The 56,819-nt window shown below is 59.0% G+C and carries 54 protein-coding genes and 5 tRNA genes (1 of these 59 only partly in view); 44 read left to right on the top strand and 15 right to left on the bottom strand.

Features of this window, described 5'->3' with window-relative positions; genetic code table 11:
* The 10 genes from ACA049_RS20535 to ACA049_RS20490 all read left to right on the top strand — a co-directional run.
* A protein-coding gene (locus ACA049_RS20535; protein ID WP_497329364.1) for a CvpA family protein crosses the window boundary here: on the top strand, window positions 1–189 show its 3' portion. Its footprint begins 372 nt before the window's first position; the window shows 189 of its 561 coding nt (coding positions 373–561); its start codon lies off the left edge, out of view; it ends in the stop codon at window positions 187–189.
* A 41-nt stretch (window positions 190–230) separates the two neighbouring features.
* A complete protein-coding gene (gene purF, locus ACA049_RS20530) occupies window positions 231–1,736 on the top strand; it encodes an amidophosphoribosyltransferase (RefSeq protein ID WP_046026886.1) in 1,506 nt (501 codons plus the stop codon).
* Between the two features lie 132 nt (window positions 1,737–1,868).
* On the top strand, window positions 1,869–3,080 hold the full coding sequence (locus tag ACA049_RS20525; RefSeq protein WP_010456020.1) for an O-succinylhomoserine sulfhydrylase: 1,212 nt from the start codon (window positions 1,869–1,871) through the stop codon (window positions 3,078–3,080).
* Window positions 3,077–3,853, top strand: coding sequence for an SDR family oxidoreductase (locus ACA049_RS20520; RefSeq protein WP_497329362.1), 777 nt, complete (start codon window positions 3,077–3,079; stop codon window positions 3,851–3,853). Before ACA049_RS20525 ends, ACA049_RS20520 begins: the two co-directional genes overlap by 4 nt.
* A gap of 247 nt (window positions 3,854–4,100) precedes the next feature.
* Window positions 4,101–4,176, top strand: a tRNA-Val gene (locus ACA049_RS20515).
* Window positions 4,177–4,231: 55 nt separating this feature from the next.
* Window positions 4,232–4,308, top strand: a tRNA-Asp gene (locus tag ACA049_RS20510).
* Window positions 4,309–4,400: 92 nt separating this feature from the next.
* A tRNA-Asp gene (locus ACA049_RS20505) sits at window positions 4,401–4,477 on the top strand.
* 249 nt (window positions 4,478–4,726) lie between these two features.
* The gene (locus ACA049_RS20500) at window positions 4,727–5,236 is read left to right on the top strand and encodes a sigma-70 family RNA polymerase sigma factor (RefSeq protein WP_497329360.1); all 510 of its coding nucleotides are present in this window, start codon (window positions 4,727–4,729) and stop codon (window positions 5,234–5,236) included.
* Window positions 5,233–6,183: a FecR domain-containing protein gene (locus ACA049_RS20495; protein ID WP_497329358.1), complete on the top strand. Its 951-nt coding sequence runs from the start codon at window positions 5,233–5,235 to the stop codon at window positions 6,181–6,183. The genes ACA049_RS20500 and ACA049_RS20495 overlap by 4 nt, the downstream gene beginning before the upstream one ends.
* Window positions 6,184–6,250: 67 nt before the next feature.
* On the top strand, window positions 6,251–8,674 hold the full coding sequence (locus ACA049_RS20490; protein ID WP_497329356.1) for a TonB-dependent siderophore receptor: 2,424 nt from the start codon (window positions 6,251–6,253) through the stop codon (window positions 8,672–8,674).
* Window positions 8,675–8,798: 124 nt separating this feature from the next.
* On the opposite strand, the gene aldA is transcribed toward ACA049_RS20490, so the two are convergent.
* From aldA to ACA049_RS20470, 4 genes are read right to left on the bottom strand one after another with little or no spacing between them, the layout of a single operon-like run.
* A complete protein-coding gene (gene aldA / locus ACA049_RS20485; RefSeq protein WP_497329354.1) occupies window positions 8,799–10,232 on the bottom strand; it encodes an aldehyde dehydrogenase in 1,434 nt (477 codons plus the stop codon).
* Between the two features lie 19 nt (window positions 10,233–10,251).
* Window positions 10,252–11,052, bottom strand: a complete 801-nt coding sequence (locus tag ACA049_RS20480) for an aldolase/citrate lyase family protein (protein WP_497329352.1) — start codon at window positions 11,050–11,052, stop codon at window positions 10,252–10,254.
* Window positions 11,053–11,066: 14 nt separating this feature from the next.
* Window positions 11,067–12,251, bottom strand: coding sequence for an L-rhamnonate dehydratase (gene rhmD / locus ACA049_RS20475; protein WP_497329350.1), 1,185 nt, complete (start codon window positions 12,249–12,251; stop codon window positions 11,067–11,069).
* A gap of 17 nt (window positions 12,252–12,268) precedes the next feature.
* A complete protein-coding gene (locus ACA049_RS20470) occupies window positions 12,269–13,564 on the bottom strand; it encodes an MFS transporter (RefSeq protein ID WP_497329348.1) in 1,296 nt (431 codons plus the stop codon).
* A gap of 124 nt (window positions 13,565–13,688) precedes the next feature.
* On the opposite strand from ACA049_RS20470, the gene ACA049_RS20465 reads away from it, so the two are divergent.
* The 5 genes from ACA049_RS20465 (at window position 13,689) to ACA049_RS20445 (ending at window position 20,389) form a co-directional block, all read left to right on the top strand.
* A complete protein-coding gene (locus ACA049_RS20465) occupies window positions 13,689–14,630 on the top strand; it encodes a LysR family transcriptional regulator (protein WP_497329346.1) in 942 nt (313 codons plus the stop codon).
* A 184-nt stretch (window positions 14,631–14,814) separates the two neighbouring features.
* On the top strand, window positions 14,815–17,646 hold the full coding sequence (locus ACA049_RS20460) for a xanthine dehydrogenase family protein molybdopterin-binding subunit (protein ID WP_497329344.1): 2,832 nt from the start codon (window positions 14,815–14,817) through the stop codon (window positions 17,644–17,646).
* Window positions 17,639–18,178, top strand: a complete 540-nt coding sequence (locus ACA049_RS20455; RefSeq protein ID WP_010455997.1) for a (2Fe-2S)-binding protein — start codon at window positions 17,639–17,641, stop codon at window positions 18,176–18,178. The genes ACA049_RS20460 and ACA049_RS20455 overlap by 8 nt, the downstream gene beginning before the upstream one ends.
* A gap of 2 nt (window positions 18,179–18,180) precedes the next feature.
* On the top strand, window positions 18,181–19,416 hold the full coding sequence (locus tag ACA049_RS20450; RefSeq protein ID WP_497329342.1) for a c-type cytochrome: 1,236 nt from the start codon (window positions 18,181–18,183) through the stop codon (window positions 19,414–19,416).
* A 1-nt stretch (window position 19,417) separates the two neighbouring features.
* A complete protein-coding gene (locus ACA049_RS20445) occupies window positions 19,418–20,389 on the top strand; it encodes an XdhC family protein (protein ID WP_497329340.1) in 972 nt (323 codons plus the stop codon).
* A 119-nt stretch (window positions 20,390–20,508) separates the two neighbouring features.
* Here ACA049_RS20445 and ACA049_RS20440 read toward each other — a convergent pair whose 3' ends face one another.
* Window positions 20,509–21,792: an NAD(P)/FAD-dependent oxidoreductase gene (locus ACA049_RS20440; protein WP_497329338.1), complete on the bottom strand. Its 1,284-nt coding sequence runs from the start codon at window positions 21,790–21,792 to the stop codon at window positions 20,509–20,511.
* A 183-nt stretch (window positions 21,793–21,975) separates the two neighbouring features.
* On the opposite strand from ACA049_RS20440, the gene ACA049_RS20435 reads away from it, so the two are divergent.
* Window positions 21,976–22,052: transfer RNA gene (locus ACA049_RS20435), tRNA-Val, on the top strand.
* Window positions 22,053–22,192: 140 nt separating this feature from the next.
* Window positions 22,193–22,369 carry a hypothetical protein gene (locus ACA049_RS20430; protein WP_497329336.1) on the top strand — a complete coding sequence of 59 codons (177 nt, stop codon included), beginning with the start codon at window positions 22,193–22,195 and terminating at the stop codon, window positions 22,367–22,369.
* A gap of 119 nt (window positions 22,370–22,488) precedes the next feature.
* On the opposite strand, the gene ACA049_RS20425 is transcribed toward ACA049_RS20430, so the two are convergent.
* The gene (locus ACA049_RS20425; RefSeq protein WP_497329334.1) at window positions 22,489–24,054 is read right to left on the bottom strand and encodes a methyl-accepting chemotaxis protein; all 1,566 of its coding nucleotides are present in this window, start codon (window positions 24,052–24,054) and stop codon (window positions 22,489–22,491) included.
* A gap of 192 nt (window positions 24,055–24,246) precedes the next feature.
* On the opposite strand from ACA049_RS20425, the gene ACA049_RS20420 reads away from it, so the two are divergent.
* Window positions 24,247–24,441: a hypothetical protein gene (locus ACA049_RS20420; protein WP_497329332.1), complete on the top strand. Its 195-nt coding sequence runs from the start codon at window positions 24,247–24,249 to the stop codon at window positions 24,439–24,441.
* Between the two features lie 69 nt (window positions 24,442–24,510).
* On the opposite strand, the gene ACA049_RS20415 is transcribed toward ACA049_RS20420, so the two are convergent.
* Window positions 24,511–25,257, bottom strand: a complete 747-nt coding sequence (locus tag ACA049_RS20415; RefSeq protein ID WP_497329330.1) for a carbonic anhydrase — start codon at window positions 25,255–25,257, stop codon at window positions 24,511–24,513.
* Between the two features lie 523 nt (window positions 25,258–25,780).
* On the opposite strand from ACA049_RS20415, the gene ACA049_RS20410 reads away from it, so the two are divergent.
* Window positions 25,781–26,236, top strand: a complete 456-nt coding sequence (locus tag ACA049_RS20410) for a DUF2214 family protein (protein WP_497329328.1) — start codon at window positions 25,781–25,783, stop codon at window positions 26,234–26,236.
* A gap of 193 nt (window positions 26,237–26,429) precedes the next feature.
* On the opposite strand, the gene csrA is transcribed toward ACA049_RS20410, so the two are convergent.
* Window positions 26,430–26,624, bottom strand: a complete 195-nt coding sequence (csrA, locus tag ACA049_RS20405) for a carbon storage regulator CsrA (protein WP_007938114.1) — start codon at window positions 26,622–26,624, stop codon at window positions 26,430–26,432.
* A 250-nt stretch (window positions 26,625–26,874) separates the two neighbouring features.
* Here csrA and ACA049_RS20400 point away from each other — a divergent pair, with 250 nt between their 5' ends.
* Window positions 26,875–27,240: an SPOR domain-containing protein gene (locus ACA049_RS20400; protein WP_497329326.1), complete on the top strand. Its 366-nt coding sequence runs from the start codon at window positions 26,875–26,877 to the stop codon at window positions 27,238–27,240.
* A 101-nt stretch (window positions 27,241–27,341) separates the two neighbouring features.
* Entirely contained in the window at window positions 27,342–28,253 is a 912-nt protein-coding gene (locus ACA049_RS20395; protein WP_497329324.1) for a siderophore-interacting protein, read from the top strand.
* Window positions 28,254–28,310: 57 nt separating this feature from the next.
* Here ACA049_RS20395 and ACA049_RS20390 read toward each other — a convergent pair whose 3' ends face one another.
* From ACA049_RS20390 to ACA049_RS20380, 3 genes are all read right to left on the bottom strand, one after another.
* Window positions 28,311–29,000: an endonuclease gene (locus tag ACA049_RS20390; RefSeq protein ID WP_497329322.1), complete on the bottom strand. Its 690-nt coding sequence runs from the start codon at window positions 28,998–29,000 to the stop codon at window positions 28,311–28,313.
* 4 nt (window positions 29,001–29,004) lie between these two features.
* The gene (locus tag ACA049_RS20385; protein WP_497329320.1) at window positions 29,005–29,295 is read right to left on the bottom strand and encodes a DUF1654 domain-containing protein; all 291 of its coding nucleotides are present in this window, start codon (window positions 29,293–29,295) and stop codon (window positions 29,005–29,007) included.
* Window positions 29,296–29,464: 169 nt separating this feature from the next.
* Window positions 29,465–30,553 carry an asparaginase gene (locus tag ACA049_RS20380; protein WP_497329318.1) on the bottom strand — a complete coding sequence of 363 codons (1,089 nt, stop codon included), beginning with the start codon at window positions 30,551–30,553 and terminating at the stop codon, window positions 29,465–29,467.
* Between the two features lie 346 nt (window positions 30,554–30,899).
* On the opposite strand from ACA049_RS20380, the gene ACA049_RS20375 reads away from it, so the two are divergent.
* From ACA049_RS20375 to ACA049_RS20340, 8 genes are all read left to right on the top strand, one after another.
* Entirely contained in the window at window positions 30,900–31,349 is a 450-nt protein-coding gene (locus ACA049_RS20375; RefSeq protein ID WP_497329316.1) for a hypothetical protein, read from the top strand.
* 187 nt (window positions 31,350–31,536) lie between these two features.
* Window positions 31,537–32,493: a sugar ABC transporter substrate-binding protein gene (locus tag ACA049_RS20370; protein WP_497329314.1), complete on the top strand. Its 957-nt coding sequence runs from the start codon at window positions 31,537–31,539 to the stop codon at window positions 32,491–32,493.
* A gap of 55 nt (window positions 32,494–32,548) precedes the next feature.
* Window positions 32,549–34,102 (top strand): sugar ABC transporter ATP-binding protein, encoded by a 1,554-nt coding sequence (locus tag ACA049_RS20365; RefSeq protein WP_497329312.1) that lies wholly within the window; start codon window positions 32,549–32,551, stop codon window positions 34,100–34,102.
* Window positions 34,099–35,076, top strand: coding sequence for an ABC transporter permease (locus ACA049_RS20360; RefSeq protein WP_102595445.1), 978 nt, complete (start codon window positions 34,099–34,101; stop codon window positions 35,074–35,076). Before ACA049_RS20365 ends, ACA049_RS20360 begins: the two co-directional genes overlap by 4 nt.
* Window positions 35,077–35,079: 3 nt before the next feature.
* Window positions 35,080–36,099 carry a LacI family DNA-binding transcriptional regulator gene (locus ACA049_RS20355; protein WP_497329309.1) on the top strand — a complete coding sequence of 340 codons (1,020 nt, stop codon included), beginning with the start codon at window positions 35,080–35,082 and terminating at the stop codon, window positions 36,097–36,099.
* A gap of 24 nt (window positions 36,100–36,123) precedes the next feature.
* Window positions 36,124–37,041, top strand: coding sequence for a ribokinase (gene rbsK, locus ACA049_RS20350; protein WP_497329307.1), 918 nt, complete (start codon window positions 36,124–36,126; stop codon window positions 37,039–37,041).
* Window positions 37,038–37,442, top strand: coding sequence for a D-ribose pyranase (gene rbsD / locus ACA049_RS20345; protein WP_109633142.1), 405 nt, complete (start codon window positions 37,038–37,040; stop codon window positions 37,440–37,442). The genes rbsK and rbsD overlap by 4 nt, the downstream gene beginning before the upstream one ends.
* A gap of 43 nt (window positions 37,443–37,485) precedes the next feature.
* The gene (locus ACA049_RS20340; protein WP_497329305.1) at window positions 37,486–38,514 is read left to right on the top strand and encodes a nucleoside hydrolase; all 1,029 of its coding nucleotides are present in this window, start codon (window positions 37,486–37,488) and stop codon (window positions 38,512–38,514) included.
* Between the two features lie 32 nt (window positions 38,515–38,546).
* On the opposite strand, the gene ACA049_RS20335 is transcribed toward ACA049_RS20340, so the two are convergent.
* Window positions 38,547–38,759, bottom strand: coding sequence for a hypothetical protein (locus ACA049_RS20335; protein ID WP_497329303.1), 213 nt, complete (start codon window positions 38,757–38,759; stop codon window positions 38,547–38,549).
* Between the two features lie 133 nt (window positions 38,760–38,892).
* Here ACA049_RS20335 and ACA049_RS20330 point away from each other — a divergent pair, with 133 nt between their 5' ends.
* Both ACA049_RS20330 and ACA049_RS20325 read left to right on the top strand, forming a co-directional pair.
* Window positions 38,893–39,198, top strand: coding sequence for a hypothetical protein (locus ACA049_RS20330; protein ID WP_497329301.1), 306 nt, complete (start codon window positions 38,893–38,895; stop codon window positions 39,196–39,198).
* A 167-nt stretch (window positions 39,199–39,365) separates the two neighbouring features.
* Window positions 39,366–39,686 carry an I78 family peptidase inhibitor gene (locus tag ACA049_RS20325; protein ID WP_497329299.1) on the top strand — a complete coding sequence of 107 codons (321 nt, stop codon included), beginning with the start codon at window positions 39,366–39,368 and terminating at the stop codon, window positions 39,684–39,686.
* A 72-nt stretch (window positions 39,687–39,758) separates the two neighbouring features.
* Here ACA049_RS20325 and ACA049_RS20320 read toward each other — a convergent pair whose 3' ends face one another.
* On the bottom strand, window positions 39,759–39,971 hold the full coding sequence (locus tag ACA049_RS20320; RefSeq protein WP_007905882.1) for a cold-shock protein: 213 nt from the start codon (window positions 39,969–39,971) through the stop codon (window positions 39,759–39,761).
* A 290-nt stretch (window positions 39,972–40,261) separates the two neighbouring features.
* Complete coding sequence (locus ACA049_RS20315) at window positions 40,262–40,564, bottom strand: hypothetical protein (protein WP_497329297.1); 303 nt, start codon at window positions 40,562–40,564, stop codon at window positions 40,262–40,264.
* Window positions 40,565–40,937: 373 nt separating this feature from the next.
* Between ACA049_RS20315 and thrS the strand changes: the two genes are divergently transcribed.
* The 11 genes from thrS (at window position 40,938) to ACA049_RS20260 (ending at window position 50,789) form a co-directional block, all read left to right on the top strand.
* Window positions 40,938–42,860, top strand: a complete 1,923-nt coding sequence (gene thrS / locus ACA049_RS20310; RefSeq protein ID WP_010455934.1) for a threonine--tRNA ligase — start codon at window positions 40,938–40,940, stop codon at window positions 42,858–42,860.
* A complete protein-coding gene (gene infC, locus ACA049_RS20305; RefSeq protein ID WP_176469887.1) occupies window positions 42,860–43,411 on the top strand; it encodes a translation initiation factor IF-3 in 552 nt (183 codons plus the stop codon). The genes thrS and infC overlap by 1 nt, the downstream gene beginning before the upstream one ends.
* Window positions 43,412–43,471: 60 nt before the next feature.
* Window positions 43,472–43,666: a 50S ribosomal protein L35 gene (gene rpmI, locus ACA049_RS20300; RefSeq protein WP_002553160.1), complete on the top strand. Its 195-nt coding sequence runs from the start codon at window positions 43,472–43,474 to the stop codon at window positions 43,664–43,666.
* Between the two features lie 28 nt (window positions 43,667–43,694).
* Complete coding sequence (rplT, locus tag ACA049_RS20295; RefSeq protein ID WP_007905879.1) at window positions 43,695–44,051, top strand: 50S ribosomal protein L20; 357 nt, start codon at window positions 43,695–43,697, stop codon at window positions 44,049–44,051.
* A 109-nt stretch (window positions 44,052–44,160) separates the two neighbouring features.
* Window positions 44,161–45,177 (top strand): phenylalanine--tRNA ligase subunit alpha, encoded by a 1,017-nt coding sequence (pheS, locus tag ACA049_RS20290; RefSeq protein ID WP_007905876.1) that lies wholly within the window; start codon window positions 44,161–44,163, stop codon window positions 45,175–45,177.
* Window positions 45,178–45,203: 26 nt separating this feature from the next.
* Window positions 45,204–47,585: a phenylalanine--tRNA ligase subunit beta gene (gene pheT / locus ACA049_RS20285; protein WP_497329295.1), complete on the top strand. Its 2,382-nt coding sequence runs from the start codon at window positions 45,204–45,206 to the stop codon at window positions 47,583–47,585.
* A 3-nt stretch (window positions 47,586–47,588) separates the two neighbouring features.
* Window positions 47,589–47,891 carry an integration host factor subunit alpha gene (gene ihfA, locus ACA049_RS20280; protein WP_002553164.1) on the top strand — a complete coding sequence of 101 codons (303 nt, stop codon included), beginning with the start codon at window positions 47,589–47,591 and terminating at the stop codon, window positions 47,889–47,891.
* Window positions 47,872–48,228: a MerR family transcriptional regulator gene (locus ACA049_RS20275; protein WP_003179985.1), complete on the top strand. Its 357-nt coding sequence runs from the start codon at window positions 47,872–47,874 to the stop codon at window positions 48,226–48,228. The genes ihfA and ACA049_RS20275 overlap by 20 nt, the downstream gene beginning before the upstream one ends.
* Before the next feature lie 89 nt (window positions 48,229–48,317).
* Window positions 48,318–48,394 (top strand) — tRNA-Pro (locus ACA049_RS20270).
* A 308-nt stretch (window positions 48,395–48,702) separates the two neighbouring features.
* Window positions 48,703–49,323, top strand: a complete 621-nt coding sequence (locus ACA049_RS20265) for a TetR/AcrR family transcriptional regulator (protein WP_497329293.1) — start codon at window positions 48,703–48,705, stop codon at window positions 49,321–49,323.
* A gap of 194 nt (window positions 49,324–49,517) precedes the next feature.
* Entirely contained in the window at window positions 49,518–50,789 is a 1,272-nt protein-coding gene (locus ACA049_RS20260; RefSeq protein ID WP_497329291.1) for an OmpP1/FadL family transporter, read from the top strand.
* A gap of 91 nt (window positions 50,790–50,880) precedes the next feature.
* Here the strand turns inward: ACA049_RS20260 and ACA049_RS20255 are convergent, their stop codons facing one another.
* Entirely contained in the window at window positions 50,881–52,338 is a 1,458-nt protein-coding gene (locus ACA049_RS20255) for an efflux transporter outer membrane subunit (RefSeq protein ID WP_497329289.1), read from the bottom strand.
* A gap of 217 nt (window positions 52,339–52,555) precedes the next feature.
* On the opposite strand from ACA049_RS20255, the gene ACA049_RS20250 reads away from it, so the two are divergent.
* Together ACA049_RS20250 and ACA049_RS20245 are read left to right on the top strand one after the other, a co-directional pair.
* Entirely contained in the window at window positions 52,556–53,665 is a 1,110-nt protein-coding gene (locus ACA049_RS20250; protein WP_497329287.1) for an efflux RND transporter periplasmic adaptor subunit, read from the top strand.
* Complete coding sequence (locus ACA049_RS20245; protein WP_497329285.1) at window positions 53,662–56,775, top strand: efflux RND transporter permease subunit; 3,114 nt, start codon at window positions 53,662–53,664, stop codon at window positions 56,773–56,775. The genes ACA049_RS20250 and ACA049_RS20245 overlap by 4 nt, the downstream gene beginning before the upstream one ends.
* The last annotated feature ends 44 nt before the right edge of the window (window positions 56,776–56,819 follow it).

The raw sequence follows: 56,819 nt of genomic DNA, 5'->3' as shown, positions 1-56,819 counted from the left end.
CTGGGGCCGGTACAGCAGGACGGGTGGTGGCAACAGTCACAGCTCGTGCCAAAATTTCTATTGGTCGCAGACTGGTCCAAAAACCTGATCCTCGGGTGGAGCAGTCAGTGGCTTGCCAGCGGTATCAGCGTACCCGCTGAGATACCGTTCAAGGAGCACCTCTTGCCGATGGCCAAAACGCCTCAGTGAGTTGTGTTCAGTTCAGATCCATTAAGTAGGGGTTGCGTCGCATGTGTGGCATCGTCGGTATCGTCGGTAAGTCGAACGTCAATCAGGCGCTGTATGACGCGCTAACCGTCCTCCAGCACCGCGGCCAGGACGCTGCCGGTATCGTGACCAGCCATGATGGCCGGTTATTCCTGCGCAAGGACAATGGCCTGGTGCGTGACGTGTTCCATCAGCGTCACATGCAGCGCCTGGTCGGCCACATGGGCATTGGTCATGTGCGTTACCCGACCGCGGGCAGCTCGACCTCGGCCGAAGCTCAACCGTTTTACGTCAACTCGCCTTACGGCATTACCCTGGCGCACAACGGTAACCTGACCAACGTTGAACAGCTGGCCAAGGAGATTTACGAATCTGACCTGCGCCACGTCAACACCAATTCCGATTCGGAAGTGCTGCTCAACGTGTTCGCGCACGAACTGGCCCAGCGCGGCAAGTTGCAGCCGACTGAAGAAGACGTGTTCGCTGCCGTCACTGACGTGCACAACCGTTGCGTCGGTGGCTACGCGGTCGTAGCGATGGTGACCGGTTACGGCATCGTCGGTTTCCGCGACCCGCACGGCATCCGCCCGATCGTTTTCGGCCAGCGTCACACCGACGAAGGCGTCGAGTACATGATCGCCTCCGAAAGCGTCTCCCTGGACGTACTCGGCTTTACCCTGATTCGCGACCTGGCACCGGGCGAAGCGGTCTACATCACTGAAGACGGCAAGCTGCACACCCGTCAGTGCGCAACCAACCCGTCCCTGACCCCGTGCATCTTCGAACACGTCTACCTGGCGCGTCCGGACTCGATCATCGATGGCGTGTCGGTCTACAAGGCCCGTCTGCGCATGGGTGAGAAACTCGCCGAGAAGATCCTGCGCGAGCGTCCGGAACACGACATCGACGTGGTCATCCCGATCCCGGATACCAGCCGCACCGCGGCCCTGGAGCTGGCGAACCACCTGGGCGTCAAGTTCCGCGAAGGTTTCGTGAAGAACCGCTACATCGGCCGGACCTTCATCATGCCGGGCCAGGCTGCACGGAAAAAATCCGTACGCCAGAAGCTCAACGCCATCGAACTGGAATTCCGCGGCAAGAACGTGATGCTGGTGGACGACTCGATCGTTCGCGGCACCACGTGCAAGCAGATCATCCAGATGGCCCGTGAAGCCGGCGCGAAAAACGTCTACTTCTGCTCCGCAGCCCCGGCCGTTCGCTACCCGAACGTCTACGGCATCGACATGCCGAGCGCTCACGAACTGATCGCCCACAACCGTTCGACCCAGGACGTGGCTGACCTGATCGGCGCCGACTGGCTGATCTATCAGGACTTGCCCGACTTGATCGAAGCGGTCGGTGGCGGCAAGATCAAGATCGACAAGTTCGATTGTGCGGTGTTCGACGGCCAGTACGTCACCGGCGACGTCGACGAGGCTTACCTGAACAAGATCGAGCAGGCGCGTAACGATGCCTCCAAGGTCAAGACGCAGGCAGTCAGCGCGATCATCGATCTGTACAACAACTGAGTAAACGAACGGCCTGTAGGAGCGAGGCTTGCCCGCGAAGCTTTTGGCGTTCCCAAAGGCCCCTTCGCGGGCAAGCCATGCTCCTACAGGCCGGTTTTGTATCCATTACCGAGCAAGGCAAGGAGTGACAGCATGAGTCAGGATTGGGATGCCGGTCGGCTGGACAGCGACCTCGAAGGCGTAGCGTTCGATACCCTGGCCGTACGCGCCGGTCAGCACCGCACGCCGGAAGGCGAACACGGTGATCCGATGTTCTTCACTTCCAGCTATGTATTCCGTACCGCTGCCGACGCGGCGGCACGCTTTGCCGGCGAAGTGCCGGGCAACGTTTATTCGCGCTACACCAACCCGACCGTGCGCGCGTTCGAAGAACGCATTGCCGCGCTGGAAAGCGCCGAGCAAGCCGTGGCCACGGCCACTGGCATGGCGGCGATCATGGCGGTGGTGATGAGCCTGTGCAGCGCCGGCGACCACGTGTTGGTGTCGCGCAGCGTGTTCGGCTCGACCATCAGCCTGTTCGAAAAGTACTTCAAGCGCTTCGGTATCGAAGTCGATTACGTGCCTCTGGCGGACTTGTCCGGCTGGGACGCGGCGATCAAGGCCAACACCAAATTGCTGTTCGTCGAGTCGCCGTCCAATCCGTTGGCCGAGCTGGTAGACATCGCCGAGTTGGCAAAAATCGCTCACGCCAAAGGCGCGATGCTGGTGGTCGACAATTGCTTCTGCACCCCTGCATTGCAGCAACCGCTGAAGATGGGCGCGGACATCGTCGTGCACTCGGCGACCAAGTTCATCGACGGCCAGGGTCGTTGCATGGGCGGCGTTGTCGCCGGTCGCAGCGAGCAGATGAAAGAAGTGGTGGGTTTCCTGCGCACCGCCGGGCCGACCCTGAGCCCGTTCAATGCCTGGATCTTCCTCAAGGGCCTCGAAACCCTGAGCCTGCGCATGAAGGCGCATTGCGCCAATGCCCAGCAGCTGGCCGAGTGGCTGGAGCAGCAGGACGGCATCGAGAAAGTCCATTACGCCGGCCTCAAGAGCCATCCGCAGCACGAACTGGCCCTGCGTCAGCAGAAAGGTTTCGGTGCCGTGGTGAGTTTTGAAGTCAAGGGTGGCAAAGAGGGCGCCTGGCGCTTTATTGATGCGACCCGTCTGATTTCGATCACCGCCAACCTGGGCGATAGCAAGACCACCATCACGCACCCGAGCACCACCTCCCACGGCCGTCTGGCGCCGCAAGAGCGTGAAGCGGCGGGCATTCGTGACAGCCTGATCCGCATCGCGGTCGGTCTGGAAGATGTGGCTGACCTGCAAGCCGATCTGGCGCGCGGGTTGGCTGCCTTGTGATCGAGTTGTCCACGCCGGGCACCGGCACCCATGGCCGCGTTGCACTGGTCACCGGTGCCGCACGCGGCATCGGGCTGGGGATCGCGGCCTGGCTGATCAGCGAAGGCTGGCAGGTGGTGCTGACCGACCTCGATCGAGAGCGCGGTTCGAAAGTGACGAAGGTGCTGGGCGCAAACGCCTGGTTCATCGCCATGGACGTGTCGAACGAGGGGCAGGTGGCGCTGGGCGTCGCCGAGGTGCTGGGGCAATTCGGGCGCCTGGATGCGCTGGTGTGCAACGCGGCGGTGGCCGACCCGCACAACATCACCCTGGAAAGCCTCGATCTGGCTTACTGGAATCGGGTGCTGGCGGTCAATCTCAGTGGGCCGATGCTGTTGGCCAAGCACTGTGCGCCGTATCTGCGCGCTCACAGCGGTGCGATCGTCAACCTGGCCTCGACCCGCGCCGGACAGTCGGAACCGGACACAGAGGCTTATGCGGCAAGCAAGGGCGGTCTGTTGGCCCTGACTCACGCATTGGCCATCAGCCTCGGGCCGGAAATTCGCGTCAACGCGGTCAGCCCCGGCTGGATCGATGCGCGAGATCCCGCAGCACGACGTGCCGAACCCTTGACCGATGCCGACCATGCCCAGCATCCGGCGGGCAGGGTAGGGACCGTCGAAGACGTCGCGGCGATGGTGGCGTGGCTGCTGTCGAAGAATGCCGGTTTCGTCACGGGCCAGGAGTTTGTGGTTGATGGCGGCATGACCAAGAAGATGATTTATAGCGAGTAATCCAGCGGCGACCAGGCCAGCATTTATGTTGGGTGTGCCGCCGCCTTCGCGAGCAAGCCCGCTCCCACAGTTGATTGTCAGTGAACACAGATTATGTGTACGACGCAAAACCCCTGTGGGAGCGGGCTTGCTCGCGAAAGCGGTCTACTGCGTACGACACAATTCTGTCTTTTTCAGAAAAACTTCAATCCTGCTATTGACTTAGGTTCGCTACCTGCGTAAATTTCGCGGCCTCGGAGATGCAAACGGGTGATTAGCTCAGCTGGGAGAGCGTCTGCCTTACAAGCAGAATGTCGGCGGTTCGATCCCGTCATCACCCACCAAATCCGAGAGTCTTGCGAAAGCAAGATGGAAGCTTTTAAAAGCCTCCACCGACGCGCAGCGGTAGTTCAGTCGGTTAGAATACCGGCCTGTCACGCCGGGGGTCGCGGGTTCGAGTCCCGTCCGCTGCGCCATATTTTCCGAGTCAGATTTATCTGGTTCGAGATTGAAAAGCTTCTGAGTTTTCAATCAGACGAGTTACTTGGGCGAAAGTCCAAAGCGATACGCAGCGGTAGTTCAGTCGGTTAGAATACCGGCCTGTCACGCCGGGGGTCGCGGGTTCGAGTCCCGTCCGCTGCGCCATATCTGCCTCAAGGCCCACTGAACGCCTTGAAGCTACGAAGAAAGCCGTTGGTTATCTTCGAGTCGATAGCAAAGACCCTGGTCGAAAGACCGGGGTTTTTTGTGTCTGCGATTTGGCTTTTCCTTCCTTTACATCCTCCCAATCAAACCTTTCTGCTCAGCCGATGCATAAAGCGCTTCCTTCACACGCCCGACATTAATTAGAATCACTCTCATTTACGACAACTCCTTGGCACAGGGCTTCTTGAAATGAGCGATGCAGCGATGCCGGAGGAGCAAACCTTCCACGACTTGTACCGCGACCATCGCGGCTGGCTCGAAAGCTGGTTGAGACGACGCATGAGCAATGGTCATGATGCAGCGGACCTGAGCCAGGACACGTTCGTGCGCTTGCTCGCCAGCTCCCAGCGCATTGCTGACCTGCAAGAGCCCCGCGCCTACCTGGCGACCGTGGGCAAACGCCTGCTGACCAACTTCTACAAGCGCCGCAGCCTCGAGCAGGCCTACCTCAATGCACTGGCGCTGCTGCCGGAAGACTGCGTGCCATCCCCCGAACAGCGCTGGATTCTGCTGGAAACCCTGCAAGCCCTCGACGAACTGCTCGATGGGTTGCCGATTCCGGTGCGACGGGCGTTTCTCTGGAGCCAACTGGAAGGTCTGGGCTATCAGGAAATTGCCGAGCGCCTGCAAGTCTCGGAGCGCACGATCAAGCGCTACATGGCCCAAGCCTACGAACACTGCCTGCTGGTGGACCTGTGAACAGTTCAGCCCCTTCGGCCGACATCCGCCAAGTCATAAGGGCGGCCGCGCAGTGGCTGGCGCTCATGGAGTCGGGCACCGCCAATGAGCGGGACCGAGCCGAGCTGCAGCGCTGGCTCGACAGCCATTCCAGCCACGAACAGGCCTGGCAGAAAGCGCAACTCTTGCGTCAACGCTTCACCGGCCTGCCGCCAGCTTTGGCGATGGCCAGTCTGGACCGCCCGCAGCCAAGCCGCCGCACGGTGCTCAAGCGTGCCGTCGGCGCGATCGCGTTGGTGCCGGCTGCCTGGCTGATCAGTCGGCAGTTGCCGTTGGATGTCTGGAGTGCCGACCTGCGCACGGCAACCGGGGAGGGCAAGAAGGTCCAGTTGGCCGATGGCAGCTCGCTGCAATTGAACACCGCCAGTGCCGTCGATATCGATCTGAAAAACCGGTTACTGAAACTTGTGGAAGGCGAAATAGCCCTGAAAGTCCCCGGCACCTCGCCGCTGACGATCCAGACCCACTTTGGCCAGGTGGTGGTCAGTCAGAGCGAAGTGTGTGTTCGTCAGTGGCAGACGGGTTGCAGAGTGTCGGTGCTGAACGGCGCGGTGCAGTTGCAGCCGTTGCACGGACCGGTCTTCTCGTTGCGCGCCGGTCAGCAAGTCAGCCTTCAGGTCGCGGGTGCCGGCGCCGTGGAGCCCTTCGACGTACTCGCCCCCGGTTGGCGTGATGGTGTGCTGATGGCGCAGAACCAGCCGTTGGGCGATTTTTTGCGCGAACTCAGCACCTATCGCCCAGGCGTGCTGCGCTGGGAGCCGGAGCTGGAATCCCTGCGCGTCACCGGCAGTTTTCGCCTGGAAGACACCGATCGTATCCTCTCGCTGCTGGCGGCCAGCCTGCCGTTGGAGGTGCATTCGCGTACGCGTTATTGGGTAACGCTGCTGCCGCGCAAAAATAGTGTTTGAAGCGTGTCCCCTTTTTTCGCGTCGCTTGTCATTCAAGGCAAGTGAACGAAATAAGAGAGCTTCTTCAATGCCCGCAGTGTTCCCATCGAGTCCGCGTCTGGCTTCATCCCGCCTGCGCCCGTTAATGCACTTGAGCCTGTTGCTGAGCCTCAGTGCCTGTCCGTTATTCATCACTGCCAGTTGGGCCGAAGACGCACCTCGACGCAGTTATCAGGTGCCGGCAGGCAGCCTCAGCGCAGCACTGACCCGATTCGCCGGTCTGGCGGGCGTCAACCTCTCGGTTGACCCGGCGCTGGTGAGCGGTCGCAACAGCCCAGGTCTGTCTGGCGAGTTTGCCGTGGAGGAGGGCTTTGCCCGCCTGTTACAGGGTTCCGGTCTGCAACTGCAACCGGTGGGCGAGCAGGCCTACATCCTGACCCCGGCGCCAGAAGGCAGCGGCCTGCAACTGGGCGCCACCTCGATTCTCGGCTCCATCGACCCGGTGGACGGCGATCCGTATGCCGGCGGCCAGGTCGCGCGTCGCGGTTCGCAGGGTTTGCTGGGCTCCAAAGATTTCATGGAAACGCCGTTCAGCATGACCACCTACACCAGCGAGGTGGTCAAGAACCAGCAGGCGCGCACCTTGGGCGACCTGATCGCCAACGATCCGTCGGTTCGCGCCACCAACCCGGCGGGTGGGCGCTACGAGCAGTTCACCATTCGCGGGCTCAGCCTGTTCAACAGTGATGTTGCCTACAACGGTCTCTACGGCGTGCTGCCGACTTATACGATCGACATGGAGATGGCCGACCGCGTCGACGTCCTCAAGGGTCCGAGCCAGTTGATCAACGGCATCTCGCCGCGGGGCAGCGTGGGCGGTGGGATCAACGTGGTGCCCAAACGCGCCACCGACGAACCGATCACTTCGTTCACCGGCAGCTACGCGTCCGACAGCCAGGTCGGTGGTGCCGTGGATGTCGGCCGGCGCTTTGGCGAGGACAACAAATTCGGTATTCGCTTCAACGGCGTCAAGCAGTCCGGCGACACCGAATGGGATCAGCAGAATGTCGACCGCGAGATGGCCGTACTCGGCCTGGATTTTCGCGGTGATCGCCTGCGGCTCTCGACGGACATCGGGCGCACCGAGCGTGACACCGACGCCCCGCAAGAGCGCGTGCAGGTCAACGCCAACGCGCAGGTTCCGCATGCCAGCGATGTACGCCACAACTATGCGCAACCGTGGAGCAAGGCGAGCACCAATGACACCTTCGGCACGGTGAACGGTGAGTTCGATGTCAACGATTCCGTCATGCTGTACGGCGGTGTCGGCGCGCGCAAAAGCAACCATGACTTCCTGCGGCATGCCGTTGCAGTCACCAATGACCGGGGCGATTTCAGCGTGCAGCCGCGCGATTTCACCCGCGACGAAAATGTGCGGACGGCCACGGCAGGGGTGCGCAACTGGTTTCATACCGGCCCGGTGAGCCATGAGGTCAACCTGGCCGCCAGCTACTTCTACATGGACTTCGAAAATGGCGGCGCGCGTTACGCGGCGGCGCCCAGCAACCTCTACAACCCGGTGGAAACCCCCACGCCGGCCAGACCGACGCGACAGGATCCGAAGGTCTACACCGAAAACCGCTTTAGCGGCGTGGCGTTGTCCGACACCCTGGGCTTCTTCGATGACCGGCTGCTGCTGACCCTTGGCGCGCGCTGGCAGCGGGTGAAGGTTGACGACTGGTCGGATAACGTCAAAGGCGACACCGCTTACGACGAGGAAAAGGTTTCGCCGTCGGGCGGCATCCTGTTCAAGGCCACCGACAAGCTGTCGCTGTACGCCAACTACATGGAAGGCCTGAGCCAGGGCAAGATCGCGCCGTCGACCTCGATCAACGAAGACGAGATCTTCCCGCCGTTCATCAGCCGCCAGGTCGAGGTCGGCGCCAAGTATGACGCCGGTGCTTTTGCGGTGACCGCTGCGGTGTTCCGCATCAAGCAGCCGGCCTACGAGACCAATGCCACGACGCGCCTCTTCGGCCCGAACGGCAAGCGTGAAAACACCGGTGTGGAATTGAGTGTATTCGGCGAGCCGCTCGATGGATTCCGTCTGCTCGGCGGTGTGATGTACATCGACAGCGAACTGACCAACACCGCCAATGGCACGTTCGACGGCAACCGTGCGCCGGCCACACCGAAATACAACGTCAACCTCGGCGCCGAGTGGGACGTGCCGACTGTTCAGGGCCTGACTCTGACCAGCCGCGGTATCTATTCCAGCTCGCAATACCTGGATCAGTCCAACAACAAGGAAATCGATTCCTGGGAGCGTTTCGACGTGGGCGCGCGCTACGCGTTCAGGATCGAGGAGAAGAACATCACGTTGCGCGCCAACATCGAGAACGTGGCGGACAAGCGCTACTGGAGTTCGGCCGGGGCCTCGGATGACAGCGAGCCTGGGTTGACGCTGTCGACGCCTCGGACCTATCTGCTTTCGGCAACGGTCGACTTTTAATTCGATGTGCCTGACCTGACGCCTTCGCGAGCAAGCCCGCTCCCACAATTGATCTGAGTCGTACACAAATCAAAATGTGGGAGCGGGCTTGCTCGCGAAGGCGGCATCAGCAGCGCCGCAGGACTTAGCCCTGCAAATACACCGCATGGGTATGCGTGTACTCGTAAAACCCATGCTTGCCATCCGCTCCACCAATCCCGGATTTACGCACCCCGGCATGGAAGCCCTGCATGGCCTCGAAGTTCTCCCGATTGACGTAAGTCTCGCCAAAATCCAGCTCGCGCATCGCCTGCATGGTTTTGCTCAGGTCACGGGTGTAAATCGATGAGGTCAGGCCATAGTCGCAATCGTTGGCCAAGGCGATGGCCTCGTCGAGGTCGTCGATAATCTGGATCGGCAGCACCGGGCCGAAAATCTCTTCGCGCATGATTTCCATATCGGCGCTGCACCCGGCCAACACCGTGGGCTGGAAGTGGAAGCCGTTCGGTAGATCGGCAATCTGCCCTCCACTGATCAAACTCGCACCCTGACTCAACGCCGTACGGACTTTGCGGTTGACGCTGTCCAGGCCCTGGCGATTAATCAACGGACCCATTTCTACGTCCGGCTGGGCAATCGGATCGCCGTAACGGGTCGCGCTCATCGCCGCAGAAATGCGTTCGATAAACTGATCGGCGACCTTGCGTTCGACGTACACCCGCTCGGCGCAATTACACACCTGGCCGCTGTTGATGATCCGCGAATCGCGGATGGCTTTCACCGCCAGATCGAGGTCGGCATCCGCCAACACAATGGCCGGCGCCTTGCCGCCCAGTTCCAGGTTGAGTTTGGTGATGTTCGGTGCGGCAGCGGCCATGATTCGCGAACCGGTGTCGACGCTGCCGGTGAAGCTGATCATGTCCACGCCCTTGTGCGCGCTGAGTGCCGCGCCCACTCGACCATCGCCGCAGACCACATTGAACACGCCGGGTGGCAGATCGGTTTCGGCGACGAGCCGGGCGAATTCGAAGCAGTTGTTCGGGGTTTCTTCGCTGGGTTTGATCACGATGGTGTTGCCGGTCAGCAGGGCCGGGGCCATCTTGCGGGCGATCAGAAAAAACGGGAAATTCCACGGCAAAATCCCGGCGACCACACCCAGCGGTTTGCGGAACAGAAAGATGTTTTCGTTCTGCCGGTCGCTGGTGATGATTTCGCCTTCGATGCGCCGGGCCCACTCGGCCATGTAGTCGAGGTAATCGGCGGTGAAATTGACTTCGACCTCTGCGAGGCCGCTGACCTTGCCTTGCTCCAGGGTAATGGTGCGCGCCAGATGCTGGACGTTCTCCCGCAGTTTGGCTGCGATTCGACGCAAATGCCCGGCGCGCTCAATCGCCGGTTTGCGCGACCAGTCTTTTTGCGCAGCACGCGCGGCGGCGAGGGCGCGGTCGACGTCTTCGGCCGTCGAGGCCGGGACTTTCGACAGCACGGCACCGGTGGCCGGGTTGATCACATCGAGGTGGGCAGCACTGGCCACAAACTGGCCGTTGATGAAGTTTTCGTAGACGGGCACGGACGACATGGGACGACTCCTTGGCTGATCAATAGGTGCGCGACGGCGCGTGCTCGGTGGCCGGTGTGCGATAGCGCGCGAGGGTGGTCATGGCGCTTTGGCGCAGCAGGCTGATGTCGATGGCCACCGCAATGAACTGGCAACCCCAGCTCTGATACCGGCGCGCGTCTTCTTCGTTCGGCGCGAGAATGCCGCAGGCCTTGCCGGCCGCGAGCGTCGCTTTCACCGCGTGCTGGATACGTTCCTGGACTTCAGGATGACCCGGGTTGCCGGCATGGCCGAGGCCGATGGACAAATCTGCCGGGCCGATAAACACCGCGTCGACGCCTTCGACGGCGGCAATCGCTTCGACGTTTTCCACACCTGTGCGCGATTCCACCTGGACGATCAGGCACAACTGCTCATGGGCGGTGTTCAGGTAATCCGGCACGCCGTCCCAGCGCGTGGCGCGGGTCAAACCGCCGCCGACGCCGCGAATGCCATGCGGCGGATAGCGCATGGCGCGCACCAGGGCGGCCGCTTGTTCGGCGGTTTCGACCATCGGGATCATCAGCGTCTGCGCGCCGATATCCAGCAGTTGCTTGATCAGGTTGGCGTCACCCGTCACCGCACGCACGACGGGCGCAGTGGAGTAGGGCGCCACCGCCTGCAATTGCGCGAGTACGCCGGGCACAGTATTCGGCGCATGTTCACCGTCGATCAGCATCCAGTCGTAACCGGTGGTGGCGACGATTTCGGCGGCATAGCCGGTGGCGAAACCGGCCCAGATCCCGTACTGGGTCGCCGGATTTTTCAGCGCGGCCTTGAAAGCGTTGTGAGGCATGTTCATGGTGGGGTCCTTTCTCAGCGGTTGTACGGCCGATGCAGTTGGCATTCCGGGTTGAGCGTCACGCCGAAGCCCGGTTGGTCGAGGGCTGACAGACGCATGCGGCCGTTCACCGGCACCGGTTCGCCGAGCAATTGCGGATGGAACATCGGCACCACTTCGTCAGCCTTCGGCGCCATCATCAGGAATTCGGCGAACGGGCTGTTATGCCGGGTGGCAACGAAGTGATAGCTGTACACCGAAGAGCCGTGAGGAATGACCAAGGCGTTGTGGGCGTCGGCAAGGGCGGAAATCTTCACCAGTTCAGTGATCCCGCCGCACCATCCAACGTCCGGCTGAATGATGTCGCAGCAACCCATTTCCAGAAGCATGCGGAAGCCCCAGCGGGTGGCTTCGTGTTCGCCGGTGGTCACCAGCATGCCTTTGGGCACGTTGTTGCGCAGGGCCGCGTAGCCCCAGTAATCGTCCGGCGGCAGGGCTTCTTCGATCCACTTCAAACCATATTCGTGGGCGCCGACCGCCAGTTTGGTCGCGTAATTGAGGTCCAGGCTCATCCAGCAATCGAGCATCAGCCAGAAATCCGGGCCGACCCGCTCGCGCATGGTCGCCAGCTCTTCGAAGTTCTTGCGCAGGCCTTCCTCACCTTCGGCCGGGCCGTGGTGCAGCGGCATCTTGCCGCCGATGAAGCCCATTTTTTGCGCCAGGTCCGGGCGGGCGCCGGTGGCGTAGAACTGCAATTCGTCGCGCACCGCACCGCCGAGCAATTGGTGCACTGGCTCCTTGCGGATCTTGCCGAGCAGGTCCCACAGCGCCAGATCGACGCCGGAAATCGTGTTGATGACGATGCCTTTGCGGCCGTAATACAACGTCGATTGGTACATCTGGTCCCAGATTTTTTCGATGTCGGTGACCCGTGCACCTTCGAGGAAACGTGCCAGATGCTTCTCGACGATGTACGCGGCAGGCTCGCCACCAGTGGTCACGGCAAAACCGACCGTGCCATCACTGGCTTCGATCTCGACCACCAGGGTTCCGAGCACGTTGATGCCGAAGGTGCGGCGGCTCTGGCGATACTCGGGGTATTTGCTCATCGGCGTAGCGATGTGATCGTCGATCCAGTGGCCGTCCGCCTGATCGTGATAATCCGCGCCGCCGCCTCGCAGAGTGAAGGCGCGGACGTGTTTGATGGTTGGAATGCCCATGGTGTGACTCCTCAGGTTTAAACGGTGGCCGGTTTGTTGGCAGGCTTCTGGACCGGCGAGCGGATGCCCAGGACCAGCAACGCGGCGATGACAGTGGTGCCGGCCAGCAGGTACAAACCGGCGGCCGGTGAATGGAAGGCGCCTTCGGCCCAGTTCTTCAGTACCGGGGCGATGAAGCCGCCGAGGGCACCGAACGAGTTGATCAGGGCGATCCCGGCCGCCGCGGCGCTGCCGGCGAGGTAACTGGAAGGGAAGGTCCAGAACACCGGTTGCACGGCGATGAAACCGGACGCGGCGAAGCACAGGGCGACGATGCCGAGGAACGGGCTGGCGAAGGTCACCGAGCAGGCGATCCCGGCTGCCGACATCAGCAAAGTCAGGCAGGCGGTGCGGCGGCGTTCGCCGGTGCGGTCGCTGTAGCCGGGAATCAGGTACGCCGCGACGATCGCGCAGAGCCACGGAATCGCCGTGACCAGTCCGACCATCAGCCCGACCTTGGTGCCCAACAGTCCGCCGACCTGGGTAGGCAGATAGAACACCACGCCGTAGACACTGGCCTGAATCAGCAGATAAATGAGGCACAGGTAAAGCACCGACGGCTGGCACAGGACGTTGAGCAGGCTGCGGCCGTGGTTCTGTTTGTGGCTGTCTTCTTGATCGAGGATGCCTTGCACTTGCTGGCGTTCTTCAACCGTCAGCCACTTCGCATCGGCCGGGCGATTGTCCAGGTACCAATAGGCCCAGACGCCCACCGCCGTGGCCATCAGGCCTTCAACCGCGAACAGCCATTGCCAGCCGTGGACGCCAGCAAATCCATCCAGTTCCAGCAGTAAGCCGGACAACGGGCTGCCGAAGATGAACGCCAGGGGCGCACCGAAGTAGAAGAAGCCCATGGCTTTGCCGCGCGCGGCGCTGGGGAACCAATAGGTGAGGTAAAGGATGACGCCGGGGAAGAATCCGGCTTCGGCCACGCCCAGTAAAAAGCGCAGGACGTAGAAACTGGTTTCGGTGTGGGCGAAGACCATGGCGGCGGAGACCAGGCCCCAAGTGACCATGATCCGGCACATCCAGAGACGGGCGCCGACGCGGTGCAGGATCAGATTGCTCGGCACTTCGAGCAGCGCGTAACCGACGAAAAACACCCCGGCGCCGAAGGCGAAGGCGGCGTCACCGATACCGGTATCAGCTTGAAAGGCTTGCTTGGCGAACCCGACATTGGCGCGGTCGAGGAAGGCCATGATGTACATCAGCAGCAGAAACGGGAGCAGCCGCCAGGAAATTTTGGCGAGCAGAGGCGCGGGTAGAGTCTTCATCGCAGTTTTCCTTTGGTAGGGCATTTGCTCTTATGGGAAAGACTGTACGGCCGTGGATCGATGCGTTACAAATCGAATCTAGCTCACAACTGATACCCTCAGGGTATCGATACAAAGGCCCGCCATGACCACGCCGATCATCTCCCGCAGCCTGCTCAACCGCCTGCGTTACAAGCATTTGCACATGCTGGTGACGCTCAGCAGCAGTCAGAACCTGCACCGCGCCTCGCAGAGCCTGAACATGTCGCAACCGGCGGCAACCCGGATGCTGCATGAGATTGAAGACATGTTTGGCTGCGATCTGTTCGAGCGCCTGCCGCGCGGGATGCGGCCAACCGCGCTGGGCAGTGAGTTGATTCGTTTCGCCGAATCCGCCCTCAGCGGCCTCGACCGCTGCGCCGAGGACCTGATCGCGCGGCAGCAGGGCGGTTACGGTTATCTGTCCATCGGCACCATCATGGGCGCCGCACCGGACCTGGTGATGGATTCGATTGCCGAGATCAAGGCACTCAATCCGCAGTTGCGCATTCGCATCATGGGCGACACCAGCGATCAGGTGATCCAGCTCCTGGAACAGGGCCGCATCGACCTTGCCATCGCCCGGCGCAATGCCGCCACCGACAGCGAGCATTACGAGTTCGAACAACTGGGCAACGAACGGCTGCTGGTGGTCGTTCATGCCGGGCATCCCTTGGTACAGCGGGAAACACTCGAACTCTCGGAACTGGTCAGCGGTTGGCCATGGATCCTGCAGCCGGAAACCAGCCCGGCGCGCATCGGGCTTGATCAGGCTTTGCAGCGCCTGGCCTTGCCGACGCCCGCCGACATCATCGAATGCAGTTCGGTGTATTCCATGCAGCAACTGATTCAACTGACCGACGCCATCATGGTGCTCTCGGAAACCGCGTTGCGCGACTACCTGAAAATGGGTCTGGTGGTGGCGCTGCCGGTAGCGCTGGATGTGCAACTGGCGCCGTTCGGATTGCTGCTGCGCAAGGGTGAACACATCAGCCGAGAGTTGGGTTTGTTCATCGATTTGCTGCGCCGAAAAGCGGCGGCTTTTTGATTCTTCGGTCAGATTTTTGTTACCAGTTGTTTTCTAAAAGCGCATAAATCTATAAAGTTAACCTTTCGGTCAGCTTTGCACTGTCAACACGGCCCTTTGAATCGTCAAAAAGGGCTTCTGCAAGACTCGAGATCCCCAGAACATAACCAGAAGGGCGGACCCATAACCGCCCAGAGGATGATCCATGTCCAACCGTGAAATATCCCGGCGTTCGTTCCTTCAGGGCGGGCTGGTAGCGGGGGTGAGCGTGACGCTCACGCCGCTCAGCAGTCAGGCGCTGGCGGCCTTGATGGAAAACAGCGTGACCGTGCCGTCCGAGCAATGGCTCGGCAACAACGGCAAGGCGCGCTCGCGTAACGATGCCTTGTCCAAGGTCTGCGGCAGCAAAGTCTTTGCCCGCGACATCCGCGCCAAGGACATGCCGGGCTGGCCGCAGCAACAAGGCCACGCCATGTTGCTGAAAATCACCAAGGCCGATCGCATTTACGCCGGTTACGATCTGTCGTGGCTCGGCGCCGAGTTGCAGCCGGACCGCATCGTGACCGCCGCCGACCTGGACAAGGACGGCATCGCCTTCCCGGAAGAGCACGCGCCGGATCCGCTGCTGCCGGAAGGCAAGGTGCCGATGTTCATCGGGCACCCGGTGGCGATCCTGATCTGGAACGACTTCGAGCGTTTCCGCCAGGCCAAGGCCAAACTCAAATTCAATGACAAAGCGATTCGTTACGGCGACAAAGTGCCGTTCTACGAAGGCGATCCCTATGGCAGTTTCCGCTATGTGCGTGTCGGCGGGGCGACCTCGGCGGACGAAGACGAATTCGCCAGCCTCAAGGATTCGATCCTGTTCCCGATGCTGCGCAATCGTCGTCCGGTGTGGAATTCCCAGCCGAACCTGCACGGCAACCTGACCGAGCGCGGGCTGTTTTACGCCGAGCGCATGAAGCAGCAGATCGACACGCCGCCAGACAACTGGCTGGTGTTTGATGAACGCTACAAAACCCCGTCGATCGAACCGGCCGCGATGGAGCCGGACAACGGCAACGGCTGGTACGACCCGGCGACCAAGACCCTGCATTTTGTCGTCGCCACCCAGTGCCCGCTGGAAACCGCGACCGAGACCGCGAAGATGATCGCGCCGTCGCGTTTCGGCCTGGCCAACCTGAACATGCACCCGGGTTACACCGTCGGTTACGGCTCCAAAGACCACAACATTTTCGTTTACTACGCAGCCCTCGCGGCGTTGTACGGCGCCGGTGTGCCGGTGCGTCTGGCCAACGACCGCTACGAGCAGTTCCAGAGCGGCATCAAGCGTCACCCGTTCGACATCCGCTATCAACTGGCGGTGGACAAGACTGATCACAGCTTCAAGATTTTCCGTGCCGAGATGAACGTCGACGGCGGCGGGCGGATCAACTACAGCCCATCGGTAGCGGCGGTTGGCGCCACGGCGGCGCAGTCGATCTACTACATGCCGCAGAACGATTTGCAGGTCACCGCTTACCATTCTCGCGCCGTTGAAGCCGGGTCGATGCGCGGTTACGGCACGCTGCAAAGCATGGCCTCCACCGAGATGATGGTCGATGAAATTGCCGATCGTCTCGGCATTGATGCGATTGATCTGCGTAAGAAAAACGCCATGGTCTCGGGCATGAAAAACACCCAGGGTGCAGTGCCGGCAGGTGCGTTGCGCCTGCATGAAATCCTCGATAAAGCCGCTGTCCACGAAGTCTGGAAAAACCGCGACGCGATCAAAAAGCAGCGCGAAGCCCAGGACCCGGATAACTGGTACGGCGTTGGTTTCGCCATCTGCCAGAAAGACTTCGGCACCGGTTCCGAAGCGCCGATGGCGAGCATCGAATTCACCGCTGATGGGCACATTACCCTGCGCCATATCGGTATCGAAATCGGCACCGGCATGTCCACCTCGCAAGCCTTGGTCGTGGCAGATTTCCTTGGCGTCCCGGCGACTGAAGTGAAGACCGGCGAGACCGAATGGAAAGAGTTGCAGCTGATCACCGGCGGCAACCCGTACATCATGAGCCAGGCCGAGCAGGACAATTTCCTGCGCAATCCGCGCTGGGTCGGCAAGCTCGCGTCAGCCTCATCGGCGACCAACTCCGCTTACTACTTCAGCCACGCCACCCGGGAAGCGGCGCGTGTGCTGTTCAACCACGGTTTGTGGCCGGCGGCGTTGCAGATCTGGGGCCAGGGCCCTTACGGCGGCCAGGCCAATCCGTATGTGGTGCGCCGCGAAGATGCGCATTGGGTCGACGGACGACTCACCGCCAACGGCATGCAGCCGCTGAGCTTCGAACAACTGGCCAAACACGCCCACGAAAAAGGCCTGGTGACCGGCGCAACCGTGCACGGTTTCAACCGCTGGAGCTGGGCCGAGTCCGAGTTCAGCATCGACGGCGTGCGCGAGCGTCTGCCGCTGGATGGCCTGGCGGTGAAGTACGGCGACGGTGCACCGAGCGTGAAAAAGGCGCAGATGAACAGCGCCGGTTTCCACCTGCTCGACCGTCAAAACATCCATTACCCGGACACTCAGTTGAACAACGCGGCGGTGACTTACTACAGCCCGGTCGCGACGCTGGTGGAATTGAAAGTGAACAAGGGTTCGGCTGAAGTGCAAGTGCTCAACCATCACTCGTGGGTCGAGTGCGGTCGGGTGTTGGTGGAAGAGTTGGTCAAGGGCCAGCTCGAAGGCGGGATCGCCATGGGTATCGGCCATGCGCTGATGGAAGAGATGCCGCTATACGAAGGCGGGCCGGGGGAGGGTGACTGGAACTTCAACCGCTACCGCTTGCCGATGGCGCGCCACGTTGCGGTCTGGAAGCAGACAGCCGAGATCCTGCCGCCGCTGTCGCCAAGCGATCCCTCCAAGGGCATCGCCGAAGTGGTGATGATCCCGGTGGTCGGCGCCATCGGTAACGCCGTGGCGCACGCCATCGGCAAACGGGTCCGCGACCTGCCTATCACTTCTGCCCGCATCAAGGAGGCCCTCAATGGCTAACCGTCCGCTTCAACTGACCCTCAACGGTCAATCCGTCGGCCCGGTGGACATCCCTGATGACCTGCCGATGATCGATTACCTGCACGAATACAAAAACCTCACCGGCTCACGTCTTGGCTGCGGCCAGGGCATCTGTCACGCCTGCGTGGTGATCGTCGACAACCCGGACGGCACCAGCGAAGAAGTGCGCACCTGCATCACCGGCGCGCACTATTTCGAAGGCAAAAAGGTGCGGACCATTGAAGGCCACGCGACCCGCGATGAACAGGGCCAGGTCACCGAACTCAATCCGATCCAGCAACGCTTCGTCGATGAATTCGCTTTCCAGTGCAGCTACTGCGCACCGGGTTTTGTGAATGCCGCGACGGTGTTGGTGGAGAAGCTGCAACGCCAGCCCATCGTCAAAAGCCAGTTGGAAAAAGTCATCGAGGACAGCCTCGGCCACCACATCTGTCGCTGCACCGGCTATGTGCGTTATTACAGCGCGACGCGCAACGTGCTGACCGATCTCGGCCTGGTCAAGGAGGGTTAAGCATGAAGTATTTACTGTCCCGCCTGGCGTTGGCGGCTGGTCTGGCTGCGCCTGTGTTGCTGGCTCACGCGGATGATCAAGTTGTTCGCGGTGCCTATCTTGCTCGCGCAGCCGATTGCATGGCCTGCCACACCGCACCGGGCGGCGCGCCGTATGCGGGTGGTCTGCCGATCGTCTCGCCGTTCGGCACGATCTACGGCACCAACATCACCCCGAGCAAAGAGCACGGCATCGGCCTGTACAACGATGACGAGTTCTTCGCCGCGCTCACCGAAGGCAAACGCCGCGATGGCGCGAACCTGTATCCGGCGATGCCATACACCTCGTATCACCTGATGCCGCGCGCAGATTCGGACGCGATTCACGCGTACCTGAAAACCGTCGAGCCGATCGAGCGTGCAGCACCGGTCACGAGCCTGAGCTTTCCGTTCAACGTGCGCCTGGGCTTGATGGGCTGGAACATGCTCTACGGCAAGGACGTAAAACTGGAGCCGGCCGACGGCAAAAGTGAAGCCTGGAAACGCGGCCAGTACATGGTCGACGTGCTCGGTCACTGCGGCGAATGCCACACCCCGCGCGGTTTGCCCGGCGCGATGCAGCAGGACAAACGCATGACCGGCGGCCTGCTCAATGGCTATCTGGCGCCCAGCCTGCTGGCCAATGACCTGGCGGCTCGCGGCTGGAATCATCAGGACCTGAGCTCGTTCCTCAAACACGGCATGAGCGCCCAGGGCACGATGTTCAACGAGATGTTCCCGGTGTTCCACAACAGCACCCAAGGCCTCAATGACCCGGACCTGGCGGCGATGGCGACCTTCCTGCTCGGCGATCAACCGCCAGCGGCCAAGGTGCTGAACGACGTGCCGCTGGACAAACTGAGTGCCAGCGCCCAACGCGGTCGTCAGGATTACCTGAACGTCTGCGCCGGTTGCCACGCGGTCGGCGGGGAAGGCAAGCCGCACATCGCCGTGGCCATGCGCGGCAACACCACGCTGCGCCTGGAAGATCCACGCAACCTGGTGCGGGTGATCGACGATGGTATCGGTGAGCAGAAGTTTGCCGGGTTCGAGCACATGCAACCGATGCCGGGCTTCGCCGAGAAACTCAGCCACGAGCAGCTCACCGATCTGCTGAACTACCTGCGTCAGGGTTGGGGTGGTCAGGCGGGTGATCTGGCGGTGAGCGATGTGCAGACGTTGCGGGCCGACGCCCCGCCGCTCGAGCACAAGGCGCACTGACATGCAGCATCTCGATCTGCAGGTCGTGCGACGGGCGCTGGAATGGTCGACGGCCGGCCAGCGCATCTGGCTGTGCACGGTGCTCGCCACCTATGGCTCTGCACCGCGCGCGCCGGGCTCGTTGCTGGCGGTGAACACCGACGGACAATGGATCGGCTCGCTGTCCGGCGGCTGCGTCGAGGAAGACTTTCTTGAGCGCGTCGCCGAGGGTGCGCTTGTTGATGCGATTAGCGTGGTTCGTTATGGCGAAGGCGATGATCCGCGTTCGCGCGTGAGTCTGCCCTGTGGCGGGGTGCTTGATGTGCTGGTGGAGAAGTTGGAATCCGAATGCGAGGTTCAGGCTCATCTGCGGGAGCTGGAGTCGGCGTTGCTGGGCCAGCGTCGGCTGATCCGCGAGGTTGATCTGGCGAGCGGTGCGCGCAGTCTGTTCACTGACCGTGAGCAGGGTGTGCGTATCGAACGTGAGATTGACCGGGTGCGCGTGCGGATCGGCGCGGCTCAGCGATTGTTGTTGGCGGGGTATTCCAGCGTCGCTCAGGCGTGTGCGGAGTTTGCGGTTGGCTTGGGGTTCGAGGTGATTCTCTGTGATCCGCGCGACGAAGTGCTGGAAGGTGTCGTGCTGGAAAACGTCGAGATTCGTCGTCAATTGCCGTCGGTATTTATCGCCGACGGCGGCTGCCACAGCGACACCGCGGTGGTGGCCTTGACTCACGATCCGCGCATCGATGACCTGGCGATGATGGAGGCGGTGCGCACCGAGGCGTTTTACATCGGTGTGATGGGCTCCATGCAGACCTCGCAAAAGCGCTTCGAGCGGTTGCGCAGGATTGGTGGCCTGGGAGACGCGGAGTTGGCGCGGATTCACGCGCCCATCGGGCTGAACCTGGGCAGCAAGACCCCAGCTGAAATCGCCCTCGCCGTACTCGCCGACATCCTGCGAATCCGCAGCGGCATCGCGCGGGATCGGCTCTAGACACCTCTCTAATGTGGGAGCGGGCTTGCTCGCGAAAGCGTCGTGTCAGCCGACAATAATGTTGAATGACACACCGCCTTCGCGAGCAAGCCCGCTCCCACAAGGTATTGCGATGTTGTTTAGTACCCGAACTTATCCCGCAACCCGTAATACCACGCGCCCAACGCCGCAAACGGTGTGCGCAGCAATTGCCCACCCGGGAACGGGTAGTGCGGCAGATCGGCAAACGCGTCGAAACGCTCAGCCTGACCACGCAACGCTTCGGCCAACACCTTGCCCGCCAAGTGCGTGTACGTCACGCCGTGGCCGCTGCAACCCTGGGAATAGTAAATGTTGTCGCCAATCCGTCCGACCTGAGGAAGACGCGACAGGGTCAGCAGGAAATTGCCGGTCCAGGCGTAATCAATCTTCACGTCCTTGAGCTGCGGGAACGCCTTGAGCATCTTCGGCCGGATGATCGCTTCGATGTTCGCCGGATCCCGCGCGCCATAGACAACGCCGCCACCGAAGACCAGGCGCTTGTCGCCGGTCAGCCGATAGTAATCGAGCAGGTAATTGCAGTCCTCGACGCAGTAGTCCTGCGGCAACAGGCGCTTGGCCAATTCATCGCCCAGAGGCTCGGTAGTGATCACCTGAGTCCCGCAGGGCATCGACTTGGCGGCCAGTTCCGGCACCAGATTGCCGAGGTAAGCGTTACCGGCCACGATGATGAACTTGGCCCTGACCTTGCCCTGAGGCGTATGCACCACCGGGTTCGCGCCGCGCTCAATACGGACCGCCGGCGACTGCTCATAAATGGTGCCGCCCAGCGACTCGACCGCCGCCGCTTCGCCCAGCGCCAGGTTGAGCGGATGAATGTGCCCGCCGCTCATGTCGAGCATGCCGCCGACGTATTGATCGCAGGCCACCACTTCACGGATACGCTTTTGATCGAGCAACTCAAGCTGGGCATGACCAAAACGTTCCCACAGGCGCTTCTGCGATTCCAGATGGCCCATCTGCTTGGCAGTGATGGCGGCGAACACGCCACCGTCCTTCAAGTCGCACTGGATATTATATTTGGCGACCCGCTCACGGATGATCCGCCCGCCCTCAAACGCCATTTGCCCCAGCAACTGAGCCTGCTTGGGACCGACGCTGCGCTCGATCACATCAATGTCACGGCTATAACTGTTAACGATCTGCCCGCCGTTCCGGCCCGACGCGCCGAAACCCACCTTGGCGGCTTCCAGCACCGTGACCTTGAAACCGTTCTCCAGCAGAAACAGGGCAGAGGACAGACCGGTGTAACCGGCACCGATCACACAGACATCAGTCTCTACGTCATCCTGCAAGGCCGGGCGCGGCGGAGCCGCATTGGCCGACGCGGCGTAATAGGATTCGGGGTAGGGGGTGTTCGCCATCCGGCAGCCTCTGTTTAATATATTTTACGAGTGCATCGATCCTACCCGAGTTAAAAATCGGCCGCCAGCCACCGGAAAATCTTCTTAACCGCCGCGAAATTAAATATTTTGCATATTCATAGGGTTAGCTCGAAAAAAGGTGTTGACACCCCTCCGGAATTCCGTAGAATGCCGCCTCACAGCAGGCACGTAGCTCAGTTGGTTAGAGCACCACCTTGACATGGTGGGGGTCGTTGGTTCGAGTCCAATCGCGCCTACCAAACAAAATCCGCTCTGCTGGGCGGTCTAGAAGGGCTCACCGAAAGGTGGGCCCTTTTTTGTTGTCTGGCGTTTAGCAATTCCCGGCGCTCACCGACAGACGGTATAGTTCAGTCCGCGAAATTCATAAGGAGATACTGCTATGGATAAGGCATTTCGAAATCCGATGTTTCTAACCGGCATCCCGCTGGCAATCTGCGGATTCAGCTTTGGCTTGACCGGTCTATTGAACGAAGCCACGTTCAGTTATATGGCGCCCGGGCTGCTCATTCCAGGGCTCGCTTTTATGTTGATCGGCTGGATGCAGAGGAATAAGTGAGCTTTTCGGCCGTCGCGCACGGGCCTGTGCGCTGAGCAACGAGCAGATAGCTGTGTTGAAAAGCAGGATTGATCATCCTGCTTTTTTCTATTGCGGTCTCCGATCAGTCAGAGCAGGGGTTATCGGTTAAAGCGCTCAACCAGCGAGTACTGAGTTTTAGCCGTCTGCGTTAATTCCTTGGTCACCTCGGCGGAGTGCCTGGCCTGCTCAGACGTCTGATCGGCGAGGGTCGCGATGGTGGTGATGTTGCGACTGATTTCCTCCGCGACGGCCGATTGCTCTTCAGTCGCCGCCGCTATCTGGGTTGTCATATCAGTGATGTTGGCGACGGCTTCACTGATGCCGATCAGGGCTTTATCGGCCTCCAGCACCCACGCAACTCCCTCTTCGGCCTGGCGCTGGCCGCTTTCCATAGTCTTCACGGCATTGTTTGAAGAGACCTGTAACTTGGAAATCAGGCCGTGAATCTGGGTCGTCGACTCAGTTGTGCGCTGTGCCAATTGGCGCACTTCGTCCGCGACGACCGCGAAACCTCGACCCATTTCTCCGGCGCGTGCAGCTTCGATGGCGGCATTGAGTGCCAACAGGTTGGTTTGATCGGCAATGCCTTTGATGACATCGACGACCGTCCCGATTTCGTTACTGTCTTTAGCCAGTTGCGCGACGGTCTGGCCTGTCTCGCCGACCACATTGGAGAGGCGCTGAATGGCGTCTCGCGTGTCACGGGCGACGTCACGTCCACGGCCTGTCAGCACATTGGCTTCCTGGGTGGCGTCGGCGGTGCGCTGGACGTGGCTTGCGACTTCCTGGGTGGTCGCTGCCATCTGATTGACGGCGGCCGATACCTGTTCGGTCTCGATTCGTTGGCGATCAAGTCCACGGGAACTGTCGGAGGCGAGGGCGTCAGATCTCCCGGCCAGCCCGGTGAGCTGCTCTGCGGTGTCTTGTAAGCGTGTCAGGCAAGTCTTGAGGCGTGATGCCTGGCTCACGAAGGCCGTTTCAAGACGCGCCTGATGACCCCGCTCGTCGCTATACATTTGCGCGATCAGCTGGTCGGAAGTGGAAGCCTCTGCCATTTCCAGCAGATGCAGCGCACCGCGCTTTTGTCGGCGCGAAGCAATCAGGCCCATTGGAGCCGATACCCCTACAGTTACCAATGCCGCCAAGGGAAGGCTGAGGAAAACACCGCCCAAAGTACCCACTAAACCCATGGCCAGGAACGGCAGCCAGTCCATCAGGACGGGTTGCCATTTGTCGCTGCCGGGAACTGCCGACTTGCCCAGACTGATTCGTTTATAGAGAGCCTCGGCGCGACGGATCTGTTCGATACTCGGTTTCACCCGAACCGACTCATAACCCACGACCTGGCTCCCATCAAAGATGGGCGTGACGTAGGCGTTGACCCAGTAGTGGTCGCCGTTCCTGGAGCGGTTCTTGACGATGCCCATCCACGGGTTGCCTTGTTTGAGGGCACCCCACATATGGGCAAAGATGGCGGACGGTACGTCAGGATGACGAACGATGTTTTGAGGCGCGCCTATCAGATCTGACTTGTTGAAACCGCTGATGTCTACGAAGGCGTCGTTGCAGTAAGTAATGACCCCTCGTGAGTCCGTGGTCGAGATGAGTTTCTGTTGAGGTCCAAGGGCAACCTCGCGTTGTGTGACGGGTTGATTATTTCTCATCTGTGTTGCTCCTATGCCCTGAGCCAGAGACATCGGCAAGAATTTGCAAAAGGTTAACGAGTCGTTCGAAATGAACCTGTCGTGCGTCGGAAAGTTTATGGATAGCCGCGTTTGCTTATGCCTCCAGCGGCTGAGGTTGTTTGCGATTCAGGCGTAAGATAACGGTGCTACCTCACCAAAAGGGAGCCGCATATGATCGCCGACCAAATGAACAAACAGGCGTCCGGGGACAAGGCTGTTTGGGATCAATACTTCTGCGCTGCGTTGATTGCGGAAAGCAATCTGACGGCACCGGTTGTAGGAGGGGCTACTCACGAAGACAGGCAGAACTTGTTGATCGAAAGGGCCAAGGCTCTTGCCGACAAGATGATGGAAAACCGACAATAACCAGAGCCCAGCCATCGCGCTGGGCTCTTCACGTCTGGTCAGCTCAATAAAGGGTGCGCGCGTTCCGGATCAGGCGATCAGGTCTACTTTGCCGCTCGCCAGGCGATAGATGCCGCCGACTATTTTTAACGTGCCTTTGCTGAGGGCATCAGTCAGTAGTGGCGAAGCATTGTTCAGGCGCTTGACCGAATCTTTGACATTTTGCGCGATTGCGTTGGTCGGAAGATTCCCAGGTTCCTTGAGCACTGTCTCGATAGAAGCCTTTAGGGCATCAGTCAGTTTTGAGATGTGGCCAGGGAATACGGTGTGATCTTTTACTGCCTTTATGCCCGCATTGATGGCGCCGCAGTCTTCATGTCCAAGCACAAGGATCAGTGGGGCGCCCAGCACTGCGATACCGTACTCAAGGCTTGCCAAACCTTCGTCGGTGACGAAGTTGCCGGCCACACGTATGGCGAAAAGGTCTCCTCGGGCCGTGTCAAAGGCGTATTCGGGGGCGATGCGCGAGTCAGAGCAACTGAGCACCGCCACGAACGGGTTCTGGCCGGAGACCAGGGCTTCTCGTTCGTCTTTGAAGTCATGTGTCTTGGAGGTGCCGGAAACATACCGTTCATTGCCCTCCATTAGCCTTTGCAGGGCCTGGTCAGGGCTGATTGAGTTTTGCGGTTTTGGTGCTGTTTTCTCCGCCGCCTGGAGAATCTGGTTGGGCAGGGCGCCCGCCAGTAACAGACCGCCTGCTCCGAGTCCGGCTAATCGAAGGAACCTGCGGCGATCATTTTCGGTTTGAGTGGGGTTTGAATCACACGATTTACACATGGCTGTGTACTCAGGTGAAAGGGAGGGAGTTGCTGTCAAAAGCGAGTGCTCAAGGAACCTTCAGCACTGGCGTGATGGAGTCTAGATGGTCTGTAACGTTATGTTTCGGACGCTGTTTCCAGGTTTGCTGTTTTGGTGGGGCAAGCTAGATGCTCGTCTAGGAACCATAAAAATAGTGTGGATATTTAATGGGTTACGATTTTTTTTAACCAGACGGTGATCGAAAATATATTGTTACAAGTGGGCTGTTGGGCTATTATCGCCCCGCGTTCACCACCACGGTTTATGCATTTTTAAGTCCCAAGCTTCCATCAGCTGCTTGGGATTTTTTTTTGCCTGAAATTTGTCCTGGTTCGCTCGAACATCATAAGGACGGCTTCAGCTATGCCCCTTTGTTTTGAAGAAAATCGCCGATATGGCTTTCTGCTCTATGGAAAACGCTCTGTGCAAATCGGGCGGAGAGCGGTTTTTTGGGCTACTACTGACGGGCCAAACTCAAACTCAGTCTGATGGGAGTCTATCGATGCTGGTTCATTGGTCGCTTGCAGCAATTCACCTGTTGGCTTTTGCCTTGGGGTTCTGGGCGGTACTGACCCGAGGGACTGCATTCAGCCGTCTGGCGGCCGGGGCAGGGGAGGCTCGCCGTGTGTTGATGGCCGATAACCTGTGGGGCATTTCTGCCGTCCTGCTCTTGATAACCGGTGGGATGCGGGCCTTCGGCGGGTACGAAAAAGGTACTGACTACTACCTTCACCAGCCCTTGTTCCATCTCAAGATGACGCTCTTTGTTCTGATCCTGCTGCTTGAAGTGGCGCCGATGATCACGCTGATCAAATGGCGGATCGCATTGAGCCGTGGCGCGGCGATCGATACCGGGCGTGCCAAGCTGTTTGCGCGGATCAGTCATGTCGAAGGGTTGCTGGTGTTGCTGATGGTCGTGGCTGCCACGGGCATGGCGCGCGGCGTGACGTTTGGTTAGCCGAGTCTGATCACGTTCTTCCTCGGGGTTAATCCGAAACGTCTGACAGTCAGGGCAGGGGACGTGCCGTTAATATCGGCTTCACGTTTTTGGCAGGAAGGGGCGAACGAATGACGGATGGCGAGACGGCGCTTGAATCTTTAGCCAGCCGTTGTCCGGGACTGAACGGGCTGGCTACTGACTGCAACAGGATTCAGGGAGTTTGTGGCTTGTCCGGGGCGGTCAGGCCAGCCTGAATACGTTGGTAGATTTCTTCGCGATGCACTGCGACGTCTTTCGGCGCGTTGATACCGATGCGGACTTGCTGGCCGCTCACGCCCAGAATGGTGATCGTAATGTCGTCACCGATATTTATGCTTTCACCGACTTTGCGGGTGAGTATCAGCATGGTCTTCTCCTTGATTGCTTTGTAGGGCACCTGATTCGAACAGTGCAGAGGTCGGTGGTATGTATAGATTAGTGCGAAGTCTCACGGTTTGGGTGCCTCTTTCTGACGCGCAGATGCTGCATTAATTCCCAAGGCGTAACTATACAGAGGCCGCAACCATCATTCTCGTTGTTTTGCGCCCATTTTGCGGCACTCGGGAAGTATTCATGAATGGTAAAATCGCCGCTTTCAGCATTCAGAGGGACACGTTGTGCGCAAAATGGTCTTGGTAATCGCAGTACTGGCGTTGGTTGGATGCGATCAAGGTAAGGGCGTCGACGCTCAAAAGCCGAAGCCGGCAGTCGTTTCCGCACCGGCGGCAGCCACCGGGCCGCAATGGGATCTCGAAGTGCGAGGCGAAACGCCACAGGCTGTCAGCGACCTCAGCGGCTGGCTGATCGAACACAGCTTCATGTCCAGCGTCGTCAAGGAAAACGGCAAAACCCGGATTCTGCTCGGTCCATTCAATTCGAAAGCCGAGGCCGAAGCCAAACAGGCCGAGGTAGCTGCAGCGATTACCCGGGCGAAGAAACAGAACGTCGAATTGCTGGTGCTTGAGCGTCCCGTAGCCCCGTAACGGTCCATCCAGCGGGAGCCTTTTGTCGAAGCCCCTTAAAGGGGATCCACGTTGACTCGTCTCTAAGCGTAGTCACTGTCGATTCCCAGAAGGAGTTCTCCATGGCCTCCGCCACCCCATACAAAATCTTCGACGCGGTCCTGGCGCACAAAAAGACCCTCAGCCCGCATTTGATGCGCGTGACCCTGGCCGGTCCGATGGTCACCGAAATGGCCACCTGGGCGCCGGATCAGCGGGTAAAGCTGTTCTTCCCCGCCGAAGATGGGTCGCCTGCCAGGCTGGCTCATGACCAACATTGGTATGCGCGCTACCGTTCAATGCCGACCCACCAGCGTCCGGCGATGCGCACTTACACTATTCGGCATTTACGGGCCGAGCAAGGTGAAGTGGACATCGACTTCGTATTGCACGGTGAAACCGGTCCGGCCTCCCGCTGGGCCATTCGTGCGGTCGCGGGCGAGCCTATCCAGATCGTCGCCCCGGATCGGCAGTTTTCAGCCCAAGACGCGGGCGGTTTCGAATGGAAGCCGCCTCATACGCTCAAGCATCTGTTGCTGGTGGCCGATGCCACTGCATTGCCCGCCGCGCTCGGCATTCTCGACGAAATGGCTGCCTTGGCCGAGCCGCCGATGACTCAGGCATTCTTCGAGGTGGACAGCGCAGAAGACACATTGCCGGTTCCGCAATGGCCGGGGCTGTCGGTGCGGTGGCTGGTCCGGGATCATTCCAGCGGTACGGCAGCAGGTGCTCTGATGGTTGACGCGGTCCGTCGGGCGGAACTGCCGGTCACTTCTTCGCAGGCCCACGAATCAGTGGAACTGACGGAAGTCGATGTCGACGAAGAGATTCTCTGGGAAACCTCCGACTCGACTGGCGACGGTTTCTACGGCTGGATCGCCGGAGAAACGGTGGCCGTGATGAGCCTGCGCAAGCACTTGATCAAGGAACGGGGCATTGCTCGCGAGTCACTCAATCTGATGGGCTACTGGCGTTACAACAAAAGCGGCGGCTAGCAACGAAAAAAGGCCTCGGGTGCTCCCCCCGAGGCCTTTTTTAATTTCAGCGGTCGATCAGCCGCAGGCTTTCATGTCCACGGGCCCGACAAACTCGTTGCCGCGACCCATCACGCACGCCACGCTCTGGTTGCGCTGACGTTCCCAGGCTTCGACCGGATAGGTCTTGTTCCACGCGTCGTACAGTTGCCGATCCTGTTTCGACAGACGCAAACCGTACTGTTTGCTCATGTAGAAATACGTCCGGGCGATCATGCCGCGGATGGAGGGGCGGGGCATGACCTTCTTTGCCTTGAAGTCGACTTGGGTCAGACACGAGCCATATTGGCCCGATTGCACCGGCAGCCAACCGAAACTGAAGTTACTGCGATCGCCGTTCACCTCGCCGATGCTTGGCACCAGGTTGTGCAGGTCAGCCTCGGCCTTTTGATAGATCGGATCGTAGCGCGTGCAGTTCTTGCGCCCGCCCTCTTGCCAGCACTGGCGCTGATGGCCGATCTGCCAGGCCGGCACAATGTGCTCCCACTCAATGCGGGCGGCGCGCTTGGCGTTCTTGCGCGGCACATACCCACAGGCTGCGAGGTTGACCTTGTTGCCGGTGTATTTGCAGCCGCAATAGAACTCTGTGGATTGCGGCGCGTAGAGCTTCCAGGCGACTTTCTTGGCTTCGTTGAAGGTGCGTGGGGCGCCAGCCTGGGCGCCGAGGGTGATGAACAGAAACAGCAAAGCAAACCAGCGGACACTCATTGACTCAATCTTCCTTCGGCACAACCCAGAAAATCTGCACGCCGCCATCGTCGCGATAGGCGAGGGTGACGTTGTCGTTCTCATCGATTTCTTCGAGCAATTGCTCCCACTCATCCACGGGTTCGTCCGGTAGACGGAAGATCAGTGCGGCTTTGGCTTTCTGAGCGGTGGGGGAATTGATGATTTTCTGAACACGGATGCCCATGCGTTGATAGGCGTCAGGAGAAGCAGAGGTGGTGGCCACGGAATTATCCTTATTAAGCTGTACGTGCATACAGTATTTAACTGTAGGCATTTTCGCAACTGCTTAAAATTCAAGAAAATCCTCTGACAGCGGTTTTTTCCGTTTGGTGTAGGACGAAGGGAAATTTTTTATCGGAGTAGCGGAAGGGGTATGAACCACTCGCCAAGGCTGGCGAGTGGTGAATGCAGTGCCCGACCGGAATCGGTCGGGCGAGGGTGAATCAGTATTCCCAGAACATCCGCTGCAGCTCTTTGCTGTCGTTGGTCTTGGTCAGTGCAACCATGGCCAGGATGCGGGCTTTTTGCGGGTTCAGGTCATGTGCCACGACCCAGTCGTACTTGTCGTCAGGTTGTTCAGCGTTACGCAGGACAAAACCGCCGGCATTGACGTGGGACGAACGAATGATCTGCACGCCGTCCTTCCGCAGGGCTTGCAGGGCAGGGACTACACGCGAAGAGACCGAACCGTTGCCGGTGCCGGCATGGATGATCGCTTTGGCGCCGGACTGAGCCAATGCCTTGTAGGCCGTGTCGCTGACGTTGCCGTAGGAATAGGCGATTTCGACGTCAGGCAGGCTCTTGATGGTTTTGATGTCGAATTCCGAATCCATGGTGTGGCGCTTGGCCGGCAGGCGGAACCAGTAGGATTTGCCTTCAACCACCATGCCGAGTGGGCCCCAGGCACTTTTAAACGCCTCGGTCTTGATGTTGATCATTTTGCTGACGTCGCGACCCGACTGGATCTCATCGTTCATGGTCACCAATACGCCTTTACCGCGAGCGTCTTTGCTGCTGGCGACGGCGACGGCGTTGTACAGGTTCAGCATGCCGTCAGCCGACATCGCGGTGCCCGGGCGCATGGAGCCGACGACGATGATTGGCTTGTCGGTTTTTTCCACCAGGTTCAGGAAGTACGCGGTTTCTTCCAGGGTGTCGGTGCCGTGGGTGATCACGATGCCATCGACGTCTTTGCTGTCGGCCAGTTCGGCGACGCGACGACCCAGTTGCAGCAGGTTGTCGTTGGTGATGCTTTCCGAGGCGATCTGCATGACCTGTTCGCCGCGAACGTTGGCCAGTTGGCTGAGCTCCGGAACTCCGGCGATCAGTTGCTCGATACCGACTTTCGCCGCCTGGTAGGTCGCGCTGTTAGCGGCGCTCGCACCGGCGCCGGCAATGGTGCCGCCGGTGGCGAGGATCACCACGTTGGCCAGTTTCTGTTGGTTTTCGACTTCTTTTGCCTGAAGGGCTGTAGGCAGGAGCAGCAGGAGGGCCAAAGCGCCCGGAATAAAAGTGTTGAAGGCAGATTTCATTATTTTCTCTCTAGTAGTGAGACGGTGCTGATGCAAGTTCATCTAGATACGCCCCAGGCAGATCTGAACGCCTGGGGTATAGGTGAAGAGCAGGATCTGTACCAGCCCTACGTTGAATGAGAGAAACTTTTAACATGATGATTTATATCAATATTTATCCATTGGACTGCAAGCGTTAAACAGCCTCGTGTCCGGGTTTCCGAATAAGTTGAGGTTTCGCGTTCGGCTCTCCGAAAAGGCCTACGACCTCTGGCGAATACATCGCCTTGCCAGAAATAAAATCAGTGCTAAAGAAACCCGTGCACAGGTCGATGCCCCTTCAAGGATTTTTTTTTCGGGAGTTCACATGTCTTTTTCTGTCGGTTTTCCAAATGCGGGCGCAATCACCATCGGTGGCAAGACTCCGTCGACGATCAATGCCTTGAGCGAAGCGACGGAAGAGACGTCGACGCAGCTGATTGGAAAAGAAGCGAATCAGGTCAGAACCGGTGGTGCTGCTCCGGGCGAAAGCAACGCAGGGAGCAAATCCGAGAGCAAAAGCAGCCAAAGTATTGCGGTGCAGGTGCTGCTCAAACGCATGCAGGAACTGCAACAGCAGTTGCGCGAACAACAGCAGCAATTGGCGGCGGCTCAGGCAGCGTCTTATCCAACCGAGGAAGCCAAGACCACCGCTGTCATGTCGATCCAGGGGCAGATCGCCGATACCAATGGCGCGTTGGCCCAGGTGGCGGGCAATCTGGTGAAAGAACTGACCAAGGACTCCAGCGCTGGCACTCTGGTCAGCACGACCGCGTGAAGTGCAGGGTTGGTTTTTGCCAGCCGAGACACAAAACAGGTCGTTGACAAATCACAGCAGGGTTCGCATAGTTCGGTCTACGCAAACGTTTGCGCGCTGTTCTCGATGGCGGGTCCATTGATGGACGCAATGAGGCTTACGCCAGCGCAAGCGTTGCTCACAATAATCATAAGATCGGAGTGAACCCATGAAGCTGCCATTCGCTGGACGTCTTCTTGCTGTCGCTATGCTGGCCGCCGCATCCGCCGCGCTGCCTGTCTCTTCGGCTTTCGCCGAGACCCCTGAAAAACCCAAAGTCGCGCTGGTCATGAAATCCTTGGCCAACGAGTTCTTCCTGACCATGGAAGACGGCGCCAAGGCGTATCAGAAAGACCATTCCGGCGATTTCGAATTGATCTCCAACGGCATCAAGGACGAAACCGATACCGCTGGGCAGACGCGCATCGTCGAGCAAATGATTCTGGCCAAGGTCAACGCGCTGGTCATCGCGCCGGCTGACTCCAAGGCCATGGTTCCGGTGATCAAGAAAGCCATCGATGCCGGTATCACTGTGATCAACATCGATAACCAGCTGGACCCGGCCGTGGTCAAAAGCAAGAACATCAACGTCCCGTTTGTAGGCCCGGATAACCGCAAAGGTGCGCGTCTGGTTGGCGAGTACCTGGCCAAGCAACTGAAGGCCGGTGACGAAGTCGGCATCATCGAAGGCGTGTCCACCACCACCAACGCCCAGGCCCGCACCGCAGGCTTCAAGGATGCGATGGAAGCGGCGCAGATCAAGGTCGTCTCGTTGCAATCTGGCGATTGGGAGATCGACAAGGGCAACAAGGTAGCCGCCTCGATTCTCAGCGAATACCCGGAAGTCAAAGCCCTGCTGGCCGGCAACGACAGCATGGCCGTCGGTGCCGTTTCCGCCGTGCGTGCGGCAGGCAAGGCCGGCAAGGTGCAGGTGGTCGGTTACGACAACATCAACGCGATCAAGCCCATGTTGAAAGACGGCCGGGTCCTGGCGACCGCTGACCAGTTTGCCGCCAAGCAGGCCGTGTTCGGTATCGAGACTGCGCTGAAAATCATCAAGGGCGAGAAGGTCGACAGCGGCGCCAACGGCGTGATCGAAACTCCGGTAGAGCTGGTCACCAAGTAACCCCTCTGGCGACACAACGGTGCTCGCCCGTCCGGGCGAGCGCATGGAGAGTTTTATGTCAGTTTCCGCCCCGAACGCTGTCCTCTCGGTCAGCGGCATCGGCAAGACCTACGCCCAACCCGTCCTGACCGGCATCGACCTGACGCTGATGCGCGGTGAAGTGCTGGCGTTGACCGGCGAGAACGGCGCCGGCAAAAGCACGCTGTCGAAAATCATTGGCGGGCTGGTCACGCCGACCACCGGCCACATGCAATTCCAGGGGCAGGATTACCGCCCCGGCAGCCGAACCCAGGCTGAAGACCTGGGCATCCGCATGGTCATGCAAGAACTCAATCTGTTGCCGACCCTGTCGGTGGCGGAAAACCTGTTTCTCGACAATCTGCCCAGCAATGGCGGCTGGATCAGCCGCAAACAACTGCGCAAAGCCGCGATCGAGGCCATGGCCCAGGTCGGGCTCGACGCGATCGACCCGGACACCCTGGTTGGCGAACTCGGTATCGGCCACCAACAAATGGTCGAGATCGCGCGCAACCTGATCGGCGATTGCCATGTGCTGATCCTCGACGAGCCGACGGCCATGTTGACCGCGCGTGAAGTCGAGATGCTGTTCGAACAGATCACCCGCCTGCAAGCGCGCGGCGTGTCGATCATCTACATCTCCCACCGCCTCGAAGAACTGGCGCGAGTGGCCCAGCGCATTGCGGTGTTGCGCGACGGCAACCTGGTCTGCGTCGAGCCGATGGCCAATTACAACAGCGAGCAACTGGTCACCTTGATGGTCGGCCGTGAACTCGGCGAACACATCGACCTGGGGCCGCGCAAGATTGGCGCTCCCGCGTTGACGGTCAAGGGGCTGACCCGCTCCGACAAGGTTCGCGACGTGTCCTTCGAAGTCCGTGCCGGCGAGATCTACGGGATTTCCGGATTGATCGGGGCAGGGCGCACCGAGTTGCTGCGTCTGATATTCGGCGCCGACACCGCGGACAGCGGCACCGTCGCGCTGGGTTCGCCGGCCCAGGTGGTGAGCATCCGTTCGCCGGCGGATGCGGTCGGTCATGGCATCGCTCTGATCACCGAGGACCGCAAAGGCGAAGGCCTGCTGTTGACCCAGTCGATCAGCGCCAACATCGCGTTGGGCAATATGCCGGTGATTTCCAGTGGCGGCATCGTCAACAATGCTGACGAAATGTCCCTGGCCCAGCGTCAGATCGACGCCATGCGCATCCGCAGTTCGAGCCCGACGCAACTGGTCTCCGAGCTGTCGGGGGGCAACCAGCAGAAGGTCGTGATCGGTCGTTGGCTGGAGCGTGACTGTTCGGTGATGCTGTTCGATGAGCCGACCCGTGGCATCGATGTCGGCGCCAAATTCGACATCTATTCACTGCTCGGTGAGCTGACCCGACAGGGAAAGGCGTTGGTGGTGGTGTCCAGCGACCTGCGTGAACTGATGCTGATCTGCGACCGGATCGGCGTGTTGTCGGCGGGGCGCCTGATCGACACCTTCGAGCGCGACAGCTGGACCCAGGATGATTTGCTTGCCGCCGCGTTCGCCGGCTACCAAAAACGTGATGCGTTGCTCAACGAAGCAGCGCCTAGGGACCTTTCATGAAAACTGCATCTCCTGCCGGCAAACGTAGTGGCAATTTCTACGGCCTGGGCACCTACCTGGGCCTGGCCGGTGCCTTGCTGGCGATGGTCGCGCTGTTCTCGGTATTGAGCAGCCACTTCCTGTCTTACGACACCTTCAGCACCCTGGCCAACCAGATTCCCGATCTGATGGTGCTGGCGGTCGGCATGACGTTCGTGCTGATCATCGGCGGCATCGACCTGTCGGTCGGCTCGGTCCTGGCGCTCGCGGCGTCGGCCGTCAGCGTGGCGATTCTTGGCTGGGGCTGGAGCGTCCTGCCTGCAGCGCTGCTCGGGATGGCGATTGCGGCGTTGGCCGGGACCATCACCGGATCGATCACCGTGGCGTGGCGAATTCCGTCGTTCATCGTGTCCCTAGGCGTGCTGGAAATGGCTCGCGGCGTGGCGTATCAGATGACCGGTTCGCGCACGGCCTATATCGGTGACGCCTTCGCCTGGCTGTCCAACCCGATTGCCTTTGGCATCTCGCCGTCGTTCATCATTGCCTTGCTGATCATCATCATTGCTCAGGCCGTGCTGACCCGTACCGTGTTCGGTCGCTACCTGATCGGCATTGGCACCAACGAAGAAGCGGTGCGTCTGGCAGGGATCAATCCAAAACCCTACAAGATCCTGGTCTTCAGTCTGATGGGGCTGCTGGCCGGTATTGCCGCGCTGTTCCAGATTTCCCGTCTGGAAGCGGCGGACCCGAATGCCGGCTCCGGGCTGGAGCTGCAAGTGATCGCCGCTGTGGTGATCGGCGGCACCAGTCTGATGGGCGGCCGTGGTTCGGTGATCAGCACGTTCTTCGGGGTTCTGATCATTTCCGTACTGGCGGCGGGCCTGGCGCAGATCGGCGCGACCGAGCCGACCAAACGCATCATCACCGGCGCGGTGATCGTGGTGGCGGTGGTGCTTGATACTTATCGCAGTCAGCGCGCAAGCCGGCGGACCTGAGTCATGGCAACGATCAAGGATGTAGCGGCACTCGCGGGGATTTCCTATACCACGGTGTCCCATGTGGTGAACAAGACCCGGCCGGTCAGTGAAGAGGTGCGGATCAAAGTCGAGGCGGCGATCAAGACCCTGGACTACGTGCCGAGCGCTGTGGCCCGCTCTTTGAAAGCCAAGACCACGGCGACCATCGGTTTGCTGGTGCCCAACAGCCTCAACCCGTACTTCGCCGAACTGGCCCGCGGCATTGAGGATTACTGCGAGCGAAACGGCTATTGCGTGATCCTCTGCAACTCCGACGACAACCCGGACAAACAGCGCAGTTACCTGCGCGTGCTCCTGGAAAAACGCATCGACGGGTTGATCGTGGCCTCGGCCGGTGGCGACGCAGGGCTGGCAGAAGGCCTCGCCGGCGTGCGCACGCCGATGGTGATCGTCGACCGCGGACTGGAAGGTGTGAATGCCGACCTGGTGCGTATCGATCACGAATACGGCGCTTATCTGGCCACCCGGCACCTGCTGGAATTGGGCCATCGGGACATCGCCACCATTGGTGGCCCGGTCGGTACCAGCGTGGCACAGATGCGTCTGGCCGGTTATTGCCGTGCCTTGAAAGAGGCGGGCGTGGAAGTGCATCGCGAGCGCATGCTGGAAAGTGACTTCACCAGCACGGGCGGTTACAACGCCGCCGCGATTCTGCTGGAAAAGAACCCGCCCAGCGCGATCTTCGCCGGCAACGACATGATCGGCATCGGTGTGCTGCGAGCGGCTGCCGAGCGCAATGTGCGTGTGCCGACCGAACTGTCGGTGATCGGCTTCGACGATATCCAGATGAGCCGCTATGTCTATCCGGCGCTGACCACCGTGGGTCAGTCGATCCTGCAACTCGGTGAGATGGCGGCCGAGGTTTTGCTACGACGGATTGCAAAACCCGACATGGCCACCGATCAACGAATCGTGACGCCCAGTATTGTCCTGCGAGAATCGACTGCGCCGCTCGCCGGTGTCTTCGATGAATACCGCTGAAACCGAATTGACGAGTAGTGATGTATGCCAGCAAAAGTAGTGGTGATAGGCAGCCTGAACATGGACCTGGTAACCCGGGCTCCACGGCTGCCCCGTGGCGGTGAGACGCTGATCGGCGAGTCGTTTGCCACGGTATCCGGCGGCAAGGGCGCGAACCAGGCAGTCGCCGCGGCGCGGTTGGGGGCGCAGGTGTCGATGGTCGGTTGTGTCGGCAGCGACGCTTATGGGGAAGAACTGCGCGGGGCGCTGCTGGCCGAGCAGATCGACTGCCAGGCCGTCAGCACTGTCGAGGGTTCCAGCGGTGTGGCCTTGATTGTGGTCGATGACAACAGTCAGAACGCCATCGTGATCGTCGCCGGAGCCAATGGCGCGCTGACGCCGCAAGTGATCGACCAGTTCGATGCCGTATTGCAGGCGGCGGACGTGATCATTTGTCAGCTTGAAGTGCCGGATGCCACGGTGGGTCATGCCCTCAAGCGCGGCCGTGAGCTGGGCAAAATCGTCATTCTCAACCCGGCACCGGCCAGTCGCCCGCTGCCAGCGGATTGGTATGCGTCGATCGACTACCTGATCCCCAATGAAAGCGAAGCTTCGGCCCTCAGTGGGTTGCCGGTGGACTCCCTTGAAACTGCGCAAACCGCTGCTACCCGTTTGATCGCCTTGGGCGCCGGTAAGGTCATCATTACCCTGGGCGCTCAAGGATCGATGTTCGCCAACGGCACAGGCTTCGAACACTTCCCGGCACCGAAGGTGAAGGCTGTCGACACCACGGCGGCCGGCGACACCTTCGTTGGTGGTTTCGCCGCGGCGCTGGCGTCCGGTAAAACCGAAGCTGAAGCGATCCGTTTCGGGCAGGTTGCCGCGGCGCTGTCGGTCACCCGTGCCGGCGCGCAACCTTCGATTCCCACCTTGTCCGATGTACAGGCGTTCAAAGCACCATGAAAAAGACACCTTTGCTCAATGTTGCACTGTCGCGGCTGATCGCGTCCCTGGGTCACGGCGACATGGTCGTGATCGGCGATGCCGGCCTGCCGGTACCGCCGGGTGTCGAACTGATCGATCTGGCCCTGACCCAGGGCATTCCGGATTTCGTCAGCACCTTGAAGGTCGTGCTCAGCGAAATGCAGGTTGAGCGCCATGTGCTGGCGCAGGAAATTCTGGACAAACAACCGCCTGCCCTGAGCTCGCTGGATGAGCTGAACGCCAAAGGCGCGCTGGGCCAGCGTGAGCTGCTCAGCCATGACCAATTCAAAGTCCTCAGCCGTCAGGCGCGAGCGATTGTTCGTACAGGCGAATGCGCGCCGTACTGCAACATCGTGCTGGTATCGGGGGTGACGTTCTAACGCGCTGTACTCAAATTTGTTCCCCACGCACAAGGAGTGCGATATGCACCGCTATGCTCAGAAACTGCACCACCTGCTCCGGAGTCTGCTGCTTTTGTCCCTGATTACTGCAACGAGCGCCCAGGCGGCGGAAAAGATCGACTTGATCATCGACACCGATCCCGGAGCCGATGACGTCGTCGCCTTGCTGTTTGCGTTGGCGTCGCCGGAAGAATTGAATATTCGTGCGCTGACCACCGTGGCTGGCAACGTGCGCCTGGACAAGACTTCGCGAAATGCGCGACTGGCCCGTGAGTGGGCAGGGCGCGAGGAGGTGCCGGTCTACGCGGGCGCACCGAAACCGTTGATGCGCACGCCGATCTACGCCGAGAACATCCATGGCAAGGAAGGCCTGTCGGGCGTCACCGTGCATGAGCCGAAGAAAGGTCTGGCCGACGGCAATGCAGTCAATTACCTGATCGACACCTTGAAGGCTGCCAAGCCCCACAGCATCACCATCGCCATGCTCGGTCCACAGACCAACCTGGCCCTGGCGCTGATCCAGGAACCTGAAATCGTTCAGGGCATCAAGGAAGTGGTGATCATGGGTGGCGCGCATTTCAACGGCGGCAATATCACCCCGGTGGCCGAGTTCAACCTGTTCGCCGACCCGCAGGCTGCGGAAGTGGTGCTCAAAAGCGGCGTGAAGCTGACGTATCTGCCGCTGGACGTGACCCACAAGATCCTCACCAGTGATGCGCGCCTGAAGCAGATCGCAGCGATCAATAACAATGCCAGCAAGCTGGTGGGCGATATTCTCAATGAGTACGTCAAAGGCGACATGGAACACTACGGTATACCGGGTGGTCCGGTGCATGACGCAACCGTCATCGCCTACTTGCTCAAGCCTGAACTGTTCACCGGTCGCTCGGTCAACGTGGTCGTCGATAGCCGCGAAGGCCCAACCTTCGGTCAAACCATTGTTGACTGGTATGACGGCCTGAAAGCGCCGAAGAACGCTTTCTGGGTTGAAAGTGGCGACGCCCAGGGTTTCTTCGACCTGCTGACCCAGCGTCTGGCTCGTCTGAAGTAAGCTGCACACCCGCAGGTGCCAGCCTGCGGGTTTTACGCCCGCTCGTTCTCTGTCAGGCCCATATAGTCGGCGGGGTATTTCTCGAATATCTGCGCGATGAATTTCTTCGCCGCTTCGGTTCCCAGTTCCTTGACCAACAGATCGATGCCGATGATTGCAAACTCTTCCGGGCTGCCCGGGCTGTAAGAGCTGTGACCCTGTGGCCACTTTACTGTGATGTTGGCGTCGATGCTTATGGTGGACATGATGGCGCTCGTGAAGTCGGGAAAGTCTGGCTGTCGAGTTAACCATTTTGCGCGGCGTTTGGCACTCCGACTTAGGCATGAGAGAAGGGCTATGCGACACTTGGTCTTTGACGGATTTTTCAAGGACCACGCTGTGCAGATCGATTTGAACACGCCCGACGGCTTGACCCTTGAGGCGGTGCGCCAGCTGCTGGCTTCTGCCAGTGATGATGAACACACGCAACTGCGGGTGACCAAGGCCGGCATTGCCTACATTTCATCGGGTGTCGTAGGCGGCACCGATATCAGCGGGCTACTGTTTCGCCTGGAGACGTGGGCCAAGGGTTCCGGCTATGTAGGATTGGTCGCGGCCAGCGATGAGGTCTGGGTCATGCAGATCTTCAATGCGTTAAAAGAAAACTGGCCGAACCCGCCGTACGATTACATCGACGTCTACTGAGGGCTGTTCATATTCAGTCACGATTGAGTGATGAACGACGGGACGATGCTCAGGCAAACTCGCCGCTCGTGCGGTTCGAGGGCAGGGTGATGGCACTCACCCTGAAACCAAATGCCGGATTGGCGGTCGCAAGATCTCAGCTTAACTATTGGAAAAAAGGAGGCTTCATGCCTTGGAAGTTTGCGTCATTGGGTACTTTGTTCGCCGTCACTCTGCTGGCTGGTTGCAGCAGCACGTCCTCCGACTCGGCGGCAGACCCTGTAGCGACGACTGACACAGGTCACAGCCGTTGTGAGGCAAAGGCTGCCGAATTCGCCATCGGCAAACCGGCTTCGCCCGCATTGCTGGAGCAGGCGCGTACCCGCGCAGGTGCACAGAACGCACGTTTCCTGTCGCCTAACGATATGGTGACGCTGGAATACCGCTCCGATCGCCTGAACCTGAATACCGATGCCAGCCGGGTGGTCACCCGCGTTAACTGCGGCTGATCGCTTCAGGCTTTTGCTTCGCCCATAAAAAACCCCGTCACATGGACGGGGTTTTTTTAGTGCGGCTGAAAATTACTCAGCGCGGACTTGTGCAGCTTGCATACCCTTTTGGCCTTTCTCAGCCACGAAGGAAACGGTTTGGCCTTCTTTCAGGCTTTTGAAACCGTCGCTTTCGATAGCTTTGAAGTGTACGAACAGGTCGTCACCGCCACCTTGAGGAGTGATGAAGCCGAAGCCTTTTTCATCGTTGAACCATTTAACGGTGCCGGTTTGGCGATTAGACATGGTGTATCTCCAAGAAACATATATTTTCAGTAGTGCTGTGCTGCTCAGGCCAACTGGGCACACCGGGGTATCATAGTCGAAATGTTCGCTTTGGGAGCCCCCCGGACGTGCTGTTTGCCCTACAGTCGCGTTCCGTTTGCTGCTTGATGTAGCTGAAAGCCCCGTTTTACAAGGCTTTCAGCCGAAAGTAAAGACGATAAAAAAACCTGTAAAACCTGCATAAATTGTACGAAAAAGCTCAAATGCAGCGCTTTTTATCGGTGTTGAGCCGGGTCAAAAGCACTTTTTTGTCACTTTTTCGCTGGCGTATCGGCTTTGCATTTGGCGATCTGACCCAGTGCTTTCTGTTGCAATTCCGGGCTGGCCTTGTTGTCCATCAATGCCTGGATATCGCCGGCCGGATACGATTTGATCGCATCAGCACCGCAAGCGCAGTGAGCCTTCGCTGCGGCAACGCCGATCTGCGGGGTCGCTGCCTGTGTGCATTGAGCCATGTATTTATCGCGCTCGCCCTTTGGCCAGTCGGCATGGGCGGCCAGTGGCAGCAGCAGAACGATAGGGGCGACGACTGCGAACAAACGTTTCAGATGCATGCTGGGATGCTCCTTGTGGGTCAATGTCTTGTTATCTGATGGGTAAAGCGGGGTTCAAGTTCAGCACTCTGGCATAAATTGCATGATTTGCCCCAGCACAAAGCCTCGTTGCATCGACGACCGTTCATCTGTGCTAGCATGCCTCGCTCGGGCGTTTGCAGGCTCCGGATGACCTTCAGTCCCGGTGGCGGCAGATGCGCGAATAACCCTGATTTGAATCCCAGTCACTCTGGTTCGGTTTTCCGGTTGGCCGCAAGGCTCCTGCCGCTGTAAGGCAGGCGTTCGTCATTGAATGGCCTGGATCGGATCTTGTACTGGCTCATCCCAACCCACGTGACCTTTGGTAGGGGTCACCACTAGGAGAGGAGGCGCCATGCCAACTATTACTCTTCCCGACGGCAGTCAACGTTCATTCGATCACCCGGTTTCCGTAGCCGAGGTCGCCGCATCCATTGGTGCTGGCCTGGCCAAAGCCACCGTGGCCGGCAAGGTCAATGGCAAGCTGGTCGACGCCAGCGACATCATCGACAGCGATTCCACGCTGCAAATCATTACGCCAAAGGATGAAGAGGGGCTGGAGATCATTCGCCACTCTTGCGCCCACCTGGTTGGCCACGCGGTCAAGCAGCTGTACCCGACGGCCAAGATGGTCATCGGTCCGGTCATCGACGAAGGCTTCTATTACGACATCGCCTTCGAGCGTCCCTTTACTCCGGACGACCTGGCCGCGATCGAACAGCGCATGCAGCAGCTGATCGAAAAAGATTACGACGTAATCAAGAAAGTCACTCCGCGCGCCGAAGTGATCGAGGTGTTCAAGGCCCGTGGCGAAGACTACAAGTTGCGCCTGGTCGAGGACATGCCGAACGAGCAGGCCATGGGCCTGTACTATCACGAAGAATACGTCGACATGTGCCGCGGTCCGCACGTGCCGAACACACGCTTCCTGAAATCCTTCAAGCTGACCAAGTTGTCCGGCGCCTACTGGCGTGGCGATGCCAAGAACGAGCAATTGCAGCGCGTTTACGGCACCGCATGGGCAGACAAGAAGCAGCTGGCGGCTTACATCCAGCGCATTGAAGAAGCTGAAAAACGCGATCACCGCAAGATCGGCAAGCGCCTGGGCCTGTTCCACACCCAGGAAGAGTCGCCGGGCATGGTGTTCTGGCACCCGAACGGCTGGACTTTGTACCAGGTGCTCGAGCAGTACATGCGCAAGGTTCAGCGCGACAACGGCTACCTGGAGATCAAGACTCCGCAAGTCGTTGACCGCAGCCTGTGGGAGAAATCCGGGCACTGGGCCAACTACGCCGACAACATGTTCACCACGCAGTCGGAAAACCGCGACTACGCGATCAAGCCAATGAACTGCCCTTGCCACGTGCAAGTGTTCAATCAGGGCCTGAAAAGCTACCGTGAGTTGCCGATGCGCCTGGCCGAATTCGGTGCTTGCCACCGTAACGAGCCATCGGGTGCGCTGCACGGCATCATGCGCGTGCGTGCATTCACCCAGGACGACGCCCACATCTTCTGCACAGAAGAGCAGATGCAGGCCGAATCCGCCGCTTTCATCAAGCTGACCATGGACGTTTACGCCGACTTCGGCTTTAAAGACGTCGAAATGAAGCTGTCCACTCGTCCGGAAAAACGCGTGGGTTCCGACGAATTGTGGGATCGCGCCGAAGCTGCATTGGCTGCAGCCCTTGATAGCGCTGGCTTGCCGTACGATCTGCAGCCGGGCGAAGGTGCGTTCTACGGTCCGAAGATCGAGTTCTCGCTGAAAGATTGCCTCGGCCGTGTCTGGCAGTGTGGTACCCTTCAGCTCGATTTTAACCTGCCTGTCCGTCTGGGAGCCGAATACGTCTCCGAAGACAACAGTCGCAAGCACCCGGTTATGTTGCACCGGGCGATCCTCGGATCCTTCGAACGTTTCGTCGGAATCCTGATCGAGCACTACGAGGGTGCATTCCCTGCGTGGCTGGCTCCGACCCAGGCAGTGATTATGAATATCACTGACAAACAGGCCGATTTTGCCGCCGAGGTTGAAAAAACCCTCAACGAAAGCGGATTTCGTGCCAAGTCTGACTTGAGAAATGAAAAGATCGGCTTTAAAATCCGCGAGCATACTTTGCTCAAGGTTCCTTATCTCTTGGTTATCGGAGATCGGGAAGTCGAGATGCAGACTGTCGCTGTGCGTACTCGTGAAGGTGCTGACCTGGGCTCGATGCCCGTCGCCCAGTTCGCTGAGTTTCTCGCGCAAGCGGTTTCCCGGCGTGGTCGCCCAGATTCGGAGTAATTACTATTAAGCGTGAAATGAGACAAGATAAACGAGCTGCACCGAAAGCCCCGATCAACGAGAATATCTCGGCACGCGAGGTTCGGTTAATTGGGGCTGAAGGTGAACAGCTTGGGATTGTGTCAATTGAAGACGCGCTTCTTAAGGCTGAAGAGGCCAAACTGGATTTGGTGGAAATTTCCGCCGATGCAGTACCCCCTGTTTGCAAACTGATGGACTACGGCAAATCGATCTTCGAGAAGAAGAAGCAGGTTGCCGCGGCCAAGAAAAACCAGAAGCAGATTCAGGTTAAAGAAATCAAGTTTCGTCCAGGGACGGAGGAAGGGGATTACCAGGTAAAACTGCGCAACCTGGTACGTTTCCTGAGTGATGGGGACAGGGCCAAGGTATCCTTGCGATTCCGCGGCCGTGAGATGGCCCACCAGGAGCTGGGGATGGAACTCCTCAAGCGAGTTGAAGGTGACTTGCTCGAGTACGGTTCGGTCGAACAGCATCCTAAGATGGAAGGACGCCAGCTGATCATGGTCATCGCCCCGAAAAAGAAGAAGTAATCATCAGGGCACGGCAGGCCTTCTGATTATGTTTATCAACTGAATGCGGAGTATCCGAACATGCCAAAAATGAAAACGAAAAGTGGTGCTGCTAAGCGGTTTCTGAAAACTGCTAACGGTATCAAGCACAAGCACGCTTTCAAGAGCCACATCCTGACTAAAATGTCGACCAAGCGTAAGCGTCAACTGCGCGGTAGCAGCTTGCTGCATCCGTCTGACGTGGCAAAAGTCGAGCGCATGCTGCGCCTTCGTTAATTTTAGTCAAGAATAGAGGAAGTAACTCATGGCTCGTGTAAAGCGTGGCGTCATTGCCCGTAAACGTCACAAAAAAATTCTGAAACTTGCTAAAGGCTACTACGGCGCTCGCTCGCGCGTATTCCGTGTTGCCAAGCAAGCGGTAATCAAGGCAGGCCAATACGCCTACCGTGACCGTCGTCAGAAAAAACGTCAGTTCCGCGCTCTGTGGATCGCTCGTATCAACGCTGGTGCACGTATCAACGGTCTGTCCTACAGCCGTTTCATCGCCGGCCTGAAAAAAGCGTCCATCGAGATCGACCGTAAGGTTCTGGCTGATCTGGCAGTGAACGAAAAAGCGGCGTTTGCTGCGATTGTCGAGAAAGCTAAAGCCACCTTGGCTTAAGTACCCCCGACAGTCACCCGGCCTCACCTTTGTGGGGCCAGGTGTTAAACGTCATAAATAGGGGAAGAGCCTTCAAGCTCTTCCCCTATTTTGTATCTGGAGTCTGTACATGGAAAACCTGGACGCGCTCGTCTCTCAAGCACTAGAGGCTGTGCAAAGCGCTGAAGATATCAATGCCCTGGAGCAAATCCGGGTTCACTACCTTGGCAAGAAGGGTGAATTGACTCAGGTGATGAAGACCCTGGGGAATTTGCCGGCAGAAGAGCGTCCGCAAGTCGGCGCGCTCATCAACGTTGCCAAGGAGCGTGTCACAGAGGTTCTCAATGCCCGCAAGGCACTGTTTGAAGAGGCCGACCTGGCCGCCAAACTGTCTGCCGAGTCCATTGACGTGACCCTGCCTGGCCGCGGCCAGACCTCGGGTGGTCTGCATCCGGTTACGCGTACTCTGGAACGTATCGAACAGTTCTTCACCCACATTGGCTACGGCATCGCCGAAGGCCCTGAGGTTGAAGACGATTACCACAACTTCGAAGCGCTCAACATCCCAGGCCATCACCCGGCCCGGTCGATGCATGACACCTTCTATTTCAATGCCAACATGTTGCTGCGCACCCATACCTCGCCGGTACAGGTCCGCACCATGGAATCGAAGCAACCGCCGATCCGCATCGTCTGCCCAGGCCGTGTGTACCGTAGCGACTCCGATATCACCCACTCGCCGATGTTCCACCAGGTCGAAGGCCTGCTGGTCGATCGCGATATCAACTTCGCCGACCTCAAGGGCACCATCGAAGAGTTCCTGCGCGTGTTCTTCGAAAAAGAACTGGCCGTGCGTTTCCGTCCTTCGTACTTCCCGTTCACCGAGCCGTCCGCTGAAGTCGACATGGAATGCGTGATGTGCAGCGGTAAAGGCTGCCGCGTCTGCAAGCAGACTGGCTGGCTGGAAGTGATGGGCTGCGGCATGGTTCACCCGAACGTGTTGCGCATGTCCGGGATCGACCCGGAAGAGTTTTCGGGCTTTGCCTTCGGCATGGGCGTTGAGCGTCTGGCCATGCTGCGTTACGGCGTGAACGACTTGCGTCTGTTCTTCGACAACGACTTGCGGTTCCTCGCGCAATTTCGCTAGTCGTAACGAATTCTTAGGAGAGCAGGATGAAATTCAGTGAACAATGGCTGCGTGGCTGGGTAAGCCCGCAGGTAAGTCGCGACGAGCTGGTTGCTCGTCTGTCGATGGCCGGTCTTGAGGTCGACAGCGTTACGCTGGCCGCCGGTGAATTCAGTGGCGTGATCGTGGGCGAGGTGCTGAGCACCGAGCAGCACCCGGACGCCGACAAGTTGCGCGTTTGCCAGGTCAGCAATGGCTCGGAGACTTTCCAGGTCGTGTGCGGTGCGCCAAACGTGCGCCCGGGCCTGAAGATCCCGTTCGCCATGATCGGTGCCGAACTGCCGGGCGACTTCAAAATCAAGAAAGCCAAGCTGCGGGGCGTTGAGTCCAACGGCATGCTGTGCTCGCAAGCCGAGCTGCAAGTGGGCGAAGGCAACGATGGCCTGATGGAGCTGCCGGCCGATGCGCCGGTCGGTCAGGACATTCGTGAATACCTGAGCCTGGACGACGCCAGCATCGAGGTCGACCTGACCCCGAACCGCGGCGACTGCCTGTCCCTGGCCGGTCTGGCCCGTGAAGTCGGCGCGCTGTATGACGCTGAAGTCACCCGTCCGGTGGTGTCTGCAGTGCCAGCCGTGCACGACGAAGTGCGGTCGATCGAAGTGCTGGCGCCAGCCGCTTGCCCGCGTTACCTGGGTCGTGTGATCCGTAACGTTGATCTGTCCAAGCCTACGCCGTTGTGGATGGTCGAGCGCTTGCGTCGCGGCGACGTGCGCAGCATCGACGCGGCTGTCGACATCACCAACTATGTGATGCTGGAGCTGGGTCAACCGCTGCACGCGTTCGATCTCGCCGAAATCAATGGCGGCATCCGCGTGCGCATGGCCGAAGAAGGCGAGAAGCTGGTACTGCTCGACGGTCAGGAAGTCAGCCTGCGTAGCGATACGCTGGTGATTGCCGACCACACCCGCGCGTTGGCAATCGCTGGCGTCATGGGTGGCGAGCACAGTGGCGTTAACACCGCCACCACGCGTGACGTTTTCCTGGAAAGCGCGTTCTTCGATCAAATTGCCGTTGCTGGCAAGGCCCGTTCCTATGGCCTGCACACCGATGCCTCGCACCGCTACGAGCGTGGCGTGGATTGGCAGCTGGCCCGTGAAGCCATGGAGCGCGCCACTGGCCTGCTGCTGGAAATCACTGGCGGTGAAGCCGGCCCGATCATCGAAACCGTCAGCGAACAGCACCTGCCGAAGATTGCTCCGGTCACCCTGCGTGCGCAGCGCATCACTCAGATGCTGGGCATGGAAATGGAGTCGGCCGAAGTCGAGCGTCTGCTCAGCGGCCTGGGCCTGAAGATTTCTGCCGATGGGGCAGGGCAGTGGCGCGTTGAAGTGCCAAGCCACCGCTTCGACATCAGTCTGGAAGTCGACCTGATCGAAGAGCTGGCCCGTCTGTACGGCTACAACCGTCTGCCGGTTCGTTACCCGCAAGCTCGCCTGGCGCCGCAAGCCAAGGCCGAAGCGCGTAGCGATCTGCCGGAACTGCGTCGTCTGCTGGTGGCGCGTGGTTATCAGGAAGCGATCACCTACAGCTTCATCGATCCGAAACAATTCGAGTTGTTTAATCCGGGTGTCGAGCCGTTGCTGCTGGCCAACCCGATCTCGAACGACATGGCGGCCATGCGCTCGTCCCTGTGGCCCGGTCTGGTCAAGGCGCTTCAGCACAACCTGAACCGTCAGCAGGATCGCGTCCGTCTGTTCGAAAGCGGCCTGCGTTTCGTGGGGCAGCTGGAAGGCCTGAAGCAAGAGCCGATGATTGCGGGTGTTGTTTGCGGTAGCCGTCTGCCGGAAGGCTGGGCTCAGGGCCGCGATGTCGTGGATTTCTTCGACGTCAAAGCCGATGTGGAAGCGGTGCTGGGCTTTGCCGGTGCACTGGATTCGTTCACGTTCGTACCGGGCAAACACCCTGCGTTGCACCCGGGTCAAACCGCGCGCATCGAACGTGAAGGTCGTTTGGTTGGTTTCGTCGGCGCTATCCACCCTGAATTGTCGAAAACCCTCGGTCTCGATCGCCCGGTTTTCGTATTCGAGCTGGTTCTGGCCGAAGTGGCATTGGGAAAAATGCCTAAATTCCAGGAGTTATCGCGCTTTCCTGAAGTGCGTCGTGACTTGGCGCTGATTGCAGCCACGGACGTTGCGGCCAGCGCCGTACTGGACGTAATCCGTGAAAATGCAGGCGAATGGCTCACAGACCTCAGGCTATTTGACGTGTATCAGGGTAAAGGCATTGATCCTGATAGAAAAAGCCTTGCAGTCGGCTTGACCTGGCAGCATCCATCGCGCACTCTTAATGACGATGAGGTGAATACCACGACGCAAAACATCCTCACCTCGCTCGAACAAAGGTTGAACGCCACGTTAAGGAAGTGACGTATGGGGGCTCTGACGAAAGCTGAAATGGCGGAACGTCTGTATGAAGAGCTGGGCCTGAATAAACGGGAGGCCAAGGAATTGGTCGAACTGTTTTTTGAAGAAATCAGGCACGCTCTTGAAGACAACGAACAAGTCAAATTGTCCGGTTTCGGCAATTTCGACCTTCGGGACAAACGCCAGCGGCCTGGCCGCAATCCGAAAACGGGTGAAGAAATCCCGATCACGGCTCGCCGTGTGGTCACCTTTCGTCCAGGGCAGAAGTTGAAGGCCCGAGTTGAGGCTTATGCTGGAACCAAGTCATAACGACGAGCTACCCGTCATCCCAGGCAAACGCTACTTCACCATTGGTGAAGTCAGCGAGCTGTGTGCAGTAAAACCGCACGTGCTGCGCTATTGGGAGCAGGAGTTTCCTCAACTCAACCCCGTCAAACGCCGCGGAAACCGCCGGTATTATCAGCGCCAGGACGTGCTGATGATCCGGCAGATCCGCGCGCTTCTTTACGATCAAGGGTTCACCATCGGCGGCGCGCGTTTGCGTTTGTCTGGTGACGAAGCCAAAGACGACACCACCCAATACAAACAGATGATTCGGCAGATGATTGCCGAGTTGGAAGACGTGTTGGTTGTCCTCAAGAAATAATTTCCTGCTTTTGAATACTTCCAGTTTTCAAAAGCTTGCGATATATTCTTGAGCGTTCTTCGAGGAGAGGAACGAGTTTCACGCCTAGTCGGGGCGTAGCGCAGTCCGGTAGCGCACTAGCATGGGGTGCTAGGGGTCGAGTGTTCGAATCACTCCGTCCCGACCATTATTCCTGAGTGAAATCAGACACTTAAGCCGATCAGATGGATCGGCTTTTTTGTGTCTGCGCAAAAACCGAGTAAAACTACCCGGTGATTTCGCTGATATTCAGTACAGCCCACTTCGTTACCAGCGAGGCGCGGGTTAATTAGCATTAGCGACGAACTCGTGGAGCGCTAATCCGCCCTGTTCGATGACTCAAACGTCAGCCCATTTCAAATCTGATCAGCTATGGTTTCCGAATGTTCGATTCGTGACGATATTTCCTGTTGGTCACAATTTGTAAGTCCTCGATAGGGTGAGTAAGCTATTCCCATGAATCAGCCATCAATATCTTCGCCCAGCTTCCGTGGCCCAGCCGATCACGACATTCGAGATCAGATTGTTGCTGCGGCCAACGAACACTTCAGTCAATACGGCTATGGCAAAACCACGGTTTCCGACCTGGCCAAGGCCATCGGGTTTTCCAAGGCTTACATCTACAAGTTCTTTGATTCCAAGCAAGCAATCGGTGAGGCCATCTGCGCTAATTGTCTGGCAGAAATCGTCGCGACTGTGGAACAGGCTATCAATGTAGAAGGCCTGTCTCCTACGGAGCGCTTTCGACGTTTGGTCAAAACTGTTATCGCTACAGGTGTGAATCTGTTCTTTAACGATCGAAAACTCTATGACATCGCAGCGTTCGCGGCGTCGGAAAGCTGGCCCAGTACAAAGGCTTATGACACACAGATCAAAAGCTTCGTGTCACAAATCGTTCGGGAGGGGCGAGAGATTGGCGAATTTGAACGCAAGACTCCGCTGGATGAAACAGTAGAAGCGATACATCTCGCGCTGCGACCCTTCGTCAACCCTTTGCTGCTGCAGTACAACCTCGATTTCGTCGAGGAGGCGCCCATGCTCACTTCCAACCTCATCTTGCGCAGCCTCATGCCTTGACCTTCGGCTAGAGGTTTACGGCTCCCCGGGTAAGCAACAGTTCATCAAACGTCTTTTCACTTGGCCCTTCTGCCATTCGGCGAAGGGCCTTTATTTATATGCGTTGTGACCATTGACTGAATTGGTCACATGAATAAATATGGCGGTCCGTCGCATCTACTGCGTCATCTCAGTGATTCCATAGAGTCCAAACAATGAAAAAAATAGTGCTCAAGAGCCCATGTGGCCTTGCTGTCTTGCTCGCATCCTCAAACGTTTTTGCAAGCGGCTTCGCTCTTAATGAACAGAGCATCAGCGGGATGGGTTCGGGGTTTGCCGGTCGCTCCTCTTCTGCTGAAGATGCGAGCACGGTGTTTGGTAATCCCGCGGGAATGTCTCGCCTGAAAAGAGAGCAGGTCGGCGTGGGAGCTGCGACGCTTTTTGCCAAGTCCGACATAAACCATACCCGCAGCACATTCGGTGGCCAGGAAGATGGCGACATGGTGCCAACCACCACCGTTCCTATGGGGTACTACGTCAAACCCATCGATGAGCATTGGGCGTTCGGTGTTGGTTTTTATGTGCCTTTTGGTCTGATGACTGACTATGGCAGTGGTTTCGCCGGGCGTTACTACGCTAACAAAAGCGAGGTCACGACCCTCACGTTCCAGCCCACTATCAGCTATGCCTTCAACGATAGAGTTTCAATCGGGTTCGGTCCGACCATCAACCGAATCAGCGGTGAGCTGTCCGGTATGGTGCCCAATCCACTTAGCCCTGGTCGCAATGACGGAAAACTCAAAAGCACGGGTGACGACACGGCCGTCGGTTTCAACGCCGGTATTCTGGTGCAGGCGACAGATCAAACCCGTTTGGGCATGACCTACCATTCCAAGGTCAGTTATAAATTGGATGCCAAGACAAAGGTCACTGACGGCATCTTCAGCGTGTTGGGGGTCAGTGGCCGCAGTTATGACGCTTCGCTGGATGTGGATACTCCAGAGTCCGTGGATTTCTCGGTGACTCATCAGCTCAACAACGACTGGACCGTCTACTTGGGGAGTACCTGGACTCGCTGGAGTCGCTTCAAAGAGTTAACCATCGAGAACACCGGTTTGCCCCCTGCGTTGAGCGGCGCGTTGGGCACCATTACCGAAGAGCAGAATTGGCACGATACGTGGGCTCACGCTATCGGGGCGGCGTATCAACTGAACAACCAATGGGTGCTTCGCGCAGGCTTTTCAGTTGACCAGTCGCCCACCAACAACACCAATCGTGGACCGCGCATTCCTACGGGCGACCGGAAGGTTGTCAGCTTCGGTGCTGGCTGGACGCCGGCGGACAATGTCACGATAGATGTCGCCTATTCCTATCTGTGGGAGGAGAGCGTTCAGATCAACGACACCTCGGCGACCAGAGGTGCATACAGTGCCAAATATAAGAACAGTGCGAGCGGGCTTGGGACTTCTGTGAGTTACCGCTTCTGATTGAGTGCTGTTACACGATAGATGCCGGGTCGGGAGTAAGCCTTGCCTCCCGACTTTTAAGAACGCATCTCGGGGCTTTCCCCCTCAAGCTTCATCGATTTGTCACTGTGACATCCCAAGGTTGCCAACCACCACCAAGTGACTTGAATGCTGCTACCGCCGCTCGTGCAGATTCCGTTCGTGCTTGTGCCCGCGCGTCGGAAGCCTGCAGCAGCGTCTCGTCAGCGTGCAGGACATCGATCAGGCTGGCCGTGCCTTTCTCATAGGCTATGAATGACGATTGGCGAGCCTGAGTAAGAGACGTCTCTCCCTTGGCGAGGATGGTTGCTTGAGATTCGCTATTCACCAGTGAGGAGATTGCGTTCTCGACATCCTCGGTAGCACGCAGAACAGATTGACGGTAAGCGGCCAGGGTTTCGGCTTCCTGTCCTTTGGCTTGGTCGATCTGGGCGTTAATGCGACCGAAGTCGAAGAGTCTCCAGCGCAGTCCCAGTACGCCCGCCGATTGGCTGGCGCCGCCGGTAAAAAGATTGCCTGCGGATACAGCGGTGGCACTGCCCAGCAATGCACTAAGGGAGAACTTCGGGTAGTACTCGGCAATCGCCTCTCCGATGCGTGCGTTTGAAGCCGCAAGACGGCGCTCAGCCACAATCAGGTCCGGTCTGCGGCGCAGCAAATCAGCCGGCGTTCCCATCGCCTTCAACGGCGGCGCCACAGGGATGCTTGCCGCCATTGTCAGTTGCGTGCGGTGGGTGCCTGGTGGCGTGCCGAGCATGACATCCAGTGCATTCATCGCCGCATCCAGACCGGTCTGCAGGGCCGGTACTGTCGCTTGGACCTGCGCCAAGGTCCCCTCGGTCTGACGAATCTGATAGTTGGCGGCGAGCCCCTTGCTGTAGAGCAATTGGACTTTCTCCAGTAGCTCCTGCTGCGTTTTGACTTGTCGATTCGCTATGTCCAGCCGGGTTTGCAATCCGCGGACAGTGATGTAGATGTCGGCGGTCTGCGCTGCGACGGCCAATCGTGTCGCCGCGACGCCCGCCCGGGATGCCTGATACTCGGCCAGAGCGGCCTCGCGTCCGCGTCGCAGGCCGCCAAAGACATCTGCCTCCCAGCTGGCATCGAGGTTGACCTCGTAGGAATTTCCGTACCGATCATAGCCAGGTGTTGAATTCAACACCTGGCCGAGTGGCGTCTCGATTGACTGGTAGGAGCGCGCGGCCTGGCCGCTGATATTTCCCGAGGGCAGTAACGCGGCGTTTGCAGCACCTAGTCCGGCCCGCGCCTGAGTGACTCGCGCCGACGCCTGCGCCAGGTCCAGATTCTGCTCAAGCGCCTTGGAGATGAAGTCGGTTAGCACTGGATCTCCAAAGCCTTCCCACCAGGCTACAAGGCTGGTCGGCGTCGCTCCACGCCGCTGTTCGACAGAAGGCTGGCCCAAGTAACGATCCGACAGCGGAGCGTCTGGATGATGGTAATCCGGACCGACCGCGCAACCTGCCAATAAACCGGCGCTGACCAAAAGTGCAATTGGAGGGAGGGGAGGCATTGAGATTCCTTCAATAGAGGATGTTTGTGACCATAATACGTAGTGGTCACACTCTGTCAATTGACGTGATTTGAGCTAAGTCCGTTTCACTCCAGTATTCATAGTGTTTTCTAATCTCGCCTTGAGAAGCTTGACGCTTCAAGATTGGTGACCATTGACGCAGATGGTCACCGCATTGAGAATATGACGCTCGACCTATTTTCAAATAAGGGAACCTATGCGCCGGCTTCGACCTTTCCCCATTGCCGCTTGCTTGTTGCCTCTCGTCCTGACGGCATGTGGCGACTCCTCCACCGTTGAAGATCCGCGCACGCATGCTCCTCTGGTCAGGTCCGCAGCGGTTCAGGGTTCCTCCGATGCCTCGCGTTCTTTCACGGGGGTCGTGGCTGCCCGCGTCCAGGTCGACCTGGGTTTTCGGGTATCAGGCAAGGTGCTTGAGCGTCTGGTTGATACCGGTCAAACCGTTAATCGTGGTCAGCCACTTATGCGCCTCGATCCCATCGACCTGGGGTTGCAGGCGCGTGCACGGCAAGAGTCGGTCATAGCCGCTCGGGCCCGAGCCAGGCAAACAGCAGATGACGAGGCTCGAAATCGCGACCTGGTCGCCGCAGGCGCTATTTCTGCATCGGCTTACGACCAGATCAAAGCCGCAGCGGATACCGCGAAGGCGCAACTCAGCGCCGCTGAAGCGCAGGCTGATGTAGCCCGCAATGCTTCTGGTTATGCAGCGTTGTTTGCCGATTCCGACGGTGTTGTGGTGGAGACGCTTGCCGAGCCCGGGCAAGTCGTCAGCCCAGGGGAGCCCGTGGTTCGATTGGCGCGGGCAGGTCAGCGCGAAGCGATCGTGCACCTGCCCGAGACGTTGCGTCCCGCAGCAGGATCCACCGCGCAGGCGACGCTTTATGGCAGTGCCACAGGCGCAGTTACAGCGAGGCTGAGGCTGCTTTCTGATTCGGCTGACCGTATGACGCGCACCTTTGAGGCGCGGTATGTACTTGAGGGGGCGCTGGCCAATGCACCGATAGGTTCGACGGTCACGCTTCGGATCGCTGAGGGCGCCGCGCAGGGAAAATCGATGCAGGTGCCGATTGCTGCCGTTTATGACCCGGGTAAAGGCACTGGCGTGTGGGTCATCGTCGGCGCACCTGCGAAGGTGGCTTGGCGGCCTGTTCAAGTCTTGGGCTTGAGCGACGACTCAGCGCGAGTCGCAGGCGATCTCAAGGTCGGCGAGCAGATCGTGGCGTTAGGTGCGCACCTGTTGCGCGAGGGTGAAGAGGTGAGACTGCCTCAACAGGATGACGCCAAAGTTGCCGGGGGTCGTCCATGAGCGAAGGTCGCTTCAATCTTTCTGCGATCGCCGTTCGTGAACGCTCCATCACGGTGTTTCTGATTTTCCTGATTGCCGTCGCGGGCATCTTGTCGTTCTTTCAACTGGGCCGTGCGGAAGATCCTCCGTTTACGGTCAAGCAGTTAACAGTCATTACTGCCTGGCCGGGCGCCACGGCGCAGGAGATGCAGGATCAGGTAGCAGAGCCACTCGAAAAACGCCTGCAAGAACTGAAATGGTACGACCGCACTGAAACCTACACCCGTCCCGGCCTCGCCTTCACGATGGTGTCATTGCTCGATAGCACGCCGCCCTCACAAGTGCAGGAAGAGTTCTATCAAGCGCGTAAAAAGCTCGACGATGAGGCCCGCAAACTGCCAGCGGGAGTCATCGGGCCAATGGTCAACGACGAATTTTCAGACGTGACCTTTGCGCTGTTCGCTTTGAAAGCCAAAGGCGAGCCGCAGCGACTTTTGGTGCGTGATGCGGAGTCGTTGCGCCAACAACTGTTACATGTGCCAGGCGTGAAGAAGGTCAACATTATTGGGGAGCAACCCGAACGTATCTTTGTTTCTTTTTCCCATGATCGGCTGGCCACCTTGGGCATTTCTCCACAGGACATCTTTGCCGCGCTGAACAATCAAAACGTGCTCACGCCCGCCGGTTCCATCGAAACCAATGGGCCTCAGGTCTTCCTGCGGCTGGATGGCGCCTTCGATAAGGTGCAGAAGATTCGTGACACGCCCATTGCCGTTCAGGGGCGCACGCTCAAACTCTCTGACGTGGCGACGATCGAACGTGGTTATGAAGATCCCGCAGCCTTTCTTGTGCGCAATAACGGTGAGGAGGCCTTGTTGCTGGGGGGCGTGATGCGCGAGGGCTGGAACGGTCTTGACCTCGGCAAGGCGCTGGACGCGGAGACGGTCAAGATAAATCAAGGCATGCCGTTGGGCATGACGCTCTCCAAGGTCACTGATCAATCCGTGAATATCAGCTCGGCGGTCGGCGAGTTCATGGTCAAATTCTTCGTCGCGCTGCTGGTGGTGATGCTTGTGTGTTTTCTCAGCATGGGCTGGCGGGTAGGGGTTGTGGTCGCTGCGGCTGTGCCGTTGACGTTGGCGGTGGTGTTTGTGGTGATGGCGGCCACTGGAAAGAACTTTGATCGTATTACCCTCGGCTCGTTGATTCTCGCGCTCGGACTGCTGGTGGATGACGCCATCATTGCTATCGAAATGATGGTAGTGAAAATGGAGGAGGGCTACGACCGCATCAAAGCTTCAGCGTATGCCTGGAGTCATACCGCCGCGCCGATGCTCTCCGGTACGCTGGTGACCGCTATCGGCTTTATGCCCAATGGCTTCGCGCAGTCGACAGCCGGCGAGTACACCAGCAACATGTTCTGGATCGTGGGCATCGCCCTGATTGCTTCCTGGGTGGTCGCGGTAGCTTTTACCCCGTACCTGGGCGTGAAGATGTTGCCGGACATCAAGCAGGTCGAGGGTGGTCACGCGGCCATCTACAACACTCCTAACTACAACCGCTTCCGCCGGATTTTGACGTGGGTCATCGCTCGCAAATGGTTGGTAGCCGGCACTGTTATCGCTTCGTTTGTCGTGGCGATCCTCGGCATGAGCCTGGTCAAGAAGCAGTTCTTCCCGACCTCGGACCGTCCAGAGGTTTTGATTGAAGTACAAATGCCTTATGGCACCTCCATTGAGCAGACCAGCGCCACCACCGCCAAGATAGAGGCCTGGCTGCAACAGCAGGCTGAGGCAAAAATCGTCACCGCTTACATCGGGCAAGGCGCGCCGCGTTTCTATCTGGCGATGGCGCCGGAACTTCCTGATCCGTCCTTCGCGAAGATTGTGGTGCTGACGGACAGCCAAGAGGCGCGTGAGGCCCTCAAGTTCCGTATCCGCGAAGCGGCGGCTGAGGGACTTGCACCAGAAGCGCGGGTCAGGGTGACTCAGCTTGTATTTGGTCCGTATTCGCCATTTCCTGTTGCCTATCGGGTAATGGGGCCGGATCCGTCAACGTTGCGCGAGATTGCCGGCCAGGTACAGGACGTGTTGCAGTCGAGCCCGATGATGAGAACCGTCAACACCGATTGGGGGCCGCTGACGCCGACGCTGCATTTTGCTCTGGATCAGGATCGCCTGGAGGCGGTGGGGTTGACGTCAAATTCAGTCGCGCAGCAATTGCAGTTTCTGCTGGCCGGAGTGCCGATCACCGCGGTTCGTGAAGACATTCGCTCGGTACAGGTGGTGGGCCGCGCAGCGGGTGATATCCGGCTCGATCCCGCCAAGATAGAAGGCTTTACGCTGGTCGGTACGGCGGGTCAGCGGATTCCGTTGTCTCAGGTGGGAGCAGTCGATGTGCGTATGGAGGATCCGATCCTCCGCCGTCGTGACCGCACACCGACCATCACCGTGCGTGGCGACATTGCCGAAGGTTTGCAGCCACCGGACGTCTCGAGCGTGATCTCGAAGACGTTGCAACCTGTCATCGACAAGCTGCCTGTCGGCTACCGGATTGAGCAGGCGGGTGCAATCGAAGAGTCGGGCAAGGCCGGTAAAGCGATGTTGCCGTTATTTCCGATCATGATTGCCATGACGCTGCTGGTCATCATTCTGCAGGTTCGTTCGATCTCGGCGATGATCATGGTGTTCCTCACCTCACCACTGGGGTTGATTGGTGTGGTGCCGACATTGCTTATCTTCCAACAGCCGTTCGGTATCAACGCGCTGGTCGGTCTAATCGCACTTTCAGGCATCCTGATGCGCAATACGCTGATTCTGATTGGGCAAATCCATCACAACGCGCAAGAAGGGCTGGACCCCTTTCACGCAGTGGTCGAAGCCACGGTACAACGTGCCCGCCCGGTACTACTGACAGCACTCGCCGCCATCCTGGCGTTCATTCCGCTGACACACTCCGTCTTCTGGGGGACGCTGGCCTACACACTGATCGGAGGCACGTTCGTCGGCACCATAATGACGCTGGTGTTCTTGCCAGCGATGTACTCCATCTGGTTCAAGATCCGTCCTGTCAACAAAGGGTCAACTGAAGCAGCGAAAAGCCTGCATCATGGTCGCGCCGGTGCGGCGTAGGTCATGCGGCCGTCCCGACCATATAATTTGATGACTAAGGCCAG

The organism is Pseudomonas sp. LBUM1662 (assembly GCF_059695915.1).
This window is presented reverse-complemented; position numbering and strand designations above follow the sequence as displayed.

Coding starts and splice junctions, on each gene's coding strand:
- ACA049_RS20465 (WP_497329346.1), top strand. CDS start 13,689: ATGACCACGCCGATCATCTCCCGCAGCCTGCTCAACCGCCTGCGTTAC.
- ACA049_RS20325 (WP_497329299.1), top strand. CDS start 39,366: ATGCCTTGGAAGTTTGCGTCATTGGGTACTTTGTTCGCCGTCACTCTG.
- ACA049_RS20390 (WP_497329322.1), bottom strand. CDS start 29,000: ATGAGTGTCCGCTGGTTTGCTTTGCTGTTTCTGTTCATCACCCTCGGC.
- ACA049_RS20525 (WP_010456020.1), top strand. CDS start 1,869: ATGAGTCAGGATTGGGATGCCGGTCGGCTGGACAGCGACCTCGAAGGC.
- ACA049_RS20275 (WP_003179985.1), top strand. CDS start 47,872: ATGCTGGAACCAAGTCATAACGACGAGCTACCCGTCATCCCAGGCAAA.
- ACA049_RS20375 (WP_497329316.1), top strand. CDS start 30,900: ATGTCTTTTTCTGTCGGTTTTCCAAATGCGGGCGCAATCACCATCGGT.
- rplT (WP_007905879.1), top strand. CDS start 43,695: ATGGCTCGTGTAAAGCGTGGCGTCATTGCCCGTAAACGTCACAAAAAA.
- ACA049_RS20385 (WP_497329320.1), bottom strand. CDS start 29,295: ATGCCTACAGTTAAATACTGTATGCACGTACAGCTTAATAAGGATAAT.
- ACA049_RS20265 (WP_497329293.1), top strand. CDS start 48,703: ATGAATCAGCCATCAATATCTTCGCCCAGCTTCCGTGGCCCAGCCGAT.
- pheS (WP_007905876.1), top strand. CDS start 44,161: ATGGAAAACCTGGACGCGCTCGTCTCTCAAGCACTAGAGGCTGTGCAA.
- ACA049_RS20335 (WP_497329303.1), bottom strand. CDS start 38,759: ATGTCCACCATAAGCATCGACGCCAACATCACAGTAAAGTGGCCACAG.
- ACA049_RS20320 (WP_007905882.1), bottom strand. CDS start 39,971: ATGTCTAATCGCCAAACCGGCACCGTTAAATGGTTCAACGATGAAAAA.
- rhmD (WP_497329350.1), bottom strand. CDS start 12,251: ATGGGCATTCCAACCATCAAACACGTCCGCGCCTTCACTCTGCGAGGC.
- ACA049_RS20430 (WP_497329336.1), top strand. CDS start 22,193: ATGGATAAGGCATTTCGAAATCCGATGTTTCTAACCGGCATCCCGCTG.
- ACA049_RS20315 (WP_497329297.1), bottom strand. CDS start 40,564: ATGCATCTGAAACGTTTGTTCGCAGTCGTCGCCCCTATCGTTCTGCTG.
- ACA049_RS20460 (WP_497329344.1), top strand. CDS start 14,815: ATGTCCAACCGTGAAATATCCCGGCGTTCGTTCCTTCAGGGCGGGCTG.
- ACA049_RS20255 (WP_497329289.1), bottom strand. CDS start 52,338: ATGCCTCCCCTCCCTCCAATTGCACTTTTGGTCAGCGCCGGTTTATTG.
- ACA049_RS20425 (WP_497329334.1), bottom strand. CDS start 24,054: ATGAGAAATAATCAACCCGTCACACAACGCGAGGTTGCCCTTGGACCT.
- purF (WP_046026886.1), top strand. CDS start 231: ATGTGTGGCATCGTCGGTATCGTCGGTAAGTCGAACGTCAATCAGGCG.
- ACA049_RS20500 (WP_497329360.1), top strand. CDS start 4,727: ATGAGCGATGCAGCGATGCCGGAGGAGCAAACCTTCCACGACTTGTAC.
- pheT (WP_497329295.1), top strand. CDS start 45,204: ATGAAATTCAGTGAACAATGGCTGCGTGGCTGGGTAAGCCCGCAGGTA.
- ACA049_RS20480 (WP_497329352.1), bottom strand. CDS start 11,052: ATGAACATGCCTCACAACGCTTTCAAGGCCGCGCTGAAAAATCCGGCG.
- ACA049_RS20250 (WP_497329287.1), top strand. CDS start 52,556: ATGCGCCGGCTTCGACCTTTCCCCATTGCCGCTTGCTTGTTGCCTCTC.
- ACA049_RS20380 (WP_497329318.1), bottom strand. CDS start 30,553: ATGAAATCTGCCTTCAACACTTTTATTCCGGGCGCTTTGGCCCTCCTG.
- ACA049_RS20470 (WP_497329348.1), bottom strand. CDS start 13,564: ATGAAGACTCTACCCGCGCCTCTGCTCGCCAAAATTTCCTGGCGGCTG.
- rpmI (WP_002553160.1), top strand. CDS start 43,472: ATGCCAAAAATGAAAACGAAAAGTGGTGCTGCTAAGCGGTTTCTGAAA.
- ACA049_RS20365 (WP_497329312.1), top strand. CDS start 32,549: ATGTCAGTTTCCGCCCCGAACGCTGTCCTCTCGGTCAGCGGCATCGGC.
- ACA049_RS20445 (WP_497329340.1), top strand. CDS start 19,418: ATGCAGCATCTCGATCTGCAGGTCGTGCGACGGGCGCTGGAATGGTCG.
- thrS (WP_010455934.1), top strand. CDS start 40,938: ATGCCAACTATTACTCTTCCCGACGGCAGTCAACGTTCATTCGATCAC.
- ihfA (WP_002553164.1), top strand. CDS start 47,589: ATGGGGGCTCTGACGAAAGCTGAAATGGCGGAACGTCTGTATGAAGAG.
- ACA049_RS20340 (WP_497329305.1), top strand. CDS start 37,486: ATGCACCGCTATGCTCAGAAACTGCACCACCTGCTCCGGAGTCTGCTG.
- ACA049_RS20490 (WP_497329356.1), top strand. CDS start 6,251: ATGCCCGCAGTGTTCCCATCGAGTCCGCGTCTGGCTTCATCCCGCCTG.
- ACA049_RS20370 (WP_497329314.1), top strand. CDS start 31,537: ATGAAGCTGCCATTCGCTGGACGTCTTCTTGCTGTCGCTATGCTGGCC.
- ACA049_RS20260 (WP_497329291.1), top strand. CDS start 49,518: ATGAAAAAAATAGTGCTCAAGAGCCCATGTGGCCTTGCTGTCTTGCTC.
- ACA049_RS20455 (WP_010455997.1), top strand. CDS start 17,639: ATGGCTAACCGTCCGCTTCAACTGACCCTCAACGGTCAATCCGTCGGC.
- ACA049_RS20415 (WP_497329330.1), bottom strand. CDS start 25,257: ATGTGTAAATCGTGTGATTCAAACCCCACTCAAACCGAAAATGATCGC.
- ACA049_RS20450 (WP_497329342.1), top strand. CDS start 18,181: ATGAAGTATTTACTGTCCCGCCTGGCGTTGGCGGCTGGTCTGGCTGCG.
- rbsK (WP_497329307.1), top strand. CDS start 36,124: ATGCCAGCAAAAGTAGTGGTGATAGGCAGCCTGAACATGGACCTGGTA.
- ACA049_RS20420 (WP_497329332.1), top strand. CDS start 24,247: ATGATCGCCGACCAAATGAACAAACAGGCGTCCGGGGACAAGGCTGTT.
- ACA049_RS20410 (WP_497329328.1), top strand. CDS start 25,781: ATGCTGGTTCATTGGTCGCTTGCAGCAATTCACCTGTTGGCTTTTGCC.
- ACA049_RS20355 (WP_497329309.1), top strand. CDS start 35,080: ATGGCAACGATCAAGGATGTAGCGGCACTCGCGGGGATTTCCTATACC.
- rbsD (WP_109633142.1), top strand. CDS start 37,038: ATGAAAAAGACACCTTTGCTCAATGTTGCACTGTCGCGGCTGATCGCG.
- ACA049_RS20245 (WP_497329285.1), top strand. CDS start 53,662: ATGAGCGAAGGTCGCTTCAATCTTTCTGCGATCGCCGTTCGTGAACGC.
- ACA049_RS20360 (WP_102595445.1), top strand. CDS start 34,099: ATGAAAACTGCATCTCCTGCCGGCAAACGTAGTGGCAATTTCTACGGC.
- csrA (WP_007938114.1), bottom strand. CDS start 26,624: ATGCTGATACTCACCCGCAAAGTCGGTGAAAGCATAAATATCGGTGAC.
- aldA (WP_497329354.1), bottom strand. CDS start 10,232: ATGTCGTCCGTGCCCGTCTACGAAAACTTCATCAACGGCCAGTTTGTG.
- ACA049_RS20440 (WP_497329338.1), bottom strand. CDS start 21,792: ATGGCGAACACCCCCTACCCCGAATCCTATTACGCCGCGTCGGCCAAT.
- ACA049_RS20395 (WP_497329324.1), top strand. CDS start 27,342: ATGGCCTCCGCCACCCCATACAAAATCTTCGACGCGGTCCTGGCGCAC.